The organism is Seonamhaeicola algicola, from assembly GCF_007997385.1.
Taxonomy (GTDB): domain Bacteria; phylum Bacteroidota; class Bacteroidia; order Flavobacteriales; family Flavobacteriaceae; genus Seonamhaeicola; species Seonamhaeicola algicola.
Genome location: NZ_VOSC01000007.1, coordinates 1 through 57,671, shown reverse-complemented (window position 1 = coordinate 57,671; position 57,671 = coordinate 1). Strand labels below are relative to the sequence as shown.

General features: G+C 31.2%; 61 protein-coding genes, 1 tRNA gene and 1 pseudogene (1 of these 63 running past the window's edge). 17 read left to right on the top strand and 46 right to left on the bottom strand.

Annotated elements, in window-relative coordinates; all coding sequences use genetic code 11:
- Window positions 1-106, top strand: the final stretch of a protein-coding gene (locus FUA26_RS01965) for an MFS transporter (RefSeq protein WP_147130909.1). It extends 1,205 nt beyond the left edge of the window; only the last 106 of its 1,311 coding nucleotides appear in the window; the start codon falls outside the window, past its left edge; its stop codon occupies window positions 104-106.
- A gap of 25 nt (window positions 107-131) precedes the next feature.
- Entirely contained in the window at window positions 132-896 is a 765-nt protein-coding gene (locus tag FUA26_RS01960; RefSeq protein ID WP_147130908.1) for an SDR family NAD(P)-dependent oxidoreductase, read from the top strand.
- A gap of 103 nt (window positions 897-999) precedes the next feature.
- Here the strand turns inward: FUA26_RS01960 and FUA26_RS01955 are convergent, their stop codons facing one another.
- From FUA26_RS01955 to FUA26_RS01930, 6 genes are all read right to left on the bottom strand, one after another.
- Window positions 1,000-2,049, bottom strand: a complete 1,050-nt coding sequence (locus tag FUA26_RS01955) for a succinylglutamate desuccinylase/aspartoacylase family protein (RefSeq protein WP_147130906.1) — start codon at window positions 2,047-2,049, stop codon at window positions 1,000-1,002.
- Window position 2,050: 1 nt separating this feature from the next.
- Window positions 2,051-3,397, bottom strand: coding sequence for a DUF3526 domain-containing protein (locus tag FUA26_RS01950; protein WP_147130904.1), 1,347 nt, complete (start codon window positions 3,395-3,397; stop codon window positions 2,051-2,053).
- Window positions 3,398-3,399: 2 nt separating this feature from the next.
- A complete protein-coding gene (locus tag FUA26_RS01945; RefSeq protein WP_147130902.1) occupies window positions 3,400-4,845 on the bottom strand; it encodes an ABC transporter permease in 1,446 nt (481 codons plus the stop codon).
- A gap of 5 nt (window positions 4,846-4,850) precedes the next feature.
- Window positions 4,851-7,349 (bottom strand): TonB-dependent receptor, encoded by a 2,499-nt coding sequence (locus FUA26_RS01940; RefSeq protein WP_246109050.1) that lies wholly within the window; start codon window positions 7,347-7,349, stop codon window positions 4,851-4,853.
- Window positions 7,350-7,367: 18 nt separating this feature from the next.
- A complete protein-coding gene (locus FUA26_RS01935) occupies window positions 7,368-8,060 on the bottom strand; it encodes an ABC transporter ATP-binding protein (protein WP_147130900.1) in 693 nt (230 codons plus the stop codon).
- Window positions 8,061-8,165: 105 nt separating this feature from the next.
- Window positions 8,166-8,465 (bottom strand): hypothetical protein, encoded by a 300-nt coding sequence (locus FUA26_RS01930; protein WP_147130898.1) that lies wholly within the window; start codon window positions 8,463-8,465, stop codon window positions 8,166-8,168.
- A gap of 144 nt (window positions 8,466-8,609) precedes the next feature.
- Between FUA26_RS01930 and FUA26_RS01925 the strand changes: the two genes are divergently transcribed.
- Entirely contained in the window at window positions 8,610-8,987 is a 378-nt protein-coding gene (locus FUA26_RS01925) for a Fur family transcriptional regulator (RefSeq protein WP_147130896.1), read from the top strand.
- Between the two features lie 404 nt (window positions 8,988-9,391).
- On the opposite strand, the gene FUA26_RS01920 is transcribed toward FUA26_RS01925, so the two are convergent.
- The 10 genes from FUA26_RS01920 to FUA26_RS01875 all read right to left on the bottom strand — a co-directional run bounded on the left by FUA26_RS01920 (window position 9,392) and on the right by FUA26_RS01875 (window position 15,755).
- Complete coding sequence (locus tag FUA26_RS01920; RefSeq protein ID WP_147130894.1) at window positions 9,392-10,240, bottom strand: NmrA family NAD(P)-binding protein; 849 nt, start codon at window positions 10,238-10,240, stop codon at window positions 9,392-9,394.
- A 12-nt stretch (window positions 10,241-10,252) separates the two neighbouring features.
- Window positions 10,253-10,738, bottom strand: coding sequence for an anthrone oxygenase family protein (locus FUA26_RS01915; RefSeq protein WP_147130892.1), 486 nt, complete (start codon window positions 10,736-10,738; stop codon window positions 10,253-10,255).
- 4 nt (window positions 10,739-10,742) lie between these two features.
- Window positions 10,743-11,126, bottom strand: coding sequence for a DUF5367 family protein (locus tag FUA26_RS01910; RefSeq protein WP_147130890.1), 384 nt, complete (start codon window positions 11,124-11,126; stop codon window positions 10,743-10,745).
- Between the two features lie 91 nt (window positions 11,127-11,217).
- Window positions 11,218-12,069, bottom strand: coding sequence for a helix-turn-helix domain-containing protein (locus FUA26_RS01905; protein WP_147130888.1), 852 nt, complete (start codon window positions 12,067-12,069; stop codon window positions 11,218-11,220).
- A gap of 160 nt (window positions 12,070-12,229) precedes the next feature.
- Window positions 12,230-12,859: an NAD(P)H-dependent oxidoreductase gene (locus tag FUA26_RS01900; RefSeq protein WP_147130886.1), complete on the bottom strand. Its 630-nt coding sequence runs from the start codon at window positions 12,857-12,859 to the stop codon at window positions 12,230-12,232.
- A gap of 3 nt (window positions 12,860-12,862) precedes the next feature.
- A complete protein-coding gene (locus tag FUA26_RS01895; RefSeq protein ID WP_186826834.1) occupies window positions 12,863-13,594 on the bottom strand; it encodes a GNAT family N-acetyltransferase in 732 nt (243 codons plus the stop codon).
- A 6-nt stretch (window positions 13,595-13,600) separates the two neighbouring features.
- Entirely contained in the window at window positions 13,601-14,050 is a 450-nt protein-coding gene (locus FUA26_RS01890; RefSeq protein WP_147130883.1) for a DMT family transporter, read from the bottom strand.
- A 7-nt stretch (window positions 14,051-14,057) separates the two neighbouring features.
- Window positions 14,058-14,459 (bottom strand): DoxX family protein, encoded by a 402-nt coding sequence (locus tag FUA26_RS01885; protein WP_147130881.1) that lies wholly within the window; start codon window positions 14,457-14,459, stop codon window positions 14,058-14,060.
- A gap of 12 nt (window positions 14,460-14,471) precedes the next feature.
- Entirely contained in the window at window positions 14,472-15,092 is a 621-nt protein-coding gene (locus FUA26_RS01880; protein ID WP_147130879.1) for a hypothetical protein, read from the bottom strand.
- Between the two features lie 75 nt (window positions 15,093-15,167).
- On the bottom strand, window positions 15,168-15,755 hold the full coding sequence (locus FUA26_RS01875; protein WP_147130877.1) for a Crp/Fnr family transcriptional regulator: 588 nt from the start codon (window positions 15,753-15,755) through the stop codon (window positions 15,168-15,170).
- A gap of 228 nt (window positions 15,756-15,983) precedes the next feature.
- Between FUA26_RS01875 and FUA26_RS01870 the strand changes: the two genes are divergently transcribed.
- On the top strand, window positions 15,984-16,703 hold the full coding sequence (locus tag FUA26_RS01870; protein WP_147130875.1) for a DUF4386 domain-containing protein: 720 nt from the start codon (window positions 15,984-15,986) through the stop codon (window positions 16,701-16,703).
- On the opposite strand, the gene FUA26_RS01865 is transcribed toward FUA26_RS01870, so the two are convergent.
- The gene (locus FUA26_RS01865) at window positions 16,700-17,284 is read right to left on the bottom strand and encodes a Crp/Fnr family transcriptional regulator (protein ID WP_147130873.1); all 585 of its coding nucleotides are present in this window, start codon (window positions 17,282-17,284) and stop codon (window positions 16,700-16,702) included. The two genes, FUA26_RS01870 and FUA26_RS01865, sit on opposite strands and share 4 nt — an antisense overlap.
- A gap of 144 nt (window positions 17,285-17,428) precedes the next feature.
- Between FUA26_RS01865 and FUA26_RS01860 the strand changes: the two genes are divergently transcribed.
- The 7 genes from FUA26_RS01860 to FUA26_RS01825 all read left to right on the top strand — a co-directional run bounded on the left by FUA26_RS01860 (window position 17,429) and on the right by FUA26_RS01825 (window position 27,873).
- Window positions 17,429-19,060, top strand: coding sequence for a type I restriction-modification system subunit M (locus FUA26_RS01860; RefSeq protein WP_147130871.1), 1,632 nt, complete (start codon window positions 17,429-17,431; stop codon window positions 19,058-19,060).
- Window positions 19,061-19,134: 74 nt separating this feature from the next.
- Window positions 19,135-20,898, top strand: coding sequence for an ATP-dependent nuclease (locus tag FUA26_RS01855; protein ID WP_147130869.1), 1,764 nt, complete (start codon window positions 19,135-19,137; stop codon window positions 20,896-20,898).
- Window positions 20,898-22,049, top strand: coding sequence for a restriction endonuclease subunit S (locus FUA26_RS15760; protein WP_222611743.1), 1,152 nt, complete (start codon window positions 20,898-20,900; stop codon window positions 22,047-22,049). Before FUA26_RS01855 ends, FUA26_RS15760 begins: the two co-directional genes overlap by 1 nt.
- On the top strand, window positions 22,046-25,048 hold the full coding sequence (locus tag FUA26_RS01840; RefSeq protein WP_147130867.1) for a type I restriction endonuclease subunit R: 3,003 nt from the start codon (window positions 22,046-22,048) through the stop codon (window positions 25,046-25,048). Before FUA26_RS15760 ends, FUA26_RS01840 begins: the two co-directional genes overlap by 4 nt.
- Before the next feature lie 48 nt (window positions 25,049-25,096).
- On the top strand, window positions 25,097-25,996 hold the full coding sequence (locus FUA26_RS01835) for a phospholipase D family protein (protein ID WP_147130865.1): 900 nt from the start codon (window positions 25,097-25,099) through the stop codon (window positions 25,994-25,996).
- 37 nt (window positions 25,997-26,033) lie between these two features.
- Window positions 26,034-26,846, top strand: coding sequence for a hypothetical protein (locus FUA26_RS01830; RefSeq protein ID WP_147130864.1), 813 nt, complete (start codon window positions 26,034-26,036; stop codon window positions 26,844-26,846).
- 118 nt (window positions 26,847-26,964) lie between these two features.
- The gene (locus tag FUA26_RS01825) at window positions 26,965-27,873 is read left to right on the top strand and encodes an ExbD/TolR family protein (protein WP_186826833.1); all 909 of its coding nucleotides are present in this window, start codon (window positions 26,965-26,967) and stop codon (window positions 27,871-27,873) included.
- Between the two features lie 624 nt (window positions 27,874-28,497).
- On the opposite strand, the pseudogene FUA26_RS01820 reads toward FUA26_RS01825, so the two are convergent.
- The 4 genes and pseudogenes from FUA26_RS01820 to FUA26_RS01805 all read right to left on the bottom strand — a co-directional run.
- Window positions 28,498-29,016 (bottom strand): annotated as a pseudogene (locus tag FUA26_RS01820) (3'-5' exonuclease); the annotation flags it as partial.
- A 242-nt stretch (window positions 29,017-29,258) separates the two neighbouring features.
- Window positions 29,259-29,927 (bottom strand): hypothetical protein, encoded by a 669-nt coding sequence (locus tag FUA26_RS01815; protein ID WP_147130858.1) that lies wholly within the window; start codon window positions 29,925-29,927, stop codon window positions 29,259-29,261.
- Window positions 29,928-29,932: 5 nt separating this feature from the next.
- Window positions 29,933-31,288 carry a tyrosine-type recombinase/integrase gene (locus FUA26_RS01810; protein WP_147130856.1) on the bottom strand — a complete coding sequence of 452 codons (1,356 nt, stop codon included), beginning with the start codon at window positions 31,286-31,288 and terminating at the stop codon, window positions 29,933-29,935.
- Window positions 31,289-31,341: 53 nt separating this feature from the next.
- Window positions 31,342-31,415, bottom strand: a tRNA-Met gene (locus tag FUA26_RS01805).
- Between the two features lie 130 nt (window positions 31,416-31,545).
- On the opposite strand from FUA26_RS01805, the gene FUA26_RS01800 reads away from it, so the two are divergent.
- Both FUA26_RS01800 and FUA26_RS01795 read left to right on the top strand, forming a co-directional pair.
- Window positions 31,546-31,938 carry an START-like domain-containing protein gene (locus FUA26_RS01800; protein ID WP_147130854.1) on the top strand — a complete coding sequence of 131 codons (393 nt, stop codon included), beginning with the start codon at window positions 31,546-31,548 and terminating at the stop codon, window positions 31,936-31,938.
- Between the two features lie 65 nt (window positions 31,939-32,003).
- A complete protein-coding gene (locus tag FUA26_RS01795; protein WP_147130852.1) occupies window positions 32,004-32,846 on the top strand; it encodes an aminotransferase class IV in 843 nt (280 codons plus the stop codon).
- On the opposite strand, the gene FUA26_RS01790 is transcribed toward FUA26_RS01795, so the two are convergent.
- The 5 genes from FUA26_RS01790 to FUA26_RS01770 form a co-directional block, all read right to left on the bottom strand.
- On the bottom strand, window positions 32,843-33,403 hold the full coding sequence (locus FUA26_RS01790; protein WP_147130850.1) for a YqgE/AlgH family protein: 561 nt from the start codon (window positions 33,401-33,403) through the stop codon (window positions 32,843-32,845). The two genes, FUA26_RS01795 and FUA26_RS01790, sit on opposite strands and share 4 nt — an antisense overlap.
- Window positions 33,404-33,524: 121 nt before the next feature.
- Window positions 33,525-33,797: an HU family DNA-binding protein gene (locus FUA26_RS01785; RefSeq protein WP_139698478.1), complete on the bottom strand. Its 273-nt coding sequence runs from the start codon at window positions 33,795-33,797 to the stop codon at window positions 33,525-33,527.
- 188 nt (window positions 33,798-33,985) lie between these two features.
- Entirely contained in the window at window positions 33,986-34,933 is a 948-nt protein-coding gene (gene fmt, locus FUA26_RS01780) for a methionyl-tRNA formyltransferase (protein ID WP_147130847.1), read from the bottom strand.
- On the bottom strand, window positions 34,930-36,834 hold the full coding sequence (locus tag FUA26_RS01775; RefSeq protein ID WP_147130845.1) for a RecQ family ATP-dependent DNA helicase: 1,905 nt from the start codon (window positions 36,832-36,834) through the stop codon (window positions 34,930-34,932). Before FUA26_RS01775 ends, fmt begins: the two co-directional genes overlap by 4 nt.
- Window positions 36,835-36,840: 6 nt before the next feature.
- Window positions 36,841-37,374, bottom strand: coding sequence for an AAA family ATPase (locus tag FUA26_RS01770; protein WP_147130843.1), 534 nt, complete (start codon window positions 37,372-37,374; stop codon window positions 36,841-36,843).
- Between the two features lie 88 nt (window positions 37,375-37,462).
- Between FUA26_RS01770 and FUA26_RS01765 the strand changes: the two genes are divergently transcribed.
- From FUA26_RS01765 to murA, 3 genes are all read left to right on the top strand, one after another.
- Entirely contained in the window at window positions 37,463-37,756 is a 294-nt protein-coding gene (locus tag FUA26_RS01765; protein ID WP_147130841.1) for a DUF493 family protein, read from the top strand.
- Between the two features lie 65 nt (window positions 37,757-37,821).
- On the top strand, window positions 37,822-38,457 hold the full coding sequence (locus FUA26_RS01760) for a DUF4290 domain-containing protein (RefSeq protein ID WP_147130839.1): 636 nt from the start codon (window positions 37,822-37,824) through the stop codon (window positions 38,455-38,457).
- A gap of 8 nt (window positions 38,458-38,465) precedes the next feature.
- Window positions 38,466-39,779 (top strand): UDP-N-acetylglucosamine 1-carboxyvinyltransferase, encoded by a 1,314-nt coding sequence (gene murA / locus FUA26_RS01755; protein WP_147130837.1) that lies wholly within the window; start codon window positions 38,466-38,468, stop codon window positions 39,777-39,779.
- A 145-nt stretch (window positions 39,780-39,924) separates the two neighbouring features.
- On the opposite strand, the gene FUA26_RS01750 is transcribed toward murA, so the two are convergent.
- The gene (locus tag FUA26_RS01750; protein ID WP_147130835.1) at window positions 39,925-40,566 is read right to left on the bottom strand and encodes a class I SAM-dependent methyltransferase; all 642 of its coding nucleotides are present in this window, start codon (window positions 40,564-40,566) and stop codon (window positions 39,925-39,927) included.
- A gap of 283 nt (window positions 40,567-40,849) precedes the next feature.
- Here FUA26_RS01750 and FUA26_RS01745 point away from each other — a divergent pair, with 283 nt between their 5' ends.
- The gene (locus FUA26_RS01745; RefSeq protein WP_246109049.1) at window positions 40,850-41,218 is read left to right on the top strand and encodes an IS110 family transposase; all 369 of its coding nucleotides are present in this window, start codon (window positions 40,850-40,852) and stop codon (window positions 41,216-41,218) included.
- 166 nt (window positions 41,219-41,384) lie between these two features.
- Here the strand turns inward: FUA26_RS01745 and FUA26_RS01740 are convergent, their stop codons facing one another.
- The 19 genes from FUA26_RS01740 to FUA26_RS15630 form a co-directional block, all read right to left on the bottom strand.
- Window positions 41,385-42,323, bottom strand: coding sequence for a hypothetical protein (locus FUA26_RS01740; RefSeq protein WP_147130833.1), 939 nt, complete (start codon window positions 42,321-42,323; stop codon window positions 41,385-41,387).
- Window positions 42,324-42,414: 91 nt separating this feature from the next.
- Window positions 42,415-42,987, bottom strand: a complete 573-nt coding sequence (locus FUA26_RS01735) for a Crp/Fnr family transcriptional regulator (RefSeq protein ID WP_147130832.1) — start codon at window positions 42,985-42,987, stop codon at window positions 42,415-42,417.
- Between the two features lie 277 nt (window positions 42,988-43,264).
- Entirely contained in the window at window positions 43,265-43,696 is a 432-nt protein-coding gene (locus FUA26_RS01730; protein WP_147130830.1) for a nuclear transport factor 2 family protein, read from the bottom strand.
- Window positions 43,697-43,745: 49 nt separating this feature from the next.
- Window positions 43,746-44,171: a MarR family winged helix-turn-helix transcriptional regulator gene (locus FUA26_RS01725; protein WP_147130827.1), complete on the bottom strand. Its 426-nt coding sequence runs from the start codon at window positions 44,169-44,171 to the stop codon at window positions 43,746-43,748.
- Between the two features lie 250 nt (window positions 44,172-44,421).
- Window positions 44,422-45,363 (bottom strand): toll/interleukin-1 receptor domain-containing protein, encoded by a 942-nt coding sequence (locus tag FUA26_RS01720; protein WP_147130825.1) that lies wholly within the window; start codon window positions 45,361-45,363, stop codon window positions 44,422-44,424.
- 123 nt (window positions 45,364-45,486) lie between these two features.
- Window positions 45,487-46,155, bottom strand: a complete 669-nt coding sequence (locus tag FUA26_RS01715; RefSeq protein WP_147130824.1) for a class I SAM-dependent methyltransferase — start codon at window positions 46,153-46,155, stop codon at window positions 45,487-45,489.
- A gap of 8 nt (window positions 46,156-46,163) precedes the next feature.
- Window positions 46,164-46,556, bottom strand: a complete 393-nt coding sequence (locus tag FUA26_RS01710; RefSeq protein ID WP_147130822.1) for a VOC family protein — start codon at window positions 46,554-46,556, stop codon at window positions 46,164-46,166.
- A gap of 131 nt (window positions 46,557-46,687) precedes the next feature.
- Window positions 46,688-47,434, bottom strand: a complete 747-nt coding sequence (locus FUA26_RS01705; RefSeq protein WP_317131281.1) for a helix-turn-helix transcriptional regulator — start codon at window positions 47,432-47,434, stop codon at window positions 46,688-46,690.
- Between the two features lie 154 nt (window positions 47,435-47,588).
- Complete coding sequence (locus FUA26_RS01700; RefSeq protein ID WP_147130816.1) at window positions 47,589-48,167, bottom strand: hypothetical protein; 579 nt, start codon at window positions 48,165-48,167, stop codon at window positions 47,589-47,591.
- Window positions 48,168-48,375: 208 nt separating this feature from the next.
- Complete coding sequence (locus tag FUA26_RS01695; protein WP_147130814.1) at window positions 48,376-48,897, bottom strand: hypothetical protein; 522 nt, start codon at window positions 48,895-48,897, stop codon at window positions 48,376-48,378.
- Window positions 48,898-49,548: 651 nt separating this feature from the next.
- On the bottom strand, window positions 49,549-50,103 hold the full coding sequence (locus FUA26_RS01690) for a T9SS type A sorting domain-containing protein (protein WP_147130812.1): 555 nt from the start codon (window positions 50,101-50,103) through the stop codon (window positions 49,549-49,551).
- Between the two features lie 334 nt (window positions 50,104-50,437).
- Complete coding sequence (locus FUA26_RS01685) at window positions 50,438-52,087, bottom strand: S41 family peptidase (protein WP_147130810.1); 1,650 nt, start codon at window positions 52,085-52,087, stop codon at window positions 50,438-50,440.
- 408 nt (window positions 52,088-52,495) lie between these two features.
- Window positions 52,496-52,948 carry a DUF5063 domain-containing protein gene (locus tag FUA26_RS01675; RefSeq protein WP_147130806.1) on the bottom strand — a complete coding sequence of 151 codons (453 nt, stop codon included), beginning with the start codon at window positions 52,946-52,948 and terminating at the stop codon, window positions 52,496-52,498.
- A gap of 165 nt (window positions 52,949-53,113) precedes the next feature.
- Window positions 53,114-53,827, bottom strand: coding sequence for a hypothetical protein (locus FUA26_RS01670; protein ID WP_147130804.1), 714 nt, complete (start codon window positions 53,825-53,827; stop codon window positions 53,114-53,116).
- 163 nt (window positions 53,828-53,990) lie between these two features.
- Window positions 53,991-54,293, bottom strand: coding sequence for a hypothetical protein (locus FUA26_RS01665; protein ID WP_147130802.1), 303 nt, complete (start codon window positions 54,291-54,293; stop codon window positions 53,991-53,993).
- A 779-nt stretch (window positions 54,294-55,072) separates the two neighbouring features.
- Window positions 55,073-55,456, bottom strand: a complete 384-nt coding sequence (locus FUA26_RS01660; RefSeq protein WP_147130801.1) for a hypothetical protein — start codon at window positions 55,454-55,456, stop codon at window positions 55,073-55,075.
- A 55-nt stretch (window positions 55,457-55,511) separates the two neighbouring features.
- The gene (locus FUA26_RS01655) at window positions 55,512-55,964 is read right to left on the bottom strand and encodes a nuclear transport factor 2 family protein (protein ID WP_147130799.1); all 453 of its coding nucleotides are present in this window, start codon (window positions 55,962-55,964) and stop codon (window positions 55,512-55,514) included.
- A 248-nt stretch (window positions 55,965-56,212) separates the two neighbouring features.
- Window positions 56,213-56,596: a Crp/Fnr family transcriptional regulator gene (locus tag FUA26_RS15880; RefSeq protein WP_222611742.1), complete on the bottom strand. Its 384-nt coding sequence runs from the start codon at window positions 56,594-56,596 to the stop codon at window positions 56,213-56,215.
- Window positions 56,597-56,754: 158 nt separating this feature from the next.
- A partial coding sequence (locus FUA26_RS15630) for a hypothetical protein (RefSeq protein ID WP_186826831.1) occupies window positions 56,755-57,671 on the bottom strand: 917 nt, incomplete at its 5' end.

Sequence of the window (57,671 nt, the reverse complement as noted above, 5' to 3'; positions counted from 1 at the left end):
GCCCGTATTTATTATAGGTGCTGCTTTGGCTATAATTGCTTTAGCCAGTATTTGGGTTTTATGCGGAACTATAGAACCTCTTAAAGCAAAACGTTGGTTTAAATAATAAAAACAAGTAAATAAAAAAGAATATGAGTAATTTAAATGAAAAAGTAGCAATTGTAACTGGAGCCACAGGTGGTATTGGTTTTCAAGTTGCTAAAAGACTTGGTAAAGATGGATACACGGTAATTTTAAATGGTATTGATGATGAAGCCGGTGCTGAAAGAGTTAAAGAACTAGAAGCTGAAGGAATAAAGGCCGAATATCATGGTTTTGATGTTACAAATGAAGATGCTGTATCATCTAACATAAAAGCTATTGGTGATAAATATGGTAAAATTGATGTATTAATAAATAACGCCGGTGGTTTAGGTGGCAGATCTAGATTTGAAGATATGACTACTGAATTTTACAGGTTTGTAATGGCATTAAATTTAGATTCTACGTTTTTTGCATCAAGAGCAGCCATACCTTATTTAAAGAAAAGTGATAATGCTTCAATTATAAATTATACATCAAATGCAGGTTGGAATGCAGGAGGTCCTGGGGCAGGTATTTATGGCACATCAAAAGCTGCTGTACATACTATTACAAGGGCCTTGGCTAAAGATTTAGCTGAATACGGTATTAGAGTTAATGCAGTATCACCTGGTACAATTGATACTGATTTCCACAAGCAAATAAAATCTACTAAACCTGAAGTTTTTGCCTCATGGAAAAACAACATTATGCTAGGTAGATTAGGTCAACCTGAAGAAGTAGCAGGCGTAGTATCATTTTTAGTAAGTAAAGATGCATCATTCATGACTGCCGAAACCGTTCAAATTGGTGGCGGACAAGGTCTTGGTATTTAGGTGTTATAACATTTTTGGTTAAATTATTATCCTGATTTTAATTTAATAAAAAACCTTCAACGTATATTTTGTTGAAGGTTTTTTACTTTAAAAAGTGTATGTTTTAAACCTTACCAATAACTACAATAGTATCTTTTTTATTAATAGGTGGTGTACCAAGCATAAATAGTATTACGCCATTAGTTTCGGCAAAAATGGTTTCTATAGTATTACCAAAATAATCAGTAATTGTACCAATTTTCATGCCTTGTTTAACATAATCTCCAGATTGTTTTAATGGGTAAAATATACCTTGATGTTTACTTTCTTGAGATACTCTTTTGCTAATAAATTGGTAAGAATTATTGGTTTTAACGTTTACAGATGTATCAACCATTTCAAGTTGATTTAACAAATTTAAAACGCCTGTTTCAATACTATTTATAGCTTCTTTTTCAGATAATCCAAGGCGTCCGCATTCAATATCTACAGCAGGAATACCACGCTTAAATGCTTCTGCAGAACAATATAAACTAGGGTGCTCTTTTTTTAAGTAATCTTTACCATCAGTTTCAAAAACAATAATATAATCAAACCCTAATGCCTTAGCCATGTTTTTACCTATGTTAGATACTTTTGGCATTGTACTGTTAGAATAATAGGCAGCGTATGGCATTAAATCTTCGGGGGCATCACCGGCGTGCATATCTAAGAAATAGTCGGATTTAGCTATCACATTCTTTGTTATAAAATCTGCTATTTTTTCCGTAATTGAACCGTTCTTATTTCCTGGAAATATTCTATTTAAGTTTTTGCCATCTTTTGGGTTTACGTATGGTGAACGCCCTATGAAACTTTCTAAATTAGCTATTTGTACAAGAATAACAATACCTTTTAATGTTTTAGGGTTAATGCTTTTTATTAATTGTTGGCCAGCTAAAATTGGCGGATATTCATAACCATGAACACCCGCTGTAATACCTAATGTTGGTCCTTTTTGAGCGCCACAAAATACAGTTATGGGTATAAACGTAGCATTATCACCGTTTGAAATAGGTATTTTGAAATGTTGTTTAGTACCCCGTTTTATAGTTATTCCGTGAAAGTTAAAAGATGATTGACTAAACGTTAGTTGACTTAAAACAAGTAATATTAGTGTATAAATTGACTTCATGTTATTTAAAAGTTTTTAGGTTTTTAAATAGAGCAAAACCAATTAAAAAAGATGATATTAAAACCAAAGGAACTATGTTTTTTAATAAACTAAAATGCGTTTTAGGTTTAAAAAATTCAGGCTTGTATTTATCAAAATCTACGGTGCTTGGGTGGCGTTCTTCAAAGATTTTAGGATATAAGTCTAAGCGAATATCTTCATGAAATTTTGTAGTGGCATTTAAAAACTCAATATGATTTGTTAAACTGGTTTTAGCAATCTCATTCATAGATAGTTGCAATTGTAATGGCGGAAAAAAGCGTGCTATTTTTTTACTTGCAGCTTCACGCTTTTTTATTTTATTGTACATGGCTTCACGTTCAGGTTGTGAGTCGTCATCACCTAATTGTTGCATGCCGTAATACCATAACCATGTGAAACCTTCGGTAGGGTAGCCGTATGTTTCTAAATGCGGATAGCGCTTGTAAAACCTTTTTAGGGTTTCTTTTTTATCTGTATCCCATTTCTCATGGTATGCGTCTCGTTGTTTAATTACCATTGAAAAAGCTTCTTCAACAGGGTATTTATTACTTATATAATTGCTTACAAGTACGGGTATGAAAACTACCAATAATAACCAACTTGCTAATAAAACTATAGCGTTTGTGCTAGACGATTTTCTTAAAAGAATAACAAAAAAACATAACGCAAACCAAAAGATAAGGTATAAATAACTCATTATAACAATAGACCAAAAATTAGTAGAAAACGGAATTTCCATTACTAGTTTGGCTAGTATAAATAATAAGTTTAAAGCTATAAACACAAAAACAAACCGAATAAATAGTTTAGTAACTAAATATTTAAAAGCAGATTGTGCTTGAATGGTTATCATTTTCCAAGTACCTGTTTCTTCTTCTTCTGATAAAATATTGAAATTTAGAGCAATAATTATTAAAGGAAATAAAAAAATGATTAGAAAACTCATATCTAAATTTCCTACCTGTAAACGCATTGGGTTTATTAAATCGGTATTGTGTTTTTGGCCCTCTAAAGCAACAATGTTAACACTTTGTATATGTGAGTTTAAATCACTTTGTCCAATTGAAATGCCCGATAAAGCATCAACAGGATTTATAAATGCAAATTTTAAATAGTAGGTTAGGTAAGCAATATCATCTTTATGATATTTTTTTTGAGTTTCTAAATGTTTTTTCTGGTGCGTTATAGTTTTTTGTACAGCTTTAGTTTGGTGCTCTAAAAATTGTTTACCAGTGCTTATGCTTAATACGCCTAAAAACATAAGAATACCAAAGGCTAACCATACAGTTTTTGATAAGAAAAATTGTTTTATTAATAAGGAATACACGATTAAATAATTTTAAAACGGTTAGAAAAATTGGTAATAATAAAAAGCATTAGTAACAACCAAGCTACAAGCCCAATAATGCCAATAAAATGATGTTTTAATGTTTGAGATATGGTTAGGTATTCATATTGAAACTTAGGGAATGATTGCCAATATTCTTTCTTTATTACATGTACTTTACCTTCGCTACCTTTAGCGCTATTGCTTATAAATTTCATTTGCAGCTCATTCATGAATTGCGATTGTTTATACCTAAAGTTTTCGGTTTGGGTTAAAAAATTGGTGTAGGTATGAAAATCTGTTCCAGATAATCCCATAGATACATTTTTAATTGCCAAATACGGATTAAACATTACCAAACCATTGGTTATACTGTTTTGTTTCTTGTAGGTGTTTATAAGAATATTGTGCTCATTGGCATAAATTTTAGCAGATGTTTCTTCGCCTTTACTCATTAAAAAACCACTGTAATTAAACGGTAAATCGTTTACATTTTTAACATTATGTGCTTTTAAAACAGAATCACGCAATTTTTTAAAGTGCACATCGTCAGGGTTGTGGCTATCACCTTGTTTAATTACTTCATCTTCAATTGTGGCAGTAAATTCAATTTTAGATTTATTTGGATATAAATAATTACCAATTACTTGGGCTGTTTTTGGTATAATAATAAAAAACAACAACCAAGCACCTAATAAACTAAGTAAGGCTTTATTAGAATTTTTACTTTTAGCCGAAATAATAACCGTTATACTACATAAAATTAAAAAGAATAAAATGTAGCTAATAGATATTAAAACTGATCTTAAAAATACTTCGGCATTAAGCGTATGTACTTCAACAAACATAATACTCCAAAGCGCAATTAATGCTGGTATAAAAAATAGGGCAGTAACAAAAAATAAACCTAAAGATTTACCAAGTATAATTTGTTTCATGGTTGTACCTTGTAAATACATAACTTTTAAGGTGCCGTTTTCTTTTTCTGAAGTAATGGCGCCATAACCAATAAAAAATATAATTAAAGGCAGAATAAGTTGTAGTAAAAGCGCAATATTTAAATCGCCAAAACGCACCAAACCAGTAGATAGGCTAGCTTCAGAAAAATTAGCTGTATTTTGTTTATGCGCTTCTAAAAAAATTGTATTTCCAGTATAATTTTCAATACCAGAATCAAAAATACTCAACGGGTGTTGTTGCCTAAACACAAAAGAGCCAAAGTGAGCCATTCTATGTGGGTGCTTGTCTGGGTTACTTTCCCAGCTTTCTCTTTGTTCATCTTGGTGGCTATCTGTACTGTGGTCATGGGCCTCAAAAGCTTGCCAACCATTAATAGTAACATAGGTTAAAGCCAAAATAAAAAGCGTTAACAGTACAAAAAGACCTTTGTTAAAAAAGGCCTTTTTAAAAAATTGTTTTGCTATTAAAACAACAACATTATACGTCATTAAATTTAAAATTTATAAGTTGCATTAAGTAAAAAGTTTCTTGGTGCACCTGGACCTAATCTTGAAGGATTAAGACCACCTAACCAATACGTGTCATCAAACACATTATTTATTTTAAGTGTTAACTGCATACCTGTATTACTTGGTTTGTAATACACTGCTGCATCAAAAATGGTATAATCTGGTAATAATACTCTGTTAGCATCGTATGAAGGGTTGTACCATGTGTAACGCTCATCAACATATTGGGCGCCAAAACCAACACCTATACCTTTTAAAATATTGTTGTTAAAATCATAACGTCCCCAAAAATTAGCATTATGCTTGGGCGCACCACCAATACGTTGGCCTTCATATTCTTCAATGGCATCTTCAACAATTTTGGCATCATTATACCCGTAAGATACAATGACTTGAAAGTTTGAGGCTATATAACCAGATACATCCATTTCAAAACCTTTACTGCGTTGTTCTCCTCGTGTGGTGTAGGTGGTAAAATCATAAATATCATCACCAGGAATTAAAATGTTTTTCTGTGAAATATCGAAGTAAGCAATATTTGCAAATATTTTACCATTTAAAAATTCGCCTTTGGCTCCAAATTCTTTTAAGCTACTTTCTAACGGATCAAACCTACCTGGTGAAGCACCCCAGAAAAAGCTTTCTGCTGAAGGCGATAATGATACCGTATTTGTGTGTGGTTGAAACCCTTCAAGATATGTGGCATAGGCACTAATATTATTAGTTATTTCATAAGTTAAACCAAGCCTTGGAACTAAAGCATTGGTTTTAAATTCTTGCTCATTGCCTTTATAATCAAAAATATCAGAAAACCATTCATATCTTAAATTTACAAGCGCAGAAAATTTACCGTATTTAAATTGATTTTGAAGATAAATACCGCTAGAGGTTGTTAAGTTTGCTGGTATTGTTAATTCTGCAACGTTGTAAGCATTAGTGTTTCTAGAACCATTAAACGGATTTTCTAAATTAAAATGCGGTACAGCAGGCACAGGCATGGTTACGCCATTTACAACCATTTGTTGGTAATTATCTGGGTTGCTAGCATCGTAATTTGCTTGTCCACCACTTACGGTTAAGTAGCGGCGTGCTCTTAAAAAACCAGCACCTGTTTTGCGTTCCCAACGGGTAGCATCATAACCAACTAATACTTTATTGGTAAAATCTGTTTTTTCAATATTGTAATTAAAATACCCGCTAAAATTATCGGTTTCCCAAAATTGTTGTCTTTGGTCATAACGCATTCTTGCTAGTGTTGGTATTACGTTACCATCAATATCTACGGCAGTACCATCAACTCTATGTTCTGCTAAATCTTCATCCCATTTTTGTTTCATATATTGGGCATTAAAACCAAAGTTTTTGGTAAACTTTTTATTAAAGCTAGCCATAAACATAAGTTCTTTGGTTTTATAGTGGTCGTTAGATGCGCCAACGTTCATTGTAATAGGTGTACTATTAATATCATATTCACCATTAATATTTCCAAAAATTGGTTGTCCGCGGTCTAAGTTTCCTTCAGCATTATTATAAATCATTTCTACGTTAAGCGAAGTGTTTTCATCTGGTATATAACTAAACGAAGGCATAAACAACACAGCATTGTTGTTTACTACATCTCTAAACGAGTCTGCATCTTGGTAGGCAGCATTAAAGCGGTATAAAAGTGTTTTAGATTCGTTTAACGGGCCAGTAAAATCGGCAGTAGCTCTTAAAGTACCAAAACTACCAGTGGTTAATGATACTTCTCTGCGTTTTTCGTCAAGTGGTTTTTTTGTAACAATATTTACAGTACCTCCAGGGTCTGCACTAGAAAATGTTACAGATGATGGACCTTTAATAACTTCAACACGCTCTAAATGCGATGTAATTGGCTGCAAAAAATAGTATTGACGTGTACGCATACCGTTAATAACTTGTCCGTCATCGGCTTGGGTAATTCCTCTAATATTAAAATGATTGTACAAGCCAGTAGGGGCAACATTACTAACAGTTTTAACGGCCTCAGTAATTTGAAACGCTTGTCTGTCTGCTAAAAGTTCTTTAGTTACGGTTGTTACAGCTTGTGGCAATTCTTTGTTTTTTATGGCCATTTTTGTTGCTGAAAACGAGTAATCGCTATTATAATCTTTACGTTTTCTACCAATAATTTCAACTGATTGTAAAGATTCAGCAGATTCTTTTAAGGTAATGGTACCTAAATTGATGTTACTGGTATTTACTGTAACAGGTTTTGTAAAGGTTTCAAAGCCAATGTATGATATTTTAAGTGTGTAATTACCGTTGTTTTTTACTTCAATACTAAAATTACCATCAAAGTCTGATGTTACGCCCTGTTTAGCATTATTACTAGTTAAAACAATATTTGCTCCTGGTATTGGCGCGTTAGCTACATCTGTAATTTTTCCTTTTAATATGGATTGTGAAAAGCTAAATTGAATAGTTATTAGCATTATTAAAAATGCTATATTTTTTAGTTTCATTTTTTTAAGTTGTTTTGTTTATATTGTTTTTATGTACAAATCTTGAAGTTCTTGTGCTGTTATTTTTGAAGTATCTGCAGTATGTACCAATGCGCCTTCTCGCATAATGCCTATTTTAGAGCCAATATTTACGGCATTAAAAATATCATGTGTAGCCATTAAAATACCCACCCCATTGGCCGATAAATCTTTACATACTTTTGCAAATTCAACAGATGCTTTAGGGTCTAAACCAGAGGTTGGTTCATCCATTAGAATGTAAGTAGCATTTTTAGCCAAAGCAATGGCAATACCTACTTTTTGGCGCATACCCTTAGAGTATTCGGCAAGTTTTTTATGATGCGCTTCCTCTTGTAAGTTTGCTTGATTTAAGTAACCTGAAAGCTCTTTTTTAGAATACGAAAAACCTGCTAGTTTACTAAAAAATTCAAGGTTTTCAATACCAGATAAATTACCATATAGTTGTACAATTTCAGGTATGTAGGCAATTAAACTTCGTGCAGTTTTATGTTTAGTAACAGAAATATTATCAATTAAAGCTTCGCCCGAAGTAGGCTTTAATAACCCTAAAAAAATATTTATAGTGGTAGTTTTACCAGCTCCGTTTTGCCCTAACAAGCAAAAAATTTCTCCAGGAGCTACAGAAAAACTTAAATCTTTTAGCGCTAAGGTATCATTATAGCGCATACTAAGCTTATTGGCTTGTAGCATAAAATAAAATTTTATAAAATATAAATGTAACACAGTGTTTATGAGCTGTGTAATAAAAAAAGAGATAGGTTAGCTACCTATTTAAAATTAAAAAAGTAAGCTAACTTAAGATAATAGCTGTGGTGGCGATCTAGATTTTTTTTGAAATAACACAACCGAAATAAAAGCCTGTTTTATAGCTGTTACTTTTGTTGCCGAAAACTCAAACGATAATAGGTGAAAATTTGTAAACTCTAAATTAGAATAATCTAAACTTAAAAAAGTATCACAAAAGCAGCATTTTTCATTAAAATTTGATTGTTTTTCAAATTTTAAAGTAAAGCTATTTTCATTGGTTGTTTTAAAAGTATGTATATGCTCAAATGCATGCACAAAAGCCACTATGTGATTTGCAATAATAATCACAGGTAATAAAAAATATATAAACTTTTTAAAAGGCTTCACTACTTAAATTATAAGGTTTGATCCAGTTTTACTTAAAAAATAATAAGATTGCAAAATTACTGCGTATTTATTAATTAAGCAACTTGGTTGCATTATATTTGTAACATGGGAGTAACAAGACAAACAAAGCAAGTAAAAACACTATTAGATATTTTTAATACTGAAAATAATGCCATTTCTGTGGCCGATTTGGTTAAAAAACTTAGTGGCCAAATGAACAAAACCACTGTTTATAGAATTCTAGACAGGCTTATGGAAGATGGTATTGTACACTCTTTTGTAGGAAAAAATGGTTTAAAATGGTATGCTAAATGCCAAGGTTGCTCTTGTGATGCGCATTTTGATGTTCATCCACATTTTCAATGTAAAGTTTGCGGCGAGGTTTCATGTTTAACCTCCAGCTTTAAAATTCCTGAAGTTAAAGGCTATAAAGTAGACGCTGTTAATTTATTACTAGTTGGTACTTGCAGTGATTGTTTGTAAAGGTTTTAAAATTCACTTTAAGCCGTTTTAAGGAGTCATCTTAAAACAAGGTTTACATTCAAAAATCATGGTATTTAGCTATTTCCAATTCAATGTAAGCTAAAAATAAAAAAGCCTAACACCTTTTAAGTATTAGACTTTTCATCTTGTAGCGAGATCGAGATTTGAACTCGAGACCTCCGGGTTATGAAGTCATTCAGGATGCTTTCAATATCCCTATTTATAGGGGTTTAGCCGTTTGTTAAAATGAAATCGTGTTCAAAACGTGTTCAGTTTTGTGTTCACAAATTAATAAATCAAAAATAAATAAAATGTTAACACATTGCAATAATATTTACAAAATTGAATTGTGTTTTATGTCACCATATTTTAATAGCGAATTGATTATTCTAAACAAGAAAAAACTAAAGAGTTTGTTTTTGAATTTCGGTATTGCTCCAAATATCTTTTTTAGCACAAGCTTCAGCATAAGCTAGAAACGTTTTTGCTGGTCTTCCTAATACCATATCAACACCATGTGTTATCTTTTGATTTTCAGGATTTGTTAGTACAGTACTAAATAAATATTCTATTAACCAAACCATATCATTGGGAACATTCTGTTGTTTCATTCCCTCAACATATTGTTCTAAACTAATGTCGTAAAAGTTTAATTTACGGTTACTGACTTTTGAAATAATTTTAATAATATCCTTAAAGGTAATTAATTCTGGACCAGTTAATTCTATGATTTTACTATTGTATTTATCGTTTAAAAGGATAGTGGATGCTACTTCAGCTATGTCTTCGGCATCAACAAAAGGAATCGGGACATCAGACATTGGTAATGCTACTTCACCAGAAAGAATAGATTCTAGAAAGAAACTTTCACTCCAGTTTTGATTAAACCATGAAGCTCTAATAATTGTGTAATTTAAACCAGAATTTATTACAATTTTTTCGCAGGCTTCGGCTTCTGTTTCACCTTTTCCTGAGAGTAAAACAGTCTTTTTAACTCCTAATTCTTTGGCTAGATGAATTAGGCTTTCAATGATTTCTTTAGCGCCAGGTACTGCTAAATCAGGATAGTATGTAATATACATTTTTTCAATTCCTTTTAAGGTGTCTATCCAAGTGTTTTTATTATGCCAGTCAAACTTAGGAAAAGCATTTCTAGATCCAATTCTAGGATTTAACCCTTTTTGTTTTAATTGTTGTACTATACGGCTACCAGTTTTACCAGTTGCGCCTATAACTAAAATGTTACCGTTCATAATTTGATTGTTTTAAAAAGTTTTTTCAATGAAAATTGATATTAGTAAAAGGATAAATGCGATCATATTTGAGAGTGTTCTAATGTTATGATAATTATTCCAACGTGTTTCGTAATTAGTTCTGAAATTTTTTAATTCTTCTGTAGTTGTGTGAAGGATATCTAGTTTATCTAGCGTATTGTTTAGCGGAATATTTCCAAATGCTGTTATGCAAAAAACACCTAAGAAATGTATTGTAATAGCTGCTGTAATAAGCCAAAAAACAGTTTTATTATCGTTATGTATTATTGCAGTTACTACTAGAGTTATTAAGCTTCCAAAAAAGACAACATAAAACAAAGGGTTTAATATTTCTCTGTTTATTTTTTGCATAACATCTAAATATGTAAAATCGCCAATTTTTTTTGTGCCTAAAATTACAGACACAGACCAAGCGAAGAAAAAACCAGCAGATAGTGCATTAAATAGTGTAGTAATGATAAAAACGAAAGTTTTCATAAGTCTATTTTTGAGTTAAGTACTGTGCGTAGTAATAAACAATAAAATAAAGTTCAATAGCAATTGTATAAAATACAGGGGCACTAAAGAACTCTGAATAGTTGCCTCCATTTGGAATAATAAAAAGAGGAACAGTTATTAAAATATCTAATATTACTACTATAATAACATAGCTTAAAGCTAAGTGGTTAGGTTTCATTACGCCTTTTATGTAAAATAAATATGTACCAAAGCAAGAGCTAGGAATGATGCCAAAAGCAAGAAAAATATTAGCTTGTTGATCTTGGTTTTCTATTATGGGAAACTGATAAGAAGTAATAAAAAAGCTAACTCCTAAAATCCAAATTAAAACGCCTGTGGCGATTAATAAAACTTTATTTGTAATCATAATTAGTGATTTAATAATTATGAGACAAAACTATTGCGCTTCTAATTCAGAGATTTATTCCAGAAGTATTATGATTTATTCCAAAAGTATTTTAAACCTGACTAGGTCTATAGCCAAATTTTTTTTCAAAAGCATTAGAAAATGAGCCTAAACTATCATAGCCAACAGCCCAAGCAGCTTCTTGTATAGTTTTTTGTTCGTATTTAATTAAGTTATATGCTTTTTTTAACCGTTCATTTTGCAAGTATTTAAAAACAGGAACACCAAATTGAGCTTTAAATCCTTTTTTTAATTTAGTAGTGTTAGTGCCAATTCTATTTGCTAGTTCAGTTAAAGAAGGCGGATTTTCTATATCAGTTAACAGTATTTCTTGTGCTAAATTGAGTTTTTCTAACTGCAGTCTATCTATATTTGGTGTTTGTTGTTTAGCTAATTGACCAAAATAGTGTGACAGTAAAGCAGACATATGACTTTTGTGAAACATCATTTTTAACTCACCTTCATATGTGTTAGAAAAAAACTGTTCAACCAATAAAAACATTTCAGGGTTCATGTTGAGCACAGGACCTTCAACGTAATGATCTTTTGGGTGCACTAATTTGTATAGAAATTGTTCTAAAAAAAAGCCTTCACCATTAGGGAATTTATCAAGGTTTTTAATTGTGGTTGCAATGACTAAGCATTGTAAAGGTTTTTTTGCCGAAACATAGTGTTCAAACTCAACTTGTTCATCCGCGTAAAAAGACAAAACCATACCCTTTGTATGTTGGTATTCCTTTTCTTTTTCGTTATACTTAACTTTTAAACCAACGTTACCAGCACCATAAAAAGCAATAGCAACAACAGGTTCATCAAAAAAGCAAGAATCTGTGACAGTATTATTGGTAGAAACTTCTTCAAGTAAAATAGTACAATCGTTTATGTCAATTATTTCACGATTCATTTAAAGTTGAAATAAGCATTTAAGTTAAGTGTTTAGTAAATTTAAATAAATTTAATTGACATTTTAATTTAAGAAGACAATTATTGGTTTATAACAACATATATTAAGTTAAATAAAGGTTTAAAGAAGTATCCTCAAACCTTTAAGTTAACTAATGAAATTAAATTGTTTCAAAAAGAACATCTATAGGTTTTCTTACTTTTTTACGCTCAATAGTATGGTCGTGATTATGCCTGTAACCAACAGCTGCTATTACTGTTGCTTTTAACCCTTTATTGCTTAAGTTTAGTATCTTATTGTAGCTTTCGGTATCAAAACCTTCTAATGGACAGCTATCAATTTTTAGTTCAGCACATGCCCCCAATAAATTTGTTAGAGCAATATATGTTTGAGCTTTTAACCAGCTATTTTTTTCAATATCAGTTTTTTCATTAATCTTACTTTTTATAAAATCTCCATAAGGTTCTAATTTTTTAAAGTTTGTGTTTTGAGTAATTGCTGTGAGATTTATAATGTTATCAATGTCTTTTGAGGTAACACTGGAGTATTGGCAAAATACAAATAGGTGAGAAGCATCAACTACCTGATTTTGATTCCATGATGCGGGTAATAATTCTTCTTTTAGTACTTTGTTTTTTATTACGAGTACTTTATATAGTTGAAGACCATAAGAAGAAGGGGATAATTGTATTGCTTTTTTTAATTTTTCAATATCTAGTTCTGATACATCTTTTGAAGGATCAAATTTTTTGGTAGCGTAACGCCATTTTAAGTGATTTATTAATTGCATAATTTATTGTTTTATTTCGTAATGATTCATTTTAAAATCTATTTTAAAGCCTAGTTTTCTATATAAATGTTGTGCCATGTTTGATGCTTGTAGAGTAGCGTATTCACACCCTCTAACTGTTGCCTTATTTAATATGTTTAACATTATAGCTTTAGCATATCCGTAACCTCTTTTAGAAGGTAAAACACCCATGCTGTGTATGCCAGCTATTTTGTTTGTTTGGTGTAGTATCACTGTTCCTATAGGGTCAACATTTGAAAAGGCTATATAAAAGTTTGTCTGTTTCATAAGTCTACATATTAAAAGCTCATTAATTTCATACTTAAAACAAGTTTTAAAAATGTTGCACCATACTTTAGCAGACTTAATATTATTAACTCGTTTTAGTTTTATGATTGAAGAACTTGGGAAGGTGTTATTTTTTAGGTGTAAACTCATTCCTGGTAATGATGATGTTTTGAAAAAACCATTCTGTTCAATGTAATTAGAGTAGTTATTTTCTAAAGATTCAAAAAGAACTAGTTTTAAGTTGGTATTAGAGTTATTAATTATTTTTTTTACTAACAATAGTTGTTCTTTATTAGGTGTGTTGTTTAACCATACTCTATTAGGCCACTGTGAGTTTATAACCAAGGAATAGCTAATGTTATGATTTTTTATATAATTATCATATGATTTACCAGCTATAGCCCATAGGTGGGTTAAATTTTTTATGTTTGATTCAGTTATGTTCATCATCCTTTATTTTGTGTTAACTAGAATAGTACCTAATATCATGGTAATAGTTCCAATTATTCGTTTTTTAGTTAATGGTTCTACAGGCAGGTTTAACCAGCCATATTTTCCTGCGATCAATGAAAAAATCAGTTGACCACAAAGTCCAAGTGCAATCATTTTAGAAATACCTATCTTAGGTATGGTATAGAAGTAAATGTATATACCAATAACACTAAACAAACCTCCTGTAAACCATAAATACCATGGTACTTTTGTAGAGGTTAAAGTTTGCATAAATCCTCTTTCAGTAATGAAGAGAAACAAAAGTCCAAAAACGACGCTGCTTATTGATGAAGCAACGACAGCTATTACAGGTTGTTTAAGTAACCCACCCAATTGTGAATTAAATCCAGCTTGTATGGCTAAAAACACACCACCTGAAAGTGCTAGGATAAATAAAAGATAGAGTTTCATAGTTCTTTTAATCCCATTTGTTTGTAGATGAAAGCGCAATTTTACCAGCACCAGTAAAAAACATGGCAAGTCCAAAAACAAAGTAGATTACAATTGGGCCAATATACCAACCACCAAATTCATTAAGCGTAAAAAAGTTTGGTAATTGTACCATTAAGATGGCTACTAAACAGTTAATGGCAAAAATCAATCCAGCTAGTTTTGTCCTATAACCAATAATTATTAACAATGGCGCCAATATTTCACCAATGTAAACGCCATAACTGAGGACCGAAGGCAAACCATAGTTTGATAATAAGCCTGAAATAAATGACACACCATTTATGAGTTTTGTGATGCCATATACTAACATAGTTGATGCAATTGATGTTCTTAATAGTAATAATCCGATGTCTAATTTCGATTTCATAATATGTCTTGTTTAAAAATTATATTTAAATGCTATACCAAAGTTTTCTAAAGTTTTTTCGGCCTTTTTAAATTGATCTAGATTTATAGCTAGACTAACATGTAGAGCTTCTTTCTTGATTCCTATTCTAAGTTGTTGGATACCTCTATCTAAATATTTTAAATTGGTATTCATTACTGTGAAAAGTCTAGTGAAAAACTCATAATATGTGTTAATCCGTTTACTGTAATTTAAGATTAAGGACTGTTCTAGCGTAAAGCCATTTTGGTAAGTAGTACCAATATTATAATTCAGTGAGAAATTTTGTGTGTTTAAATTATACTGAAGGGTTATCGTATTGAAGCCACCTGGATTTTTTACTCCAAACGCTATATTGGCTTTAAATGATTTATTGATGGAATAAGACAACATGTTTCTAATAAAAAAGATGTTGTTACGGTCATTATTATATTCAGTGTCAAATAATGTTATATTATTTATTGACCATTTTTTAGATAGCTCATATCCAATATAATGTTGATAGGCAACGGATCGATTACCAAACATGAGTTCGGGTGAAAACCTAGTGTTCTGTGATTGCAATAAAAATATACCGAATAAGGCAAAGTAAATAAAAAAGGCTAAGCGTTTCATGACCCTTATAATTGTTTATGGGTCAAAACTATAGATTGATTTAAAGGAAAAACTTAAGGTATATTAAGAAAGAAGTTAAGAGTGTTTTTTTCGTAAGTAACTTAAAAATTCAGGTGTTACTCCTAAGTATGATGCTATAATATATTGAGGAACACGTTGCTCAATATCTCTATATGACTTGATAAAATCCTTATACCTATCGTAAGCTTCGTCGCTCATACTGTCTATAACGCGCTCTTGAATGGCAACATACGCATTTTGAATTTTAATTCTAAAGAAATGAGAGATTGCAGGAACTTCAAGATAAAGTTGTTCTAATTTTAATCTAGGAAGCTGAACGAGTATTGTAGGCTCTAAAGCCTGCACATACATTCTTGATTTTTTTCTACTCAAATAACTGTATAAATCATTTATCCACCATTCTTCAATACCTAATTGTAAGGTGTGTTCTTGTGCGTCCTCATCTAGATAAAAACTTCTCATACAACCTTTGGCAATAAAATTCATAGAATTGGAAGTCTCATTAGGTTGAATTAAAAATTCTTTTTTATTTAATTCTCTAATTTCAATAATTTTAGTTAAAGCTATAATGTCAGATTCTGTTAGCAACACATCTTTCTTTATGTGGTTGATGAGGAGAGTTATGTATTCATTATTAGTCATTAAACTTTAAAGTTTTAGGAGATGATTGTTAGGTGTGTAAATTACTTTTGTGTCTTAAGTTTATTAGTTAAATAGTTAAAAGTACAAAAAAGTACCAGTATTAAGATTTGTCATGTTGTTTATTAATCATATAAATTGTTGTTTAATAAGATGTTATTATTAACCAAAGTCAATTTTTAACTAGTTACAGCATCTTAGATTTGCAGGGAACTAATCAAAATAGATAATATGAAAATAGTTGCTAAAATTTCTGGTATAGCTTATGTATTGATATTTATTACGGGCTTTTATGCGAATTTTTCAATATTATCTAGCTTTATTGAAATAGATCGTCCAACAAAAACACTATTAAATATATCTAAGGATCTAAACCTATTTGAAAATGGATTGTTAAGCTTTTTGTTGATGCTTGTGTTTGACATTGTTTTGATTATTACGTTGTTCAAAATTACATCAATATTTAGTCGCACATGGTCTTATGTAGCGTCAGGTTTTAGGATGCTTCATGCGCTGTTTTTTGGAATAGCATTAATAAAGTTATATGAGGTTTTAAACATAGTAGATGACGATCATATTTTTAAAGAGATGTCTTATGTAGTGATGGATTTATTATCAAATTTTGATGAATTATGGACAATTGGATTATTGTTTTTTGGAGTTCATCTATTGGTTTTAGGATATTTGGCTATTAAATCGAATCATATACCAAAGTTAATAGGTGTATTATTGATTATGGCCTTTTTCGGATACTTTGTTGATAGTTTGGCAAAACTCAGTTATACAGGTTATGATAACTATAAGGAATATTTTGACTCAGTTGTTATTATAACAGGTATTATCGGTGAATTGTCTTTCACTATTTGGTTGCTTATCGCAGGGTTTTCAAAACATAAGTTAAGTTTAATAAACAAAGCCAATAAGCTCACTACAGATTTAGAAGAATTTTAGGGGTTTTTATTTTTAATAACTCGTTTACGTATGCGGCTAAGAGACTCTGGTTTAACACCAATGTAACTAGCTAATAAGTAAAGAGGAACTCGGTTTAGTAAATTAGGTTTATTTTTTAGTAAGCTAAGATAACGCTGTTCAGGTGAAGCAATTAAATATTGGGCTAATGCTTCTTGGTGATTTCCTAAATCTGTTTCAACCGAAGCTCTACATAAGGCTTCATATTGAGGGATTTTTTTTATGAGTTCATCTTCCTTTTCTTTGGTTAAGACGGCTAACTTACAATCTTCAATGCATTCTAAATAATGAGTAGAAGGCTCCTGGTTATTTAAACTGTTTAAAGAAGAAATAGATGTGTTTTCTTCGTAGAAATTTGTTGTAATTTCTTCCCCATTAACAATATAATATTTGCGCACTAGACCAGATAAGTTTTGATAAGATGTTTTTGCAATTTGACCTTCACGTAATAAAACAGTTCCCTTTTCAAATTGCTTTATTGGAATACAACTTTCCACAATCCTAACTTCTTCATCTGAGAGGTCTATAAAGCGTTTTATTCCTTGTACTATTTCGTTATACATAACTGTAAAATTAAACAGATTTTGTAAATATTATCTGTTAAGATTATTTTCTTTTTCTATCTTTAAATCCCTTTTTAAGACTAATTCTTAGTTGACATGTTTACTTCATTGGTAATGATGAGGTTAAATAACTAATGTTTATATATGACATCAACACAAACAAAAGCCGACATCAATTTCGAGCAGGAATTGTGGAAAGCGGCAAACGAATTACGCGGTGCAGTAGCCGAAAACCAATATAAAGACTACATCTTACCGCTTATATTTTTAAAACATGTATCAGAACGCTATCAAGGTCGTAAAGAGGAACTAGTAGAGGCTTTTAAAGACGAGACTTCCGATTACTATACAACAGATAGCGAGGAGCAAAACTACATTTTAGAAGACCCAGACGAGTATCTTTCTAAAAACACCTACATCATCCCAAAAGAAGCCACCTGGCAATTCCTACAGGATAATGCAGAGCAAGATAATATTAAAGTCCTAGTAGATGATGCCTTTGGTGTGTTAGACGATACCTTAGCACAATACAGACCAGATCTTAAAGGTATTTTGCCACGCATATTTGTAAAAAGCCAACTCACACCAAAGCAAGTGGCTGGTTTAATCAACCTATTAGCAAATCCTAAGCTATCCGAAAAAGAAAACCCAGGTAGCGATATTCTAGGTCGTGTTTACGAATACTATATAGGCAAGTTTGCCATAGCCGAAGGCTCTGGTGCAGGACAATTCTTTACACCAAGTAGTATCGTTCGTCTTATGGTAGAAATGATAGAGCCTTATCAAGGTAAAATTTTCGATAATGCTTGCGGTTCTGGTGGTATGTTTGTACAGTCCTTAAAGTTTTTACAAGCCCACGGTGGTGACAAAAAAAACATTTCCATTTACGGACAAGAACGTTATGATGGTACATTACGCCTATGTAAAATGAACCTCGCATTACGCGATTTATCTTTTGATGTTAAACTAGGCGATTCATTATTACAAGACAAGTTTCCAGACCTAAGAGCAGATTATATATTAGTAAATCCACCATTTAATGTGAGCCAGTGGCATCCAGAGGATTTACCAGAAAACGACCCAAGACTCTTTGGACCAAAAGAAGAGTTTACCACAGATGGTAACGCCAACTTTATGTGGATGCAAACCTTTTGGAACCACCTAAGCGATAGAGGTACAGCAGCCGTAGTGATGGCAAATGGCGCCATGACTTCAAATAACAAAGGTGAAAAAAACGTACGCCAGTTTATGGTAGATAACGGTATGGTAGATTGTATTGTACGCCTACCAGACAAACTCTTTTTAACCACAGGCATACCAGCATGTATTTTTATTTTAAGTAAAAATAGAGACGGTAAAGATGGCGAACACCGAGAGCGTTTAAACGAAGTGCTGTTTGTAGATATGTCCAAACTAGGGCGTATGGAAAGCCGTAAACTACGCGTCTTTGATGAAACAGACCTACAAAAAGCCACAGACACCTACCACGCTTGGAGAAACGTCATTCCGAGCCCAAATGAAGCGTCTTTGCGAGGAACGAAGCAATCTGTTAATTACGAGGACGAATCAGGCTTCTGCTACAGCGCCACTATAGACGAGGTAGCCAAACAAGACTACAAACTCACACCTGGTATTTATGTAGGCACCGAAGCCGTAGAAGACGACGGTATCCCATTTGAAGACAAAATGGAAACCCTAAAAACCCAATTACAAGAGCAGTTTGCAAAAGGCAACGAGCTACAACAACAGATTTTAGAGAATTTTGAAAAGGTTTAATGTTCAAAAACATATAGCGTTCATGTTACATGAACAAGCGTTTAAAATGAACAAAAAATATAAAATTTTGGTTAATGATATTAGATAAGGTAAGAATAGAAGATTTTAAGTCAATAAAGGCTTTAACTGTTGATTTACATAATTTAACCTGTTTTGTAGGTAAAAATGAATCTGGTAAGTCTGCAATTCTTGAAGCAATTAGTTATTTGAATTTCACGAAATACAAATTAAAAATAGATAATACGAACAAGACTTCGTCAAAGTATGAGAGAGATGAATTTCCAATAATTAAAGGATATTTTCTTATTAATGAAGATGAAAGTGAAGAGCTTTATAGTTTATTCAGTCACAAAATGACTGAACAAGAAGGAACAAAAAAAATATTTAAATGGTTAAGAATTACTATTAAATCTAATAAGCTTGAGGAAATCGAATTTGAATTATTACATGGTAATAATAAAGGCGCAAGTTTAAAAGAAATATTCAATTCTAGTGCTGGAAATACACTAAACGCACAACAGAAACTTAGTCAGCTAAATGCAAAACGAAATAAAATATTAAATGAGATAATTCCTCACATCGAGCTTTTTACAAGTGATGAGCTTACGTTGGCGCCAATAACATTAGCGCAATATCAACAAAAACAAGGTTCGTATCAATCATTCAATAGATTGTTTGAAATTGCAAACCTTAATAATATAGATACGCTAGCCGCTAACCCTCAAAAGTTTAGGCATAAATTAAGAATGGCTGAGAGAGTGCTTACTAAAATTCTTAAAAAGGCATATAAGCAAGATGGCTCTTTAGATGTAAAATTAGATTATCATGGTGACAAGTTTATTATAAGTTTTGAGGATGATTCTGATAGACCTTATGACTTAACAGAAAGGAGTTTAGGGTTTCAATACTTTTTCGCATTTCTAATTAATAAAACCTATTTTAATAAAATTGATAAAAGAAAACATATATTTCTTTTAGATGAGCCAGGAAATAATTTACATCCAGAAGGGGCAAGAAATTTAGTGGAAGTTTTAGAGGATATTTCTCTAACTGACCAAGTTTTATATTCTACACACAATCCATTTCTAACATTTAGAAAAAAACCAGATAATTTAATATTAGTTAAGAAAACTGGTGTGAAAGGAACAGAATTGTTAACCAAGGTATACACAAATAAATATCAAATTTTACGTAAAGAATTAGGTTTAATTCTTAATGATTCTTTTTTGGTTAATGATGTAAACTTAGTAGTAGAAGGTAATGCGGATAAATGGATACTACATTATGTTATTCATGAAGATGATGATTTCGAACCTTTAACTTGGACACATATTTTTAGTGCCGATACTGCTTCAGAAATTATACCATCAGTACGATATTTATCAAACCTTGGATTAAAAGGAGTAGTCTTATTAGATTCTGATGATGCTGGAAATAAAGAAATCAAAAAACCTAAGTTTAAACAATATATTCTAGAACCAAAAGAATGGAGTCATCTTACACTAGATGAGGTTTTTAAAGATGGAGAAAAACGAACAATGGAAGATATGCTTTTACATCAAAAATATGTAGAAGCATATAATGAGTATTACAAAGAAGAAGATGCTGTAGAATGGAATGTACCTTTTACACCATTAGTTATTTCTAAGTATAGTTTACCAATCTTAGACCAAATTAATGCTCATTTTAAACAGCACGCAGATGGTGGTATTAATAAAATAGCCATTCTAAGAAAGTTCACAGAACTTAACCCATATGATACTAATATGGGATTCTATAAAAAATTAAAAGAACTATTATTAGTTATCCAAGAACGTGTAATGAAACTCAATGCCTAATGTCAAATAACTGGAAAACATATAAACTTGAGGATATTGCTTCATTTTCTTATGGTAAAATGCCAAAAAAGAAATTGCTGGGTAAAGGTAAATATCCAACTTTTTCAGGCTATAAATATCAATACCAATATCCAGAATTTAATGTTTTAAAAGATGATTTAATTGTTGTAGCTAGAGGTGTTGGTGGAACAGGTGATGTTAAATTGGTGAAAGAAAAAAGTTATTTAACTAACCTTTCGATTAAGATAGAATTAGATCAAAGTATATTAACCAATAGATATTTTTATTATAAATTTTTATTAAACAATTTAAAATATTTAGATAGTGGATCCGCACAATCTCAGCTAACAATTAATGATTTAAGTAAGGTTGAGGTAAAAATCCCACCACTACCAGAACAAAAAGCCATAGCCAACATCCTATCAGCTATAGACGGTAAAATAGAAAACAACCTAACCATAAACAAAACCTTAGAGGACATGGCAATGGCACTTTACAAACATTGGTTTGTAGATTTCGGACCATTCCAAGATGGCGAGTTTATCGATAGCGAACTCGGTCCAATTCCTAAAGGTTGGGAAGTGAAACGATTGGATGATTTAGCCGATATATTAAATTCAAAACGAATTCCATTAAGTACTAGAGAACGTAGTACTAGAAAAGGAAAGTTTCCGTATTATGGCGCTTCAGGTATAATTGACTTTGTTGACGATTATTTATTTGATGGTGAGTATGTGATTATTTCGGAAGATGGGGAAAATTTGCGCTCAAGAAAAACACCTATTGCTTTTAGTGCGGTTGGTAAATTTTGGGTTAACAATCATGCTCATATTGTACGAGGTAAAATGAGAGGTATCAATAAACTATTAATTTCTCATATGGCTCAATTGGATATGAACCCATTTCTTACTGGTGCTGTTCAACCAAAATTAAACAAGCAAAACTTACTTTCAATTGGCATATCATTTCCAGAAGATGTTTCAATAATTGAAGAGTTGTTAGATGAATTTCATTCTTATTCAAGTAAGCAGATATCAAATGAATTAGAAAACCAATCCCTAACCCAACTTCGCGACACTCTTTTACCAAAACTCATTAGTGGTGAGGTGAGATTAAAAGAATTCAAAGAACAAATCGAAAGTGTTTTATGACCACAGAAGCCACCATAGAACAAGCCACTATAGACTGGTTAGAAGACCTAGGCTACACGCATAAAGACGGTACAGCCATAGCGCACCATCCTAAAGACGTCGTGCTAAAAGATGAACAGTTGGCATTCATACAAAAAACATATCCGCAATTACCTGCAGATATACAAGGCTTAGCGGTGGCAGAGTTTACCAATAACGTAGGCGCAGACCTAGAGCATCGTAACCGCAGCTTCCATTTAAAGTGTACTAAAGGCATAGACCTTAATTACGAGGATGCGCAGGGCAACGAAAAAGCAGTGCATGTCTATCCTATAGATTTTAACAACCCAGAAAACAATAGTTTTTGGGCAGTTAATCAATTCAGCATTACGGGCAAAAACAAACGCCGACCAGATATCATCATTTACATTAACGGTCTGCCTTTAGTGCTGTTTGAGCTTAAAAATTGGTACGACGAAAACACCAACCTCAAAGAGGCTCACAACCAAATAGAACATTACAAAAAAGACATTCCGCAGTTGTTTGAATACAATGCACTCACTGTTATTAGTGATGGTAACGAGGCACAACACGGTATGTTTAGTAGTGGTATGGAGTGGTTTGCCCCATGGAAAAGCATTACAGGTAAAGACACCGTTGGAGAAGATGATTTCCAAATGCATACCTTATTGTTTGGTTTGTTTCCAAAAGCACGTTTACTCAACTATATTAAAAACTTCATCTTTCATGAAGATCATAATGGGTCACTCATTAAAAAAGGGGCGAAGTACCACCAGTTTTTTGGGGTTAATTTTGCGGTAGAAGCCGCTAAAAAATCGGTACGTCCATTTGGCGATGGTCGTATTGGTGTCATTTGGCACACCCAAGGTTCTGGTAAAAGTATCTCTATGGCCATCTACACAGGTATTTTGCGCAGTTTACCTGAGTTAAAAAATCCTACTATTGTGGTTCAGGTAGACCGTAGCGATTTAGACATGCAACTTTACGAGAATTTTGTTTTGGCTAAAGATTTGGTAGGCGATGTACACCATGCCGATAGTACAGACGATTTACGCAAATTACTGTCCGCTGGTGCTGGTGGTGTTATTTTTACAACCATAGAGAAGTTCCGTTTAAAGCAAACTACCGATGAGGCTTTAGGTGAACTAGAGCATCCTGTATTGTCAGAGCGCGAAAATATTATTGTCATGGCAGACGAGGCACATCGTACACAATACGGTTTGCTAGATGGTTTTGCTTCTAACTTACGCAAAGCCTTGCCTAATGCATCTTTTATTGGTTTTACAGGAACACCTGTAGATTCTAAAGATGCTGATACCGAAGAGGTGTTTGGTAACGTTATTCACACCTACGACATCAAACAAGCGGTTGAAGATAAAGCGACTGTAAATATTTATTACGAACCACGTTTAGCAAAATTGCATTTATGGAATGAAGCTATAGACGATGAGGTAGATGCCATAACCAATGATGAGGAAGATACAGGCAATTTAAAATGGGCAGCTATTGAAGATGCAGCAGGTAGCGAAGACCGTGTGAATAAAATAGCTAAAGACATTTTGCAACACTTTACCAAACGTATAGAAACCTTAAACGGAAAAGCGATGGTGGTGTGTATGAGTCGCCGTAACTGTGTAAAAATGTATAACGCCTTATCCGCTTTAGAAGATTGTCCTGAAGTGGCTGTGGTCATGACAGGGAATATCTCAAAAGATCCCATCGACTGGAACGAACATATAAGAACAAAAGACGCACAAGAAGCCTTAAAGAAACGCTTTAGAAAAGTAGACGACCCATTGAAAATCGTCATCGTGCGCGATATGTGGCTCACAGGTTTTGATGCCCCTTGTGTGCATACCATGTATGTAGATAAGATTATGAAAGGCCACAACCTGATGCAAGCCATTACAAGAACCAATCGTGTATTTAAAGATAAAGAAAACGGTGTTATTGTAGATTATATTGGTATTGGCGATAATTTAAAAACAGCAACCGATAAATATACCAAAGGCGGCGGAACAGGTAAGCCAACCATTGATATGGAACAGGCTTTAGAACTGTTTTTTAATCAAGTTGAAGTGTGTAAAGCCATGTTACCAGAAACCATTGACTATAGTAATTGGAAGGCTATACGTGAAGCAGATAAAGTGTTGTTGGTTAAAAGTGGAGTCAATCATTTAGTAAAGTATGACGAAGACGCTAACAACTTTATGAAAGCCGAAAAGAAGTTGTCTGGTTTACTCTCAATTGTAAAAAGTCAACCAGCCATTCAAGAATTTGCAGTTGATGTCTTGTATATGCAACACGTTTCTAAAGCAGTAAGAAATGCTAAATCTGTAAAATCGAGTAGAAGCGAACAAAAACAACAAATCAAGGAATTAATCAGTCAAAGTATCGATTCCGAAGATATTGTAGATGTGTTTGAGATGGCAGGTATTGAAAAACCAGACATTTCCATTTTAGATGAAACCTTTCTATTAGGTGCTAAAAAAGAAAAAGATGGTAATGCTTTAAAAATTGAAATCATCAAAAACATTTTAAAAGATGAAATCAAACTGAGGCTGCACAAAAACATAAAGAAATACACTTCATTAAAAGAGGAATTAGAAAAGGTGATTGATAAATACCATAACAATGCTTTAGATAGTTACGCTACAATTGCAGAATTGGTAGAACGCGCGCAAGAGCTACAACAAGACGATAAACGTACAGATGAGTTAGGTTTATCAGAAGAAGAGTTGGCCTTTTACGATATTCTAGCAGCAAAGCAAGATATTATCAAAGAAAAAGGACCGATGCAAGATATTGTGCACGCTGTAGTACAGGCTGTAAAATCCAATCTGCAACTCGATTGGACAAAAAAGGAAAACGCAAAAGCCGCCATTCGCTTAGCGGTGAAAAAAGAATTAAGAGGAAAAGTATCCATTTCAAAACTAAACGACATACTCGCAGAAATCATGCAACAAGCCGAAGGGCAGTTTAGTGATTGGAGTGCTTAAATATTTAGAAATATAATATCAAAACCAATAAACTTAAATACCCTAACAATGAGTACATTTTTAACAGGAGATGAACTAGAAAATAAACTAACCGATATTATTTGGAATGCTAAAAAATACATTGTAATTATTTCCCCATTTATTAAGCTAGATGACCATATTAAACAGGTTTTTGAAAAAGTAAAAAGCACACATGAAATTGCATTGTACATTGTGTTTGGTAAAAATGAAGAGTACAAATACAAAAGTTTTAATGAAGACGATTTTAACTTTATTAAAGACTTTAAAAATGTAGCTGTGCTGTACAATAAAAATTTACATGCTAAATATTACTGTAATGAAAAGGAAGGCCTTATTACCTCACTAAATTTATACGGTTATTCTATGGTAAATAATATAGAGTATGGCGTTTTGTTTTCTAAAAGCTTATTAAATCCTATGGATAAATTATATGAGGAAACAGAAGCTTTTACTTATAATTTAATTTTTGATAGCAGTGAGGTTGTATATTTAAAAAAACCACAATACTCAAAAAAAATGTTTGGCTTAACACGTCAATATGAGCAATCTCAGGTGCTTTATGATATCTCAGAAGACTTTTTTTATGGCTATAATTATGATGTCAAATATTTAAAAGATTTTGACTTAGAAACAGAAACATTAATTGAGAAAAAATTTGAAGCAAAACCTCAAAGAGCTCAAGACCCTAGTAGCCATACAGCCAATAGTATGCATAAAAACCAAAACCCAATGGGGTACTGTATCAGAACGGGAGAGAGAATACCATTCAATCCAGAGCAACCAATGTGCTATGAAGCTTGGAGGACTTGGGCTCAGTTTGAAAATTATGACTATCCAGAAAAATTCTGTCATAAAACAGGTAAACCTTCAAATGGTCATACAAGTATGGCAAATCCTATCTTAGATAAAAAGTATTATTTGATATAAAATAAAATTATTTATTATTTTTTAATAAACAGTCTGAATGCAATTCAATAAAGTAACTAGCGAACACATTTTAAAAGCAATTCAACGGTTTAAAGAAAAAGGTTTTCCTGAAGGTTTTGGACAATCCTCAACATACGATTTGATATTTGAAGAAGAATCTTATCCTCCAAAAGCGATCATGGCATACGCTAGTAATATAGCATCAGGAGAAGAGATAATTAATGATTTTCCAGGAGGAGAGAATACAGAATGTTTTAAAGCTCTGAAGCAAAATGGTTTTAAAACTCAAAAAAAGAAAAGTAATATGAATGAGAAATTATATCATCTAAAACAAGAATTTTTGAATTTTTGGCCTTCAGGTAAATTAGAGACGATGACTCTAGAACAATATACAGACACCAAAAGAGAAATCTCCTTTTGTTATTGGTTAGAACATATTACAAGAGATTTAGGAAGTATAGTTGGAGGTAGTTCTTATAAATTTGGAATTTATAAAATGAGTGTAGATTCTAAAACAGAACCAGCGTCAAATAGAACAAATGATGGAGTTTATGCTTGGCATACTAAATATGGAAAAACTGCTGAAGAAGCTTTTCAAACCATTAAGCAGTTAATCATCCGAATTGCAGATTATGCTAAAAGAAATGATTTAAATCCGATTGAGAAAATAGACTTAGGAGATGCATATAAATGGAAAACATACAATACCGATGATTATTCAAAACTAAACAGCTCACAAATTGATAGTATAGACCACAAGTGCAAAATGGCCTTTTTAACCGCAATAGATCAATTTGGAAATTTAGATACTGTTGTAGGTCAAAAAATAATAGCACTTCTTTCTGATTAGTTAGCGGTTTAATCATAATCGCTCAATAATTCAATAGCATACATGTGTTTATAGCAGGTGAATGAGAAGGAATTTTAAAAACAAATAATGTTAAAATATTAGTATAAAAATTAATATCATGTTTTTCAATATTATAAAAAATAATTTTACAGTAATCACTATCATATTTTTAGTGTTTAGCGGTTATGGCCAAATGAAAGATATAGATTTACCTATTGGTGGTGTAGATACTATCAATTTAAGTGAAATACATTACGCCATTCATTACACAAAAAATCAAGAATTATATTTTAATGGGCAGAGGTTAAGATTCTGGGATCAGTTACCTAATGCTATTCGTGCAGAAAAACGCTACCCTAAAGGAAATGCTGTTTCTAATATTATCATTTATGCCGATAAAGGTTTAGAATATGCTTATATAGAACGTATACGCCATGAAATAGGAAAGGTGTGGAGTGGATATCTACATTTTAAGAGCGATGGTTATGAGAATTCTAACTGCTTAACATTCTACATCAGTGGTTCTGCAATGTATAATAAAGGTTATGATTTAACCAATTGGTATTATGGGCCTAAGATAATTTATACTACTAAAGAATATATAGGTGAGGATAAAATGCCTACATTAGAAGCAAGCAGCCCAATGATTCCAGTATTCTGGCAACATAATTTTTCCGATGAATTTTTTGATATACATAATTATTCCAAAAGAATTAAAAAGATTTTGGAAGGTGAAAATGATGCATCAATAACAATTAAAACAGATTCTCTTTATACGTTTAATAATGAGTATGTAAAGTTTTCAGATACCACTACGCTCACTAAGATTATAGATAATAATGATATATTATTTGTCAAAACGAGAGTAGGTTTAAGTTATGAAAAACACTTTAAAGCAATGACTAAAATCCAGGAGAGAAGAAAACATAATAAGGAACATGGAGTTTTAAGAAAACCTTTTATTATTGAAGTGCCTTTTATATATGAGGAGGAATTAGTGAAAAAGGAGATAAAACTTTTTAACTAAAATTAAGGTCTATTGATGCTTTTGCTCCGTCGCAAGAATAAATTTAATAAGCAATACAGAGGTAGGATAATTTTTAAAACTAAGATTATTTTTTTATGGTTACAGTCAATAACCTAACATTGTTCTGATTGTTTGTGAATTTAGTTAAACTTTGAAAAGCCCTGAGATAAGTGAGTTTAAATTTTTTGTTGCTAAAAAAACAAGGTATTAATTGATAAAAAGAAAATTAAAGGCTCTCTATTAGGAAATATATTATTTAAAATCTAAAAACATGAGTTATTAAGCCTTACTTATGATTTTGCAGAATTATCTAAAACACCAAAAAATAACTAGTGCCTCGATTGAAAATTTCCAAAGTAGCATTTTTTTGAGGGTAAATCTTTGAAAATTAAATGTATAAAAAGAACTTATAAAATATATTGTTTGTGCCAATATTTTGATGGTGACTAACGACCAATACTTATGAATATAACACAGGTAAAGTGTTGTTCCGTTCTAGGTAGTTCTCAAAACTGAGACATAACATATTTATATCATATTATACAAAAGACTAAACTATATTGAGCTAAACTAAACTAAAAGTAGATTTCAAAAATCTAATCTTAATTGATTTTTAATTACTGTTTTATTTAGAGCAATATTAAAAGCTATTTCAGCATTTTTAGTGTGTAAAAGTTTATGAAATAAAATTACGGTAGCCTCAGCATCACCACGAGCTCTATGGCGTGCTGATATTTCAATATTTAGGTCATTACAAATACGCCCTAAGCTGTAAGATTCATGTCCTGGTAATAATTTACGAGAAAGCTTTACAGTACACAGTTTTTTTCTATTAAACTTAATGCCGATGTTTTTAAACTCATTACGTATTACATTATAGTCAAAATTAACACTATGGGCAACGAATACACAACCTTGTGTTATTTCTAGAATACTATGTGCTATTTGTGTAAATGTAGGGGCATTTGCAACCATAGAACTATTTATACCTGTTAGATGCGTAATGTATTCAGGAATATAAGCTTCAGGATTAACAAGAGATGTGAACTCATCAATAATATTTTTACCATCATATTTAAAAATAGATATTTCAGTAATTTTTCCACTTTTTCCAGTGGTTTCAACATCAATGATAGTGTACATTATTACTTTAGGCTGAGGTTGTGATAAGTCAAATATAATTAAATACTCAACTTAAAATACTATTTATATTTCATAGATATAACTGGTGGTGTAGTTGTGTTTATATTGTGGTGTGTTTTCAAGGGGTGTGTTAAATATTTGATTTACAGTTTTTTAAGTTTTTTTGTTGAGATTTTTGTACAACCACCACAATAACACCACAACCACAAATAATATTGTTATTTTTTGTGGTTGGCTAGAAATTATTTAGCATTTAAGTCTACATTAAACACAGATTGGAGTAAAAAAATATCAGCATCTTCATTAGAAATTTTATAAGGTTTTGCTTTTGGTTTCTTTTTTTCTGGTATTAACACGTTTTCTAAAAGTGAATTATAACGTTTTTCTTTTAAAATGTTTAGCTCACTTATTGAAGGCGATAAATTATCCTTATAATTAATATTATTTTCAAAATTTAAGACTTCTTTTAGCTTTTTAATATGTTTGGTAATAGCATCCATTTGAAGTTCAAACCACACTTTTTGCGTGTCTTTAACACACGTAGTTTCAGTATCAATATTTTCTAATAAAGATGTATATGATTTTTGATAATTATTAGCGTGTTTTAAATATTCAGTTTTAATAAAATTAAAGGTTGTATCAGAGAATTGATCCCTAAATTTGAGTAATTGTAAAATGTTATTGTCAAGTATATTTTCTTTGTTTAAAAGTATAATTTCAGGGAAATCATTATTAAAAGTTGTTAATATACCTTCAGTACTTAAAACCACAAGGTGATCAAATACCCCCGCATCTTGTATTTCTTTTCTAAAATTATCATCTAAGTAAAAAGCTAGTGATTTAGGAATGTATAATATACTTGGAAGATATATTCCTTTTATTAAACTATTTAAATCATTATTAAACGCCATTTGTTTTATTTCAAAAGGTTAGAGTAATCTTCAGGAAGTTCAGCGTCAATTTCTCTTAAATATTTTTCAAGAGCAAGCATGGTTGAATGGCCTGTGATTTGCATTAATTTACTTTTTGCAGCAAACGGAGATGATTCTTTCACCAAAGACCTGTAAAGTTTTGTAATAAAAGTGTGTTTGAAGCTATAAAGCCCATAATTTTTATCTAATTTAAAATGATCTTTAACTACTTTTTTAAATCGTTTAGTAAAATAATCACGACGATTTTCTAATTCAGCATTCCAATAGCCACCAATACCATCAGGTGTAAAAAGTAAAAACTCTTCGTTCATGTTTGAAATGTCAGGTAAATCTTCAATTAAAATATCAGGAATTAGCTTTGTTTGTAGTGCTTTATTTTTAGCTTGAAATTGTACTGTTTTACCAACAAGATCAATATCTTTAATTTGTAGTCTACAAACCTCTTTGGGTCTTAAAAAATTATAAGAAACAAACTTTATAAATAATAAAAGCGTAGGGTCTTCGTCTTTTAAATAATCAAAAATAGCTTCCTTTTGCTGTTCGGAGTAGGTTTTGTTTCGTTTGGGAACTGTTTTTAATTTCGGAATTGATTTTATAAAATTCTGCTTAATAATTTCATTGTCTTCCATTGTTTGGAATATACTACTAAAACAAGTACGGTAATTATTTCTATTCCTAGCAGATGATTTTAACTGTACATGGTTTAAAAACTGTACCACAATAATTTTTGAAACACCATCAATTGTTATAATATTTTTGTGGTGTTCATTGAGCCACTTTGTAAACGTTTGAAAGTAGTTAGTATAATCAGCTAATGTTCTTTCGCTAACTACATTGGTTTTTAACTTTAGCGCATAATCAATAGCGTTTTTTACAGGCATGCTATTATAAGTGATTTTAGTTTTTTTGGATGTTATGTCAGTATTTACATCTGGATTTTTTGCTATTGGAATAGGTTCACTTTTTTTTATGTTTTGTTGTGGTGGTTTTGTGGCTGATTTGTATTTTAAATACAGAGAGGTGTTATTTTGAAACGGATTGTAACCACTTTTTAAAAATTTTAAAAGACGTCTTTTATATAAGCCTAAAAGATAGTATCTAGCTTCTTTAGTGTTATAGCTATTAGCTTTCCCATAAATATTTTTCATGCGTTTTAATTTTCCTGTTTTAGGATCTTTAAATGAAAAATATACATACCAGCGTTTATTTAAATCGCCATTTGCATCATAAATTTTAGGTTCAGAAAAATTACGGTTGTGTTCCAAATCGTGTTCTAAATCGTGTTCTAAATCGTGTTCATTTCTTACATCTAAAGTAATTAAATTTAAAATATTATCCATAAAAAAACGGTTTAGCGTGAACTAAACCGTTGTTTTAAAGGATTTCCATCTTGTAGCGAGATCGAGATTTGAACTCGAGACCTCCGGGTTATGAATCCGACGCTCTAACCAACTGAGCTACCTCGCCATATTGCGGGTGCAAATATAAAAACAAAATTAAAGTAAGCAAACATTAGTGCAATAAAATATTATTAAAAAAATTACTGTACTTATTAATTAATGTATATATTACGCATCAATAAATTTTCAATGCACTTATGGACGATAAAATTAGATTTGACATAGAATTTCCAATTCACGCTTCACCTCAATTATTATTTCAATATATATCAACACCTTCAGGTTTATCTGAATGGTTTTCAGACAACGTAAATTCACGTGGTGAATTATTTACATTCATTTGGGACGACAGCGAAGAACAAGCCAAACTATTAAGTAAAAAAAGCGGAGAACGTGTTAAATTTAGATGGTTAAATGACGAAGAAGAAGGAGCTTCATGCTATTTTGAAATAAGAATTCAAGTTGATGAAATTACAAAAGACGTATCATTAATGATAACAGATTTTGCTGAAGAAGATGAAATTGATGAAGCTAAGATGCTGTGGGAAAATCAAATATCAGATTTAAAACACGTATTAGGCTCAGCTTAAAAATAAAGTAGATTAAATACCCTATATTTGCCCCGTTTTAACAACCATTAAAGCGGGTTTTTTTTATGATAAATTTAAACGGAACTTTAGTAGAAAATATAAACACACTATCAGTTGAAAACAGAGGTTTTGCCTATGGTGATGCTGTTTTTGAAACCATGAAGGTTAACAACGGAAGTATTTTGTTTTTAGAAGATCACTACTTTAGGTTAATGGCTTCAATGCGTATTATGCGCATGGAAATACCCATGAATTTTACCATGGAATATGTTGAAGATGAAATAATAAAAACCATTACAGCTAACAACCTATTAAAACAAACAGTACGTGTAAAATTTATAGTAAATAGAAATTTTGGAGGCCTTTACACACCAACCGACAACAACGTTACGTTTTTAATAACTGTAAAACCAATTGACAATACATTTTACACACTAAATGAAGATGCCTATGAAGTAGATTTGTTTAAAGATTATTATGTATCACCAAGTTTATTATCAACACTTAAAACAAACAATAAAGCTTTAAATGTTGTAGGAAGTATTTACGCTAAAGAAAACAAACTTAATAACTGTTTTATATTAAATACAAACAAACAAGTAGTTGAAGCTTTAAACGGTAATATTTTTCTTTTGAAAGGCAATACTATTAAAACACCACCAATTATAGATGGTTGTTTAAAAGGTGTTATGCGAAAACAAATTCTTGAAATTTTAAATACAATGCCCAGTTTTACTGTTGAAGAAACATCAGTATCACCATTTGAACTCCAAAAAGCTGATGAAATTTTTATAACAAACGTTATAGTAGGTATTCAACCAGTTACCAAATACAGAAAAAAAATGTTTTCAAATACACTAGCCAAACAGCTAATAGGTAAATTAAACGTTAAAATAAGGCTAAGTTAATTAAAGTTTGGATTTTCAGGCGCGTTAGACCATATACTGTATTCACCACCAAACTCAAGCATTTTCTCTTTCCAAAAAGATTTATAGTCCTTATCAATAATATCTTTTTTATAAACGTTTTCAGTAACAACCCAAGAGTTAGCCTTTAACTCATCTTCAAGTTGTAAGGCACTCCAGCCAGAGTAGCCCAAAAAGAATTTTATATCACTTTCTTCAATTTGGCCTTCACTAATTAAATCAACCACTTTATTAAAATCGCCACCCCAATAAATACCTAATGAAATTTCAATACTATCGGGTATTAACTCGGGTATTTTATGTATGAAGTATAAATTATCTTGTTCAACAGGGCCACCATTGTACACTTTAAAATTTACATTTACATCATTAATCAATTCATTAATAGTATAATCTAGAGGTTTGTTAAGAATAAAACCTATTGAGCCTTCTTTGGTATGGTCTGCAATTAAAACAATTGAGCGGTTAAAAGAAACATCTCCAATTATTGATGGTTCGGCGATTAACAAATTTCCTTTTTTGGGTTTTATTGTAATCATATTTTTAGAAGATTTAATAATTAAATCTAACATTTATTTATTAAAAATGCAACTTTTAGCCTTAAACGCAAAAAAGCCTTCAGAGTTTGAAGGCTTTTTTTAAGTTATTTTGTGTAACTAATTAGTTTACTGCGTTAGATAAATCTGCACCAGCTTTAAACTTAACTATGTTTTTAGCTTTTATTTTGATAGTTTCACCAGTTTGAGGGTTTCTTCCTTCTCTAGCTGCTCTTTTAGAAACAGACCAAGAACCAAAACCTACTAAAGAAACTCTGTTTCCTTTTTGTAAAGCACCTTCTATTTCAATTAAGGCACATTCTAAAGCTTTTTTTGCAGCTGCTTTGGTGATTCCTGCGTGTTCTGCCATTGCATCGATTAAATCTGTTTTGTTCATAATATAAAGTTTAATTATTAATAAATTGGTTAAACATTTTTGTTAAATCCTCTACAAATTTATACGGATTATCGTACCACGCAAGTAATAGCAAGGGAAATACACGCTTTTGTTAATAACTTCAACCATTTGTTAATAAAGGTTATGCATTTTATCGATGTTTGGAAAATAGTAGTAGTTACAAGGGTTTACAGCATTTTAGCGTTTTCATTAAATGTATAACCGTTTAAAAACGATTTAATATCCATATTTCGTTTTCCGGGTAGTTTAATTTCTTTAATAATTATGTACCCATTTGATACTGAAACTTTTAGTTGGTTTTTGCTAGAAATTATAAAGCCTACGCTATAATTGTGGTTACATACTTCTTTTTCAGCTTCATAAATTTTAACATCTAGTGTATCATTACCGTTTTGTAAAATACACCACGCTGCAGGGTAGGGGCTTAAACCTCTAATATGATTATAAATAGTATCTAAACTATTGTTCCAGTTTATTTTACAGTTATCGCGGTTAAGTTTATAGGCTGTTTTTATATTTTCAGTATCAATTTGTGGTTTGGTTTCTACAGGGCCTTTTTCAATTAAATTAACGGTTTTTAAAACAAGTTTACTGCCAATGTGCATTAATTTGTCATGAAGGCTTCCGGCATTTTCATTAGCATTAATGGCTATATCTTCTTGTAAAATCATTTCGCCAGTATCAATTTTCTCATCAATAAAAAAAGTTGAAACGCCTGTTTTTGTTTCACCATTAATAATAGCCCAATTTATTGGTGCTGCACCACGGTAATTTGGTAGTAATGATGCGTGCAAATTAAAAGTGCCGTATTCTGGCATTTGCCATACTACTTTGGGTAACATTCTAAAAGCTACAACTATTTGTAGATTGGCATTTAAGGCTTTTAAAGTATCTATAAAATCTGGGTGTTTTAAATTTGTGGGCTGTAATATGTTTAAATTAGTTTGTAAGGCATATTTTTTTACAGCACTCTGGTTTAATTTTCGTCCTCTACCTGCGGGTTTATCGGGTGCAGTTATTACGCCAACTACATTATAATTATTTTCTACTAAAGTTTTTAAAGTAGCCACAGCAAAATCTGGTGTGCCCATAAAAACAATTCTTAAATTCCTCATAAATGACTTAATTTATAGGTGTTTGTTTCTGTTATTGAAATAATGTTATGCTCTAAAAGAAGTTTTAGGGTGTTTTTTAAATCTGCTTCAGAACATTGTATGGTTTGTGCTAAATTTCTTGATGACAAATCACCGCTTTGTAGCTGCTCAATAATTTGTTTTTTTAAGGTAGAAGTATCAGCTACTGTATTGCTTTTTTTTGATGTAATACACACAGAGCAAATGCCGCAAGGTTTTAAATTGGTTTCACCAAAATAGGATAGAAGCTGTATGCTTTTGCAAGTATTTTTATTTTCAACATAATTTAAAATAGCATTTACTTGTGCTTGTTTTAGTTTGTTTTGCTGCTCAATTATATGGGCTATACGGTTAATGGTTTTATCATCTTCTCTAGGCTGAATAAATGTTATTTGAGCATCGGTTTTGGCAAGGTTCAATGTTATTATTTCATCTTTTTCTAGTTGTTGTAAAACGTTTGTAACTACAGTTTCGTTAACTGATGCTTTGTCAGCTATTTTATTAATACTTATACTAGTTTCATGCTCAAAAATACCACCGTACATTCTTAAAATAGATTTTACAATTAAACTAAAACTTGGGTTAGCATCTAAATAATTAAAAATGTTATTGCTTGTTACAATAAACTGTACGGTAATTTTATTTTTAAATTGTTTTGATAGGCTAATAACACTATTTCTGTCCAGTAACTGTAAGGCATTATAGCATAAAACACCATTAAAATTATAGGTTTTACAAAAGGTGTTGAAATTAAAATCTTTAGTTAAGTATGCACCTTCACCATATGAAACTTGAAAATAATTACACAATTTTCGGTATACTTGTTTAGTATATTGCAATGTAGGTAACACGCTTAAAAACTGGTTTTTTACTTGCTGTACATCATTTTCGTTTTTTAAAATAACAGCAAACGCCTTTTGGCCATTTCTACCAGCTCTACCTGCTTCTTGAAAATAGCTTTCAATACTTTCGGGTAAATTTATGTGTATAACAGTTTTAACATCAGGCTTGTCAATACCCATACCAAAGGCATTTGTAGCTACTATAACTTGTTTTTGGTTATGTAACCAAGCACTCATGTTGGTTTCTTTTTCAGCATTTGTTAATCCACCATGATAATAGGTAGCTGTAATATTTTTATTTTGTAAATAGTTGCTTAAATCTAAAGTTAATTTACGGTTTCTAACGTATATTATTGATGCTGCTGTGTGCTTTTTTAAAATGGTTTCAATGCGGTAGTACTTATCGTTTTCATTAAAAACCATGTACGCTAAATTACTTCTAAAAAAAGAGTGTTTAAATATTTTTGGGTTAATAAAATCTAGCGCTTTAATAGTGTCATTTACAACTTCAGGCTTTGCCGAAGCTGTTAAAGCAACAACATTTACTGTTGGTTGTAAAGTGCGTAAAATAGCTATGTTTTTATATGATGGCCTAAAATCATTTCCCCATTGCGATATACAATGTGCCTCATCAACAGCTATTAAGTTTACGTGCATTTGCCGTATTCTATCTTGTACAAGTTCTTGCTGTAAGCGCTCTGGTGATAAATATAAAAACTTATAATTGCCATAAATACAATTATCTAACAAGGTATCTAATTGGTTGTGTGAAATACCACTAGTTAGTGCTAACGCTTTTATACCTTTGTTGTTTAAAGCTTGTACTTGGTCTTTCATTAAAGCTACAAGTGGCGAAATTACAATACAAATACCTTTTTTTGCAAGCGCAGGAATTTGATAACATAAAGATTTACCACCACCAGTGGGTAAAAGCACAAAAGTATCTTCGCCAGCAATTACAGCATCAATAATTGCCTCCTGGTTGTTTTTAAAGGAGGTATAGTTCCAATAGCGTTCTAATATATTAATGGGATGCTGCATGTAATTTTACAGAGCGTTTAAAATAAAATCTGTACGTTCATTTACGCTACCAAAAGGTACATCAATTAAATTATAATTAAAACGCTTGTAAGTGTTTAAAAGATGGTGATGTATTTTTTCTGCCTGTTCAAAATTTTCATAGCGCTCATTATCACTTGTGTAAATAGCTTTCCAAGGTTTTAAAATAAAGGCACAATCATAAGTACTTTCATTACAGGTATCAACAAAATGATTAGGGTATTGGTCTCCAATAAAATCCATGTAAGCTAAAACATCATGTACGCCTCTATCTAAAAAAACAAGGTTACAATTGGCGTTTTGGGCATCTATAAATTGTTGTTTTCTACCATTTAAAAGGCGCTCACTAAACAATAATGGGTTTGTTAAAAAAAGCTGATCTACACCTTCTTTTTGCGCCTCAAGGGTAACTTGCCTTGATATTTCTTCAAAACACGTATAGCCACGTTTAATTAACTCATTAATAATGGTAGATTTTCCTGTGCCAGGGCCTCCTGTAATAACAACTTTTTTTGTATTCAAACTATAAATTTTGTGTGTAAAATTCGGAATTTACAATTGATTAAAAAAATAGAAATGAAACTGTATATTTGCAGCATATAAAAAAGCTATGAATACACCAGAAAAATCAGAGGCATTTTACAATAAATTACGAAGCCAACTTTATGATACAACAAGCTGGCCATCAGAATATTTGTATAAATTTATTGTGAAGTCAGATAGTGCAAAAATAGCGCTTTTAGAGGCTATTTTTGATAATATGGGCGCTGTAATTAATACAGTAACATCAAAAAACGGTAAATATACCAGCGTTTCAATTAACCTTTTAATGCGTGACCCCGATAGCGTAATAAAAAAATATAAAGAAGTAGCAGAAAAAGTTGAAGGCGTTATCAGTCTTTAGTTTTTTTTTGTATTTTGCACTTGCATAATTACTACGTGCGTTAATTTAATTCCACATCATTTATTTTGATAGATACTTTAGAATATAACACAGAGCGTGAGCACTTAATCATTCCTGAATACGGGCGCCATATGCAAAAAATGATTAACCATGCCAAATCAGTTGAAGATAGAGAAGAACGTAATAAAATAGCCAAAGCCATAATTTCTGTAATGGGAAATATGCAACCGCACTTACGTGATGTACCCGATTTTCAGCATAAATTATGGGATCAATTATTCATTATGGCTAATTTTGAGTTAGATGTAGATTCACCATACCCAAAACCCACAAAAGAATTATTGGCTGAAGGCCCTGAACCTTTAAAGTATCCGCAAAACCATCCAAAATATCGTTTCTACGGAAACAATATTAAAACCATGATTGATGTAGCAAATACTTGGGAAGAAGGTGATTTAAAAGAAGCCCTGGTTTATACCATTGCTAACCACATGAAAAAATGTTTTTTAAATTGGAATAAAGATACGGTTGAAGACGTTGTAATTTATGATCATTTATTTGAATTATCAGATGGTAAAATAAATTTGAAAAATTCAGATGAAGATTTATCAGATTCCTCAAGCCTTATGCGTACCAAAAGTAAATTTTCTGGTAAAAAAGGGCATCATAAAAAACAAAGCAGACAAAGAAAACGCTACTAAACTAATCCATGGGAATATTTAAAATTGAAGGTGGTCATCAGCTAAAAGGAAGCATACAACCACAAGGTGCCAAAAACGAGGCATTACAAATTTTATGTGCAGTTTTATTAACTTCAGAAAAAATAACCATTAACAATATTCCTGATATTGTTGATGTAAACAAACTAATAAGTTTACTAAAAAAATTAGGTGTAAAAATAGAAAAGTTATCAAAAGGCACCTATACATTTCAGGCAGATGCTGTTAATTTACAGTATTTAGAATCTGATGAATTTAAGGTAGACGGACGTGGCCTAAGAGGATCAATAATGATTGTTGGGCCATTATTAGCACGTTTTGGTAAAGGTTACATACCAAAACCAGGAGGCGATAAAATAGGACGCAGACGTTTAGATACCCATTTTGAGGGCTTAATAAAATTAGGCGCTAAGTTTAGATACAGCAAAGAAGAACAATTTTATGGCGTTGAAGCTAATGCCTTAAAAGGTACCTACATGCTTTTAGAAGAAGCATCAGTAACAGGTACAGCAAATATTGTAATGGCAGCAGTTTTAGCCAAAGGGCAAACAACAATATACAATGCCGCTTGCGAACCTTATTTACAACAGCTTTGTAAAATGCTAAACAGAATGGGCGCTAAAATTAATGGTGTTGGTTCAAATATGTTAGTTATTGAAGGTGTTGAAACTTTAGGCGGTACAGAGCACACTATGTTACCAGACATGATTGAAATTGGTAGCTGGATAGGTTTAGCCGCCATGACTAAAAGTGAATTAACTATTACCAATGTATCATGGAATGATTTGGGTGTTATACCAAATGTGTTTAGAAAATTAGGTATTACTGTTGAAAAACAAGGTGATAATATTTACATACCAGCACATACTGATGGTTACGAAATACAAAATTTTATTGATGGCTCTATTTTAACAATTGCTGATGCACCATGGCCAGGGTTTACACCAGATTTATTAAGTATAGTTTTAGTTGTAGCTACACAGGCTAGGGGTAGTGTATTAATACACCAAAAAATGTTTGAAAGCCGTTTGTTTTTTGTGGATAAACTAATTGACATGGGCGCTAAAATTATTTTATGTGATCCGCACAGAGCCACTGTAATAGGTCATGATTTTAAGTCTACTTTAAAAGCAACTACAATGACATCACCAGATATTAGAGCAGGCGTTAGTTTATTAATTGCAGCACTATCAGCTAAAGGAACTTCAACTATAATGAATATTGAACAAATTGACAGAGGTTACGAAAATATTGATGAACGTTTACGAGCAATTGGTGCTAAAATAGAAAGAGTAAACGCTTAAAAATATACTATGTTGAATTAGAATGGTTGAGAAACTAAAGTAATTCAACATAGCTTTTATAAGTTGTATAATATACATGGCAATTAGCTTATTTTTGTGCAGCTCTATCATTGAATAATTATTCTATTTTAAAAAAAAATTCACTCTATTTTTTTGCTATAGTTGCAAATTGAAGATAAAACATATCAAAAGCTGTAAAGAGAAATAAAATATTTAAGAAATAGGGTTTGATAGATTTTGTTTTATTAATTCCTTTATGATGAACTATTGAATATCCTGCATTCATGTACATTCTTTTAATTGATTTTGATGTAAAAAACCTTAGGTGAGTGTAATCCATAACGCCAGATTTAGCATATTTCCAATCTTTTTTAAATAAAAAGTTATACATCGCACTATGATATCTAACATTAGGTATTGAGCTAATTACTACTCCATTTTGTTTTAATTTAATTTTTATTTCTTTTAAAATGGTGTCAGGGTATGATACGTGCTCAAGTACATCATTAAAATAAATAACATCAAAATAGTTATCAGGTAGCTTATCAATAGCATCTTCAACTTTCTTATTAATAACTTTATCAAGTTTTTCGCTTGCAATATTAGCTTCGTTACTCATAAGCTCAACACCCCATACTTCTATTTTTTTACTATTCTTAATACTATTAGCAAACGTTCCATTTCCGCATCCAATATCTAGTACAGTTTTTATGTTTGGAGGAAGAAGTTTTTGCATTTCTGTTCTTGAGTTTTCATAATAGCCTTTATTTTTATTTTCGTATTTCATAAATTAAGTTTGGTTATTTAGCGTATTAATTTCAAATTTATTTTTTAAAAAGTTTAGAGTCATTAACATTCTAAATATACAGGTTTTTAGTTTATATGTGTATTACAACTATTATGGATGACTTTTTTTGTTATTATTAGATTTTATTTAAATCTTGATTTAAGTTGTTTCAAGACATATGTAAGCATATTTTTTACTGCCTCTATTCTTTTTATAAAATTTTAAGATAATAATGTTTGATAAACATACTTGTAGTTAGTTTCAAATCTGCAGTAATATCCTGATGGCATTTCTTTTTCTCTTAATTTCATTAATTTATCATACTCACAATTTCAAGCGCTTTAAACCATGGAGGCAGTTTTCAAGTTATTGCGGACTGGCACCATTTGAATATAGTTCAGGAACAAGTATTCACAGACGTAAAAAATGTCATTATCTAGGAGATAGGAAAATGAAAAGTTTATTGAGTATGGCTAGTATTTCTGCCATACTGCATGACCAAGAACTAAGGTTGTATTATAAATCTAAAGTAGCTGAAGGAAAACCTAAAATGGTTACTTTGAACAACGTTAGAAATAAACTTTTAGCTAGTGCTTTTGCTGTTGTAAAAAGAGGAACACCTTATGTGTTATTGAAACAATATGCAGCTTAAATAAAAATTTAAAACAGTTTGGATTTTATCTTGGAATACGTATGAGAATAGTTGCGGATTTTAAGCATCTACTTTTCAGATAGCAATGTACTTTATTTAAACGAAAAAACGGTTCAAGTACAAAACCTGAACCGCTATTGCATATAACCTTGTTGTAGCACGTTATTTATAATATCTCTAGTGTATATTCACTCAGTTTTAATTGTCCTTTTTCTTCGATTAGTGTCCAGTTTGTAATATTACTTAATGTCATTTTCCCCATTTCTTTGATTTCTCCTTCAAAGTTCAAAACAAAAGTTACTTGGAATTCTTTATCAGATTTAGATACAGAAATATTTGATGGAGTATGTACTGAATAATTTTGGCTTTCTTTTTGAGCTATCAAAAATGCTTTTAATCCAGCTTTGTCCTTTACCTCATTGCCTAAAATATTTATTTTTAATGTGCTACTGCTGGTAAGTTCCATTAATCCATCCGCATCACCTGCATCAATATTTGCAAACCAATTATGTACAAACGCTTTGGCATCTGTAAAGGAAAAATTACCTTTTTTTGTGCTGTTGATGTTTTCTGTTGTACTTGCTGTTGGTGTTCCTTGAAGAACTACTTTATACGCAACAACCTTCTTTAAATTTCCACTTGGGTCTAGTTTGGTCTTTAGATTGGTAGCTAAACGCATTCTACCAATAAAATTCATCTGTACGATATTTCCATCTGCTTGTAAAGCGTGATAAGTATGCGGACAGATGATTTCATAATTATTTTCATCAATTTTATATACCGATATTTCATTGATTATATGTGTAGATTCTTTGACGTATGAAAAAGTTTGTTCTGCATATTTGACTAGCTCATCTACACTATTTAAAGTTGTAGTTGGGTATACAAATTCCACCGAATCATCTGGTAAAAATGGTTTAAGTTCTTCCATACTTGTACCTTTGTCAAAGCGACTGTACCAAGCATATACAAACGATTTGATTTCGTTTTCTGTCTTTTTCTCTATTTGTTTTACATTCATTTTGTTTAATTTTTTAGTGGAGTTCTGTGCAAATACATTTAGGCTTAACAACAACCCTCCGATTAATACTATTGATTTATACATTTTACAATTGTTTTAATTGATAGTACAAAAGTCGGTCAGGGAAACATACTTTCACTTGTCAAATGGCAAGAAATAAAAAATGGCCATTTTTTTAAAGAGAAGCAATTGCTTTTCTAATTCTACTTAATGAATAAGGTGTCATACCTAGATATGAAGCTATATGGTTCAATGCAGCTCGTTGAGCTATACTTGGGTAAGAGTTGATGAATTTTAAATATGCACTTTTTGAATCTATATTAATTAAACTGCGTTGAAAGTTAGTTTTTTTGATTAAAACTTCGTTTAATATTTTTTGAATTGTATTTTCCCAATGTGGAATTTCCTGAGAAAACAAATCCCAAGATTCCCTGCTTATCAATATGATTGTGCAATCGGTCTCTGCCTGAATACTACCAGCACTTGGCGAAAATTCAAAAAAACTGGTGGCGTTTCCCACAAATTCGTTTTCTGCCATAAAGTGAGCGGTAATTTCCTCACCTTCTGTATTGTAAAAAAAGTATCGAAACACTCCTGAAATAATCAAACCAATTTGATTGCTTCTATTTCCACTTTGTATAAAATAATCCTTGGCTTTGTAGCTGACTTGTTCTGTGTGTTCATCCAATAACTTTTTTTCATTTTCAGTTAGTATTTTGTGTTGATTTACAAATTCGGATAAATTCATTAATTTTTTTTGGTTTTAATGTGCTACAACGATGATTATAAGAAACGTAGGGCAGAGGGTTAGCACTAACTCCGTGTTTATAACTAAGCCAAATATAATAATTTTGCTTATCTTAAATATTGAAACACCAAATTTTATATTTGGTGACTTGGTACAAAAGCGTAGGACATTTAGTTACACACCAAATGTCCTACGCTTTTTTATAAAGTGTTACCTGCTGGATTTTTGCAACCTTAATCAGGGTCTACATACTTGTTAGAGTTATTTGATTGATAGTTTATGGAATTAGAATAACATAATCTTGAATTACCAACCAATCATTTTTAATTTTTACTAAAGAATAAAAATTCTTTAATGTCGGTTTACCGGGGCTTGTAAGAGTTACTTTTACAGTAGCCATATTTTTTTCGATAAACTGAAAATCTTCATAATTAGCAGTTCTTTCATATCCTCCAAATTTTTTAGTATCTATAAAAGAAACATAAGTTGACTTATCAAGAATAGAGGTCTTACTTTTTTTATTATCATATAAAACTACTCTAAAGTCACTATGCAGATGTGGCTTTAATTTTACAACATCATTAGTGTCTCCAGCATCTATATAAGATTCTATTGTCGATTTCACATCGCTTATAGCACTATCTTGTGCGCTAGATTGGCAAGATAGTAGTGTAAAGATCATTAAAAAGGCTAAAATTCTTGTTTTCATAATTTTAAATTTATTTATTAAAGTTAGCTAGACAACTAAAAACATAAAATTAGCTATCTAAATTTTTTTGAATTTTTTTTAAAATATTTTCAATACTTTCTTTTTCTTTTTCAGACAATTCGTTTAAACCTTTGAAACGAATTGTCTCAATAGTGGGGTATAGGTTATTGATCATTGCTTTTCCTTTTTTGGATATATTTAGTTCAACTTTTCTAGAATCTGTAGAGGAAGGTGTTTTTGTAATAAATCCTTTTTTTTCTAAATGATTTACCATTCTTGAGATGGTTGGTTTATCTTTTACAAGTTTTTCTCCAATATCAATTTGATTAGTAGATTCATTTTCATTTATTACGTTCAATACTAACCATTGTTCTATTGTAATGTCAATTCCTTGAGATTTAAGTATATTTTGTCCATATTGTCTAATCCGTCTTGCGGTAAGCTCTATTTGGAAGTAAGTGTTATTATTAATCATGATGCAAGTATACAATAAAATAGTTAGCTAAACAACTATTTTTTATTTTTACGTAAAACAATTATGTATTGTGTACAACGGATTTGTATAAACGTCAGTTTGGGAGAAAACGGCAGAGCCTTTTCGACCCTTAACTGACATTGGATTAAAGGTACTGATTTTCGGTAGAAAATCAGCCCAAATTGCGTTTATGCGTTGTTGTGCTTAGTTTTTATGTTTAAAATACTTCTTGAATATCTTGGAATAATTGTCAACAATTTTTTTTCTCACTTGGAGGAAGTGATTTTTTTTCTTTAACTCCAATTTCAATAATACCATATATTAAGATATCATATGCTTTTCTTTCTTTAATGAACGAGTGGGGAATTGCATATAGAATATAAAATAAATCTGTGTCTAATTGTTCCTCGAGTAGAAAATGTAATTCAGTAGCTTCTTTTATGGTTAATTCTCCAAAAATCCATTTTTTACATAATTTTACAGCTCTTTGTATTTCATTCTCAGGGAATGGTTCTGGTACAATCCAAACACCATTTGGGATACCATATTCCGATTGAAGTTTTTTCCCTTTTAGATCAACTAATAAATCATCCCATTCCTCTTCATTTTCAAATAAATCATCTGAGGTATACCAATTATGATATTCTTCCTGAAAAAGAAAAATACTTTTAATTCTGTTTTCTAAATCTAAAAAATACTTAGTCTGTTTATTTTCACTTAGTCTTTTTAAACTATTTATTTTTTGAATTAACTGTTCTTTTGATTTTACGCTAATTCCTGTTTTCTTCTCTATAGAATTTATTACTTTACTTAATTCAGATGGTTTTACAGATACAGCTAATTTATCCACTAAAAGAGGAGAGAAATTATATACTTCTTTAGGTGTAACATCTAACCAAACAGGCAATATTAATGTCTCATTTAATATTATCTCTTTATTGAGTAATGCTTCTAACTCCTTTTTTGTCCAGCTTTTTTTGAAGAAGTTTTTACTTAATATTATTATACCGTATAGTGAGTTTTTTATTCCTTTAGAAATACCTTCTACAAGAGAATCACCCAAACCCAATGAAAATTCATCATACCAAATATTATATCCTCTATTGGTTAATTCTTCTGCTAGTGGTCTAACAAATTCAGGTTTATCTTCAGAAGCATGGCTTATAAAAAAATCATATTTGTTTTCTTTCATTTTTATAATTAAGCCCAAGTATTTGTATATGAATAGTTGCGATTTTGAGTGTAAGATTTTCAGGATGAAAATCGGTCGATTGAATCGCAGCTATCCATTTGTTTTTAGTTCTAAATTTAGCAATTATTTATATACGTTGTAGGCAGTAGTTTTTTGTATCAGGAAATATTGAGATGTCAAATTATGAGTTTTTCCATTAAATTCAATTTCTGGTTCAGTTTTCTCAATTCTTTCTATAATTTTAAAATTAGTTTGTTCAATTAAAGACTCAAAATCCTCATTTCTGTACTCCTTGAATCCGTATTGGGTAAAATCCAGTGTTTGCCCATTTATAAAAGGTCTAAATGAAACTATTAATATTCCCTTTTTCTTTAAGACTCTATAAACTTCTTCGAGTGCTTTTATTGGATTTTTCCAAAAGTAGATGGTGTTAACTGTACATATTTTATCAAATACTTCATCCCAAATAGGTATTTCCTCAATGTCTGCATTAAATAAATCTACGTATCCTGTCTCAATTAAAGGCCTATTAATTCTTTTTGCTTCGGTTATCATGGTCTCAGAAATATCAATTCCGGTATAGGATACACCAGAAGTATTGTCTAGAATATCCTTAATGAATTTACCGTTTCCAATTCCAATTTCTAGAACAGTATCATTATCATTTATTTTTAACAATTCATAAGTTGTTTTACTTATAAATTCATTCATTGTATTCATGCCCAATGCAATATCAATTCCAAATTGTCCTGATGGATTGGCTAACTGTTTTGATACTTTTTCAAAATTCATTCAGCAATTTATTCTGGCGTTTCGGAAAATGTTAAAATAAAACCGTTCAAGTCCATTATTGCGAACTCATTGGTGCCGTAAAATGTTCTGTTCATAGGTTTTATGATGTTAACTTCTTTAGGTAGTTGATTGAAATATTTATTTATGTCTTTTACTCTAATGTAAAAAGTCAATGCACCTCCAATTTTTAAAGATGCCATTTCTTTATACTCGGTTTTTAATGATTTTTCCTCTTGGAACATCATTCCTACATTATCTAACATAACATAACCCCATTCATATTCACCTGATTCGGGATTAGTATCTATTAATGTAAAACCTAACTTTGTTGCGTAATAATCTAAAGTTGCATTTACGTCTTTAACCATTATGTTTGGTGTAAGAGATTCTAATTTTGCCATATTATTTTTAGTTTGAGAATAAGATTTAGTAGACCAACTAATGAGAACTACCATCAAAAAATATTTCATGATTGTTTTATGGCAAATGTATAAGTTAAGAAGGTGTCATGTATTGTAAAAAAACGACAAGATTATAATTCTGAAGGATTTACTCCTGACATTTTTTTTATTTCTTTGGATAGGTGAGCATGGTCAAAGTAACCATTATCAAATGCTGTGTTTAATAAACTTAAGTTGGGATTTTTTGCAATACAATCTTTGACTTTGTTAAAACGGATTATAGAATGATATTCTTTCATAGTAACTCCGATTGTTGCTTTAAAACGCCTTTCTAATTGTCTCAAACTTATATAATGATTTTTAGCTATTTTGTTCAAGTCTAACTCTCTATAGTTTAATTGGATTGATTGACAAACGGAGTGTTCCAATTTGTTTGGTGTTAAATCTGACCAATTTATTTCAGCTAATAAAAATTTATTGATTATTTGGACTTTTTCCCAATGATGCTTTTTTTCAACTAATTCATCTAAAAACGAATTGTTAAGTTTAAAGAATAAGTCTGATGCATTTATGGTAGTGTTTTTTATTTTTGAAAGAGGAATATTCGAGATAGCATTAAATTGTCCTGTTTTAAATCTTATACCTAGTGTTTCTGAATTTTTTCTTGATATTACTTTTTTAAACTTTGTCATCATTCCTGAAATTCTAATTTCGTTTCCTGAGTTCAAATGCTTTTGTTTGTCAAGGTCAAAAACAATATCGACATATCCATCAGGCAAGATTCTAGACTCAATTTCTTTTCCATAGTTTGTTGCTATCCAAATGGTATCAACAATTGAATTCAAATTTTCAGATGGTATGTATTCTTTATAGATCACTCTAATTACTGCCAACGGTCTCGTATAACCGTCAGTTACGGGTTAAAGTACGCAAATTTTTCGGTTTGGCACAGACGTTAGCAATTCCGAGTGGATTCGGACGTAGTCGAATCCGCCGTAATTGCGGTTATACATTGTTGGCAACTGGCTTTATTCATTTTATTATTTCGGTTAGATAGACAATTCCGAATATCCAACCAACATAGAGTAGAGTATAAGTCAGCGAATAAACTGCTGAAATTCCAATATCTCCTTTTGTGTCTTTTGATTTATTAAAAACAAATTTTAATGCTCTAAAGAAAATCCAGTAGAGCATTGCTAAAAGTATAAAAATTGAAAACCAAAAAACAGCCTCCAAGACGATTAGAAGTATAATTATCAAAATTGTCATTCCAATCCATAAGAGTATTGATAAAATCAAACCGCCAATTCCATCTCCAACCTCAATTGAAGGTGTGTCAAAAGTCGGTGAAGCACTTCCCATAATATCTCCTCTCTTAAAATTCCGAAATTTTGGAAAATTGTCAATCAGTCCAATTCCGGTATAAAGTCCATAAGTCATAAACAGAAATAACGCTGTCGCTATAATTCCAAGTGACAAATAAAGATTAGAAGTCAAACTCCGATTGTAATTTATTCCAGTCAGATAAACAGTCAGAACTGTGATTCCGATTACAAGTAATGAAACTATAAAAACAGATTTTCCTCTTAGATATGGTTGTTTGGTTTTCAATTCAGAGCGTTTTGTTCAGCTTGTTGCCAACGGTCTCGTATAACCGTCAGTTACGGGATTAAAGATAATGATTTTCGGTTAAGAACTGGCGTTAGCAATTCCGAGTGGATTCGGACGTAGTCGAATCCGCCGTAATTGCGGTTATACATTGTTGTAAGGCGTTTTTTCAATCAGTTGGTATATTATGTCAATGTCATTTTTCTTATTCTCAACATTTTTTTTTCGCAATTCTGTATGGCAAATAAGTTAAAAATCCCACTAAGGTTGTTAATATTATTGGTCCCATTATCATACTTCCATCTATATGTTTTGCATCTGAAGAGAATAGAATTAATAATATTTCAAGAATAGCAATAAACATTAATAACGAATAAATTCCGAAAATCATAATTCTCAAAATAAATGGAATTACTTCCATTCCTTGAATTGTTGTTTTGACTTTCAGTTTATTATCTTTTGATTGAAATTCAGATTTTACAGTTGCAAAATTATTCGCAAAAGAATTGTCTAAAGTGAATCTTTCTCGGATTTTGAAACTCTTTGAATTAATATCTCCAATATATTTTTTGTTTTCAGATTTTATGATGTCAAGCATTATTAAAAGAGGTGAGTAGTATCCTTTTTGAGTCATTTGTCTGAACTCACTTATAAAGACTTGTTTTTCAACATTTAGTTCTCTTTCAAATGTCTTAATTAATTTATATTTTTCTAAAATTCTATTAATTCCCATTCAGTTTCTCAAATGCCTTACAACGGTTTTGTGTATGGTTTCGTTGCGTGAAAATCCGCGAGGATTTTCAGATTAATAAACCAAGATAGTACATTTGCGAGGAAATTCCGATTAGGAATTTCAGAAGCAATGAACTATACACGTTGTTAGCATACGTTATTATTCAGATGCTGATTGTTTAATTAAATTTATACATTCGGAATAGTCGTTCTTTTTTAGGATTATAATTGTCAAAGAATGAGACAGCTTTATTGTTTGCACTATTTGTAAGTTCTACAAAAACTACCATTTCCAATCCTTTTTCATTTGATTGATATAGCCAAAGAGATTTTCATTATTTACTTATGTCTCGATTTTTTCTACTGCATTTCTGTAATATTCCCTATTATTCTCAAAGAAGGATTTGAAATCAGATTTTTTATAAAATCAAAGCTGTGTTTTGCTATAAGTGTATGAATTTGTATGGTTTGGGGTGCTAATTAAGTAAGGGGGTCTTGAAGCAGAGGGGAGTACGTAGGGTTTTGCTTTGTCATTATGCTATGCTCGTGTTGTTGGGTGTGTGTTGTTTTTTAGATTACAAAAAAAAATTCAATGGCCACAAAAGGTTGCTTTTTGTAGCCATTGAATTTATAGTTTGTTAGCAAACGTTGTTTATTGTTTTATGAATTTGATTGTGTTTTCGTTGTCAAATATCAAAATGTAAAGTCCGTTAGTAAAGCTTCTAATATCAATTTGTTCATTATTAGATATAACGCCACTTTTAATTTCAGCACTTAATGTATTATAAATACTGTAGGATTTCTTTGATTTTAGGTTAGTGATTTGGATAAATTCACTTGATGGATTAGGAAATATATCTATTTTTTTTCCTGATTCAAGTTCATTTACACTTAACGTTTGGTCCGTTGAACGTGTATAACTAAATCCACCACCAGTACCTCCAGCCGACCAAGATGTGAATGTAACGTCTATATATATATCATCTGTGATTAAGTGTAAAACCATTGGCCCATTAAGAATATTATCTCCAACATCATTATTAAGTGTTCTAACAAATCTATCAAAAGTTAAAGTTGATACTCCATCAGAAATCGAACCCAATGCCCACTCTGTATCTGCTGGTGAGAGAGTAGTGTTAAAATTACCTACCTGACCAGTTTCAGAGGCGATATTAAAAAGGCTTTGGAATCTTTTCTTGTAAGCCATACATTATTTGTAATTCTATCCTGATTAGCTTCCAAGTTCCAATCAGCATAATTTGCTTTTGTAACAGTAATAGAAGGTCCTGTCCATTCAGTTTGCGAGTATATCTGATTAAAATTGAAAATAAGAATTGTCGTTAAAATGTAAATTTGTTTCATGAGAAAAATTATTTAATGGTTAATATTGGGGTTTGGTGTTTGCTAACGGTCTCGGCTATGGGCAGTTGGGGCTTTTAACCCCTGACTCTTCGGATTAGCTTTGACCTTGTTTTATGTTTATAATTTCGTTTTATCACTATCGCCCCAATTGCCTATAGCCATTGTTGCCCACAGTATTTTTAGTCGTCTATAAATTCAATCGCTTTTTCAAGTACTTCGTCTTTACCTTGAATTATTCCTTGAATAGTTGGTTCTATTTCAACATCCACTTTTACGCCTTTTCTTTGTGCTTCGGTTTTATCAGGATAAAAAATGCCTATTCCTGATATCTTCGTTTTGTATCCACCAACCATATTAAATTTACTTACATTTCCGTCAGCACCCGAAGTTTGACTGCCAATCGTAGTAACATTATCTCCTGTTTGCAGGCACATTGCGGTAAATTCTGCGTGACTTTGAGACTTTTCATTGACTAACAATATGACTTTACCTTTATATTTCAATTCTCCATTTTTACCACATCTTCTTCCATCACGCCAAATAAATTTTCCAGGATAGTCTAAATCTGGATAAGTTACTTTGTAAAAGTCTCTTTGAGTTGATGTCAAGTAATTTGATATTGAGTAAAGAGTTCCTTTTGGGTAATTTCTTACATCAAAGATTATTGCCTTAGTTGCCATAAGACTGTCCATAATGTTGGGTACTTCCTTTATCTTGATTGTTCCCATATTCACATATCCAATATTCCCATCAAGTATTTTAAACTTATCGTTCTCTTTTTTCCATTTATAATTGAATTCCTTGAATTTATATCGTTTTATTGTCTTTGTCTTAGTTTGGTTGTTTCTAATAAACTCTATGCGGACAGAGTCAGATGAGCCGTTAAATATTGAATAATACGAGTTCCCTTTTTTTCTTGACATGTTTGAGCCGTAAATATATTTTTTATTTTGATTAAAAATTGTTTCAACTTTTTGGTTATTTATCGTTGTAATAATATCTCCAACTCTTAAATCATCATACTTGGCTAAAGAATCATTATAAAATCCAGTTATTATGGCTTTGCCATCGATAAGTTTAAATTTTGCTGGAATCCAATGATAGCCGAAAAAAGTATTCGTTTTGTCTGTTACAAAACTTGCGTGACTATCGTCAACTTTTACGATTAGTTCAAGCATAGCAAGATGAAAATCTATTTCATTTTTTGGATTTGAAAACTTAGGAATCATTTCTTGTAAAACTTTGTCCCAATTTGTATCGGTTTGGTATTTGTATGGAAAGAAATACTCAATAATATTCCAATACCTAAATAAAGTTAGCAATCGTAAGTTTTCGTTTTGCCAGTCGAAATCTTTGTACTCAATTTCGTTTGTGACCTCAATATTCCCAATTCTCTTACTTGCAACAGTAACATAGTGTTTGTTCCCTTGATGCCTATTGATTTCAATATGTCTTAATTTGTCCGATAGTTCTTTTGTAAATAAATCTTCATTGTTTATCCATTTTAAGTTGAAGTTTTTATTGAAGTAGTCGTATTCTTTAGTTTTCTGACACTTTTTACATTTTCTGACTTTACCAAACTTATCAATCCATTTAATATAAAGTTCTGATAGTTGTTCTATATTATCACAACTATGAACCTTAGGCAAAATTGTAAAAAGTTCTTCATCCCAATTGTATTTTCCATTAGCTATTTCAGGATGATAGTATTTTAAAAATCCCCAAACTTTAGCAACTGATTCTAATTTTTCAGTTTCGGATAGTTTTTTTTGTGAAAACAAATTGTTCCCACAAATCAAAAGTAGTATTATAAATATCGTTTTTCTCATATTGTGGGCAACGGTTACGTATAAGAATAGTGTGGTTTTGTGTGCGAGGATTTTCCGAAGGAAAATCAGACGTAACAAAAGCGTACTAACCTTTGATTAAGCACTAAACTAAGCATTATTTTTATACAATGTTGTAACACGTTTTTATTTATTCAATTGTTTTTTTGTTCTTTCTCTCATTAATAAAAAAGTCAGAATTACAATAATTCCTATTCCGACAACTAATAATCCGTATTTGAATAATCCTGTTAGAAAAAAGGTTGGAAATCCACCATAACGACCTTTTTCAGATATTTGAACGAGTTCAGATATGATGGTAGAATTCTCCAATAAAAAATAGCAGACAATACAGATTAAACTAATAATGTAAAGTCTCACAATTTTTAAATTCTTTTTATGCATCAGTCATTATTCTTTTTCATTAAGATACTTCAAAAGGTCAATCAGATGCTGTTCCGAGTGAGTTTTCATAGAAAAATTGAATTCCCAAAGAGCATCCATTTCACTTGTATTCTCCATTTTCCATTTAACAACTAATAAGTCTTTTATTATATCAGATAGGTCATCTATAGAGTCTCCAATTCCAATTTCCACATACGGTTCCATTTTGTTTAAATCCAAAACAGTACTATACCAATCTAAATCTGTAAAATTAGATTTGACATTTTCTTTTATCTCATTATAATTAAATTCAGGTGAGTCATCATAATCCGTCTCATCTAATTCAAATTCCACATTTAGATATTCCGAGTAAATTCCAACTAACAGTTTTTTAAGGACATCAGTTTTGTCGGTCAATTCCACTTTTGGATTAATTCCAAATTCCGTGATTTTGTCTATTAATTCTCTTAAGTTACTCAATGTTTCTTGGTTTGGTCAAATGTGTTACAACGGTTTCGTATAACCGTCTTTTACGGGAAAGTTAGCGAATTATTTCGGATTTAGCACTAGCAATAGCAATTCCGAGTGGATTCGGACGTAGTCGAATCCGCCGTAATTGCGGTTATATATTGTTGTACACTGTGCTTATTTTTTAATTCTTATAATTTCCTCACGAATTCTGTTATATTCTTCAAATTCAAGAGAATAATCGTCGATATTTTTTCCGTCTGGTAATGAAATTCCGATTACTTCGTGATGCTCATAAAATTTCATTATTGTCAGAAACTGGTTTTCTTTTTCAGAAAAGTAATATTTATAATCAAAAATTTCTTTGTTTTTTGGATTACCTTCAATCCATTTATCCGATAATTTATATTCAATCGTCTGATAGTAAAAGTGAGCATTCGCTGACAACCTTAACATCCTAATTTTATCAGAGAAAAAGTGTGTTTGCGCATTAAGGTTTGAGTTAAAATGATAAAAATAAAGTCCACGAATAATCTTTTCAAAATATTTGTCCCAATTAATGGCATTTTCACGAAACATAGTTTCTCCCTCTGTAGTTGTGAATTTACTTGTTACCAAATCGATTGCTAAACCTCTACTTTCTTTTCGTTTTAAACCTCGGATAGTTTTATCGTCAAAATGTTTTTTAGCTATTTCAGATTCTCCACCCATCAAAGTCATATGAAACCTCATTCTTTCATCAATTTTCGAAAAATCTTGATTATGATTTGAACAAGACCTTACTGTAATCAAATTATTTCTATGACCTTTTGGAAATAACCCTTTTGGTGGAATATGTTCATCTCCAACTGCTGGATTTGAACACCAATAACAAATGTCTTTAGTATTCATAAAGTTTTATTTCGGCATTGTGTACAACGGTCGCGGCTATGAGTAGTTGCGTGGGTTAGTACTAACTTTTGCAAGTACACACCAAACTGAAAATCCGTGAGGATTTTCAGAAGTAGGCGAGTAGAAGCAATTAATTATAGCCATTGTTGTGCGTTCGGCTTTTTTAATAAATTCGTCTCATAAATCTTTTATCATCGTCGTTATGCCACTGAACTTTATAGGTATTTCCGTTTACTTGGTCCAATAATATAAAGTTATACATATTATCCGTAGGGTAAAGGTTAAACCTTCCGTTCATTTCTTCTTCTGGTAGTACAAGTGAGTATGAATTTATACTCAATGTGCCTTCAAAACTATCTTTAGAGATTGAGAAGTGCACTTGCCATATTTTTCCGTTTCGGGTGTTCAATTTAAGTGAAGCCCAAGTATTTTCCGTTGGAAATAATTTATAAATAGGAACTTCCAATTGTTGAATTTTAGTCTTTTTTTCGACCTGCTTTTCGATTTCTTGCACAGGGCTTATACTATCTTGTTCTATTTGTCCATATGAATTAATAGCAGTTAAAATCAGAAAAGAGAAAAGTATAAATTTATTCGTATTCATATTTTTTATTTTATGTGCTTTTCTTTTTGTCAGCTGACGCACAACGGTTCGTATATGAAAAGTTGCGTGTTTGTGAGCGGCGATTTTCCGAAGGAAAATCGGAAGCAAGCAAACGAGCAACTCCAATTAGATTAAGCTAAAAGTAGCAATTTTTTATATACATTGTTAGTTTTAGTGCTTTTTATTTGGTTAAAAATCAGTCCGCAAAAAAATCGGTATTGTTTTATTTTTTTCAAGTTTTTGAGTAAAATTCCGCAGCGTAATTCAATTCCGCAAACTTGCTCCAATTTGTTTGTTTTTTTATTCAGCAGAGTGGAAGTCCGCCGCAATTTTGTTTAGCTTTTTTTATTCGGTAATATTTGTCAAATTCCGCACAGTTTTTCATTTGCGTTTTGAGTTTTCATTCCGCAAAATTTTTCGATTCGGCAGCATAGTTTTTCTGAATTATCTGTCTTAAAATTCAAAAAAAAAATCGAGACTCAACACCAGGCTTTTGTCTGACCGCAAACTTGCTCAAGTATTGAAACTAACGGTCTCGTATAACCGTCAGTTACGGGATTAAAGTTACTAATTTTCGGTTAAGCACTGACGTTAGCAATTCCGATTGGATTCGGACGTAGTCGAATCCGCCGTAATTGCGGTTATACATTGTTGGCAATAGTTCTTTTTTTCAAACCATAAAGCTGGTTCAAACCCATAAATAAAACTATAAGAGCGACAATTGCTATGAGGACATTTCCAGTTTTTGAAATATTTAAAGGTTGAAAAATAAGAATGATAGTACTGCCTAAAACCCAAGTAAAATCTTGAATAATAATCCAGATAACCGCTAGTTTTCTTTGCCGCTTAATTTCATACCAAATGGTTAGGGAAAAATAAATTAATACCAACCCAAAAACCAAAAAAATAGTATTGTTTTTCGTACCGAATAAATTTGAAATTTGTATGTTAAATAAAAACAATACCAAACCTGATATGCCTGAAAAAAGAGCGTTTATTTTTAACGCTTTTTGTAGTTTATTCATTTTGTCTCGAACTTTTGTTGTTGGAAAAGTAATAGGGGATTTTGTAGAGAATTGTCTATTCTCCCATCTGTTCGTAAACCTTGCGCCATTCACTGGCATCATAAATTAGGTGTGATTCTTTAATTTTTCCGTTTTCTATTCTAAACCATTCTGTTCCAAAGTTACTTTCCAATCCAGGTATTGATGATTTAAATTCATAAAAGGCGGCCAACCAGTCGCCATTGTCGGCTACGTGAATTACATTTACCCCTGTTAATACTTTTCCCATTTCTTGTGCCAAGGCAATAAATTCTTTTTTAGAATTCAATTCGACCATTGGATTTTTAAATTTATAGTCATCTGCCAATAAAGCTATTGATTCTTGAATCAGTTCAGGGTTATTAAATCCATTTAAAAACTTTGTTACAATTTCTTGATTTGTCATAGTATTTCTTTCCTTTTGTTGGGCATAAGTATTAATAGAAAATATTGTTATTCCTATTATCAATGCGTGTTTAATTAATCTCATATTTTTTTAATTATTAATGAGACAAAGTTCAGAATTGTAAGTGTTTTAAATCTTGGTAAAAACCAAGATTTTTAGATTTTGGTTGAATTGATTAGTTTACTGAAGTTTGTAGGGTCTATTCGTAAATATGAAGCGATATCTTTTTGTGAAACCATATTTATCAAATGTGGGCTTCTTTTTGCAAATTTTTTAAAACGAGTTTCTGTATTGAAAGCCATTAGTTGGTGATGTCTTTCTATAATACCTATTCAAAATTGTTCTGTGATTATTCTGAATAAGGTTTCAAGTTCTCTATGTCTTTCTATTAATTGGGAATGTTTAGTATAAGGTATTCGTAAAAAAGTGCTGTCCGTGATTGTTTCAAGATAGTATTTGGAAGGTGTCTGTGTAAGAAAAGATTCTACTATCCCGCTAAATGATGGTGTATATGCAAAAAACATAACGTGCTGTTTTCCTTCATTTAAGTAGTATGATTTTTGAATTCCATCTTTTACAAAATAGAGATATTGTTCGGTTCTATCACATTCAGTAATTATTGATTTTTTTCGAACTGAATATTCCGACCAATGTGAAATGTATTCTTTTAGAATTTCTTCGCTGATATTATAAAATGATGATAAGTATTTTTTCAAGCGTGTATCTAATTATTGCCAACGGTCTCGTATAACCGTCAGTTATGGGTTTGTATGCGTTAATTTTCGGTTTAGAACTGGCGTTAGCAATTCCGAGTGGATTCGGACGTAGTCGAATCCGCCGTAATTGCGGTTATACATTGTTAGCAAACGTTTTTTTATTTCCATTTTGTTCTTAACTCAGTTCCGATTGGGAACTTTTTTGGTGTAAAATCATACATATAGGTCATTCCAAAACTTCTGTTAGTCAAAACAGAATCGACCTCGATAAAAAACTCGCCATCTTTTGTTTCCAAGGTCAGCCTATTATTCATTCTGTCATTTTTTCCTTTGTCCAATTCTATTAACCAAGAGATATTTTCTTCATCGTTTGGGGCAACAACTTTTTTGATGTATTTAATTTTCGCAGATACAGGTTCTTTTAAAAAATAACTTTGCCATTTTTCAGGTATTTGTTTTAAATCAAATTCAGACGTAATTGAATCTTTGGTTTTTCTAACTAAATACATTCCACTCGTTTCTGGTTCTAAACCACTGTTTATATAGTCCGCAAATCGGATATAGTCATTTTCTTTTTCCAAACTCCAACCAAAATCAAAGAATTCTGAAAACAGATATTCATTATTTTCCCATTTTATAACTTGAAATTCCGTTTTGATTTTTAATGAGTCAATTCCATAATTTATTTTGGTTGTTTTCGGTTTTGATTCCATATCCTCAGGATATTCAATAAATTCAATTCTTTCGGGATTCAAGGTCAGTTTCAGACTGTCCATTTTATATGTTCCGAATACTTTTTTCCTTTCTCCGCCACCAAAGCAACTGAATAGATAATTTTCGTTAATAAAACGTCCATCACTTAATAAGTCCAGTTGAAGCCCATTATTAAATCCGTTATACCCATATCTCATTGTGTCTATTTTCTGCGAATCAAATTCTTGGTCATTCGATTTGGTTTTATTATCCGAACAACTAAAAATGAAAATCAATATGAGAATTTGAATATATTTCACGGTTTTTATCAAATGTTTGCTAACGGTTAAGGCTAGGCTTTGTGCGGGAAGAAAATCGGCCA

Excerpts from the sequence above, each read along its gene's own strand:
- FUA26_RS01940 (WP_246109050.1), bottom strand. The coding sequence starts at position 7,349 with ATGAAACTAAAAAATATAGCATTTTTAATAATGCTAATAACTATTCAA.
- FUA26_RS01890 (WP_147130883.1), bottom strand. The coding sequence starts at position 14,050 with ATGAAACTCTATCTTTTATTTATCCTAGCACTTTCAGGTGGTGTGTTT.
- FUA26_RS01730 (WP_147130830.1), bottom strand. The coding sequence starts at position 43,696 with ATGAAAACAAGAATTTTAGCCTTTTTAATGATCTTTACACTACTATCT.
- FUA26_RS01935 (WP_147130900.1), bottom strand. The coding sequence starts at position 8,060 with ATGCTACAAGCCAATAAGCTTAGTATGCGCTATAATGATACCTTAGCG.
- FUA26_RS01840 (WP_147130867.1), top strand. The coding sequence starts at position 22,046 with ATGACCACAGAAGCCACCATAGAACAAGCCACTATAGACTGGTTAGAA.
- FUA26_RS01920 (WP_147130894.1), bottom strand. The coding sequence starts at position 10,240 with ATGAACGGTAACATTTTAGTTATAGGCGCAACTGGTAAAACTGGTAGC.
- FUA26_RS01825 (WP_186826833.1), top strand. The coding sequence starts at position 26,965 with ATGTTTTTCAATATTATAAAAAATAATTTTACAGTAATCACTATCATA.
- FUA26_RS01875 (WP_147130877.1), bottom strand. The coding sequence starts at position 15,755 with ATGACTAATAATGAATACATAACTCTCCTCATCAACCACATAAAGAAA.
- FUA26_RS01855 (WP_147130869.1), top strand. The coding sequence starts at position 19,135 with ATGATATTAGATAAGGTAAGAATAGAAGATTTTAAGTCAATAAAGGCT.
- FUA26_RS01915 (WP_147130892.1), bottom strand. The coding sequence starts at position 10,738 with ATGAAAACTTTCGTTTTTATCATTACTACACTATTTAATGCACTATCT.
- FUA26_RS01800 (WP_147130854.1), top strand. The coding sequence starts at position 31,546 with ATGGACGATAAAATTAGATTTGACATAGAATTTCCAATTCACGCTTCA.
- FUA26_RS01710 (WP_147130822.1), bottom strand. The coding sequence starts at position 46,556 with ATGGCAAAATTAGAATCTCTTACACCAAACATAATGGTTAAAGACGTA.
- FUA26_RS01910 (WP_147130890.1), bottom strand. The coding sequence starts at position 11,126 with ATGATTACAAATAAAGTTTTATTAATCGCCACAGGCGTTTTAATTTGG.
- FUA26_RS01925 (WP_147130896.1), top strand. The coding sequence starts at position 8,610 with ATGGGAGTAACAAGACAAACAAAGCAAGTAAAAACACTATTAGATATT.
- FUA26_RS01745 (WP_246109049.1), top strand. The coding sequence starts at position 40,850 with ATGGCATTTCTTTTTCTCTTAATTTCATTAATTTATCATACTCACAAT.
- FUA26_RS01895 (WP_186826834.1), bottom strand. The coding sequence starts at position 13,594 with ATGAACATAACTGAATCAAACATAAAAAATTTAACCCACCTATGGGCT.
- FUA26_RS01905 (WP_147130888.1), bottom strand. The coding sequence starts at position 12,069 with ATGAATCGTGAAATAATTGACATAAACGATTGTACTATTTTACTTGAA.
- FUA26_RS01835 (WP_147130865.1), top strand. The coding sequence starts at position 25,097 with ATGAGTACATTTTTAACAGGAGATGAACTAGAAAATAAACTAACCGAT.
- murA (WP_147130837.1), top strand. The coding sequence starts at position 38,466 with ATGGGAATATTTAAAATTGAAGGTGGTCATCAGCTAAAAGGAAGCATA.
- FUA26_RS01690 (WP_147130812.1), bottom strand. The coding sequence starts at position 50,103 with ATGGCTTACAAGAAAAGATTCCAAAGCCTTTTTAATATCGCCTCTGAA.
- FUA26_RS01715 (WP_147130824.1), bottom strand. The coding sequence starts at position 46,155 with ATGAATTTTGAAAAAGTATCAAAACAGTTAGCCAATCCATCAGGACAA.
- FUA26_RS01720 (WP_147130825.1), bottom strand. The coding sequence starts at position 45,363 with ATGAAAGAAAACAAATATGATTTTTTTATAAGCCATGCTTCTGAAGAT.
- FUA26_RS01860 (WP_147130871.1), top strand. The coding sequence starts at position 17,429 with ATGACATCAACACAAACAAAAGCCGACATCAATTTCGAGCAGGAATTG.
- FUA26_RS01945 (WP_147130902.1), bottom strand. The coding sequence starts at position 4,845 with ATGACGTATAATGTTGTTGTTTTAATAGCAAAACAATTTTTTAAAAAG.
- FUA26_RS01660 (WP_147130801.1), bottom strand. The coding sequence starts at position 55,456 with ATGAATAAACTACAAAAAGCGTTAAAAATAAACGCTCTTTTTTCAGGC.
- FUA26_RS01865 (WP_147130873.1), bottom strand. The coding sequence starts at position 17,284 with ATGTATAACGAAATAGTACAAGGAATAAAACGCTTTATAGACCTCTCA.
- FUA26_RS01795 (WP_147130852.1), top strand. The coding sequence starts at position 32,004 with ATGATAAATTTAAACGGAACTTTAGTAGAAAATATAAACACACTATCA.
- FUA26_RS01785 (WP_139698478.1), bottom strand. The coding sequence starts at position 33,797 with ATGAACAAAACAGATTTAATCGATGCAATGGCAGAACACGCAGGAATC.
- FUA26_RS01695 (WP_147130814.1), bottom strand. The coding sequence starts at position 48,897 with ATGGGAATTAATAGAATTTTAGAAAAATATAAATTAATTAAGACATTT.
- FUA26_RS01685 (WP_147130810.1), bottom strand. The coding sequence starts at position 52,087 with ATGAGAAAAACGATATTTATAATACTACTTTTGATTTGTGGGAACAAT.
- FUA26_RS01900 (WP_147130886.1), bottom strand. The coding sequence starts at position 12,859 with ATGCAATTAATAAATCACTTAAAATGGCGTTACGCTACCAAAAAATTT.
- FUA26_RS01725 (WP_147130827.1), bottom strand. The coding sequence starts at position 44,171 with ATGATTAATAATAACACTTACTTCCAAATAGAGCTTACCGCAAGACGG.
- FUA26_RS01775 (WP_147130845.1), bottom strand. The coding sequence starts at position 36,834 with ATGCAGCATCCCATTAATATATTAGAACGCTATTGGAACTATACCTCC.
- FUA26_RS01810 (WP_147130856.1), bottom strand. The coding sequence starts at position 31,288 with ATGGATAATATTTTAAATTTAATTACTTTAGATGTAAGAAATGAACAC.
- FUA26_RS01750 (WP_147130835.1), bottom strand. The coding sequence starts at position 40,566 with ATGAAATACGAAAATAAAAATAAAGGCTATTATGAAAACTCAAGAACA.
- FUA26_RS01740 (WP_147130833.1), bottom strand. The coding sequence starts at position 42,323 with ATGTATAAATCAATAGTATTAATCGGAGGGTTGTTGTTAAGCCTAAAT.
- FUA26_RS01870 (WP_147130875.1), top strand. The coding sequence starts at position 15,984 with ATGAAAATAGTTGCTAAAATTTCTGGTATAGCTTATGTATTGATATTT.
- FUA26_RS01885 (WP_147130881.1), bottom strand. The coding sequence starts at position 14,459 with ATGAAATCGAAATTAGACATCGGATTATTACTATTAAGAACATCAATT.
- FUA26_RS01765 (WP_147130841.1), top strand. The coding sequence starts at position 37,463 with ATGAATACACCAGAAAAATCAGAGGCATTTTACAATAAATTACGAAGC.
- FUA26_RS01815 (WP_147130858.1), bottom strand. The coding sequence starts at position 29,927 with ATGGCGTTTAATAATGATTTAAATAGTTTAATAAAAGGAATATATCTT.
- FUA26_RS01655 (WP_147130799.1), bottom strand. The coding sequence starts at position 55,964 with ATGAGATTAATTAAACACGCATTGATAATAGGAATAACAATATTTTCT.
- FUA26_RS01960 (WP_147130908.1), top strand. The coding sequence starts at position 132 with ATGAGTAATTTAAATGAAAAAGTAGCAATTGTAACTGGAGCCACAGGT.
- FUA26_RS01790 (WP_147130850.1), bottom strand. The coding sequence starts at position 33,403 with ATGATTACAATAAAACCCAAAAAAGGAAATTTGTTAATCGCCGAACCA.
- fmt (WP_147130847.1), bottom strand. The coding sequence starts at position 34,933 with ATGAGGAATTTAAGAATTGTTTTTATGGGCACACCAGATTTTGCTGTG.
- FUA26_RS15760 (WP_222611743.1), top strand. The coding sequence starts at position 20,898 with ATGTCAAATAACTGGAAAACATATAAACTTGAGGATATTGCTTCATTT.
- FUA26_RS01955 (WP_147130906.1), bottom strand. The coding sequence starts at position 2,049 with ATGAAGTCAATTTATACACTAATATTACTTGTTTTAAGTCAACTAACG.
- FUA26_RS01880 (WP_147130879.1), bottom strand. The coding sequence starts at position 15,092 with ATGAAACGCTTAGCCTTTTTTATTTACTTTGCCTTATTCGGTATATTT.
- FUA26_RS01670 (WP_147130804.1), bottom strand. The coding sequence starts at position 53,827 with ATGAATACTAAAGACATTTGTTATTGGTGTTCAAATCCAGCAGTTGGA.
- FUA26_RS01735 (WP_147130832.1), bottom strand. The coding sequence starts at position 42,987 with ATGAATTTATCCGAATTTGTAAATCAACACAAAATACTAACTGAAAAT.
- FUA26_RS01830 (WP_147130864.1), top strand. The coding sequence starts at position 26,034 with ATGCAATTCAATAAAGTAACTAGCGAACACATTTTAAAAGCAATTCAA.